Consider the following 50997-nt stretch of genomic DNA (forward strand, 5'->3'; position numbering starts at 1 on the left):
TACCGGAAGTATCCCCTTTTATGATGAGTTTATCCGTTACGGAATTATCATCGCCTAATACAGTATGCATGACTAACAGGCCATCATTGGCAGCATAGTTGCCGTTAATGGTCAGTGTGGTCGGCGTGAACTCGTGACCCTGTTCATACGAAGACAACGTTGTTGTTCCAGCCAGCGTCAGCGTTTTTAACGCTTGCGAATAACCGTTTAAATCGAGATGCCCATCGCTGTCGACAATATAATCGGAGTTGGGGCTGAAGGTATTTTCTTTACCTGCGCGTAGACTGCCTTTGGTTATATTGGTATCACCAGCATAGCTATTGGAACCAGATAATGTTGTTGTTCCTGAGCCAACTTGATTAATCTGGCCGTTCCCCTGAATATCCGAGGCCAGCAGAAAATCGGTACTGGAGTGATTAAAGTTTACTATCGAAGAGGAAGAAGCATCTGCAGCCCCCAAATGAATAAATGGCGTATTAATCGAACCAGCAGGCTGTTCAGCCTCACCTTGCGCACCACCAATATTTAAAACGCCTGTGGCGCCAGGTGCGAGAGTAACCCAAATAAACGAATTGGCATTGATTGTTGCACCATTATTAACGGTAAGGATACCGGTAGTATTAAAAGCAACATCTGGGCTGAATCCACCAAGATAAACATATTCAGCATTCAATGTTGAATTTTTACCATCAACCAGAACCTCGCCATAACTATTACGATTTTTTGATGCACTATTGCCTGGATAAGCATATCCAATAGCTACCTGAGCTGAGGTAGTGAGTGTACCGCCATTCGTAATACGTAAATTGCCGATTCCCTGATCGCCAACAATAGCAATGTTAGAGGAAACCGATGAGTCTTCCCCATCAATAACCATCAACCCTTTGGCATCACCATAATACTCACCAATCCTTAGTTCCTGCAGGCCACTTATCTTACTGCCTTCTAACACGTATACTGTGCCGGAACCTTCATTTGTGCCCAAATACAATTTTGATGTAGGAGTATCAAACTGCCAGTTGGTATGGTTGGATAAAGTGAGGGAACCTTCAGAGTTATTACCTACGGTAGCATTAGCAGTAATAAGTGAAAGATTATCAATGAGTAATGAGCCATTAGAGTTTTGACCTACATTCAAAGAAGTAAAATGATTCCATCCGGGATCGTAACCTTCAGCGGCAATAACTTTTGCCTCTTCGCCATTATTAATGGTAACAACGCTATTTGCATCTGTGGGTGGGGTTACAGCCAGGGATACGGGTGTAAATAATACCGTTGAAATGGCTATCGCCCGTGTCGATAAGCTTTTTTTTGCTGATTTCATATCACTCACTTTCATCCTTAAATTTAAATGGCGAGATGTTTCTTATTGCACTATTTTTCTTCCTGAAGCCTTGTAAGGCGTAAACATGCAAGTTGCTAAATAAGAATATCTGTAATATTAGATGCAATAAATTTATTAAAGTGTTAGTTGTTCATTGTATTGATTGGTTTTAGTGGTTTGTACGTGGAGTTAATGTGGTTTTTTTATGTCGTTTAGAAAAAACACATCTAATAATCCTAAACTTTATGTAAGTGAAATAAAGAAAAGGTATGGAAATTACATGAATAGATGGTTGGTGGCTTTTTTGTTCAGAAAAGTAATGTGGTTTGTGTGAATTTTATATTGGATTTTAGCGGAAGCAGGAATTTGAGATTTTTATGAAAATTAATTTAAGGAGCACCAGCGATAATTGTCATGAGCGTTATTAAACAACAGGAGAGATGTGGCTATTGTTGAGAAAAATACAAATATAATCCCTTTTTCTGTGGGTTTTTCCTGAACGCTGAACCACTTATTAATCAACCCTGATGATGACTGTTATCTTCAGGGTATTGCCCTAATCACACATCATGGCAGGATACGACGGTACCGTAAGAGAGGTCGGATATATGAATGCAACTAACTTCCTTTACACAGATGAAAAATAACTTGCACAACGCAGGTGTTCATACACGGTGTGTAAAGGAACTATAGTGATTTCACCCATAAATAAGCTGAATTAACTTCATCATATTTATAGTAAAAATGACTGAATGCGAGCGCGATCATAAAGACCAGGGTTCGAAAAAGAGTGCCACCTGTACGTGACAGGTGGCAAAGTGGCATTAAAAGAGATATTTCACGCCCAGCATTCCCTGGGTATCACTGTAACCATTGTCGCCCAACTGCTGGGCGACGTTGCCCCACAGTTGCAGACGCGGAGTAATCTGACCTTCCACCCCGACTTTTAACTCGCCTGCGTTACGCGCGCCGATGATCTCATCGCCGATGCCATCCATCTTCACGCTGTAATTGCGGGAATTATAAATCCAGTTGGCTTCCACGAAAGGCTGGAAGGAACGCTCTTTATGATCATCAATAGCATGATGACCCTGCAGATACGCTTTCACCCCCAGACGCGTTTGCAGGTTGCCTTCGGTGCTGTCCTCAACCAGAGTGCCATTGTCTTCCGTATGATTGTCTGCCTTCACGTCCATCCACGTCAGTTGCATTTTTGGCTGCAACCAGTAGCTGGTACGCGCATCTGCGCTTTCACCAAGACGGAAGGTATAACCCGCTTCAATGGCGGCGGTGATGCCGTCAGAGTGATACTTTTCACTGGGCAGATACTCGCCGGAGACGGTGTTATCAAACCAGTTATAGAGCAACCAGCTGTCAACATAAGTCCCGGTTTTGTCTGCTTCGTTAGCGTACCAGGTGCCATACACGCCCACACTGTAGCCGTCGATTTGCCCACGTGAGCTGTATCCGGTCAGGCTGGAATGCGTGTGACTCTTGCTGTTGGCATAGCCAGCCATCAGGCCGAGATGCCAGCGATCGAGTGCGTTACTGCTCCATTGCGCAAGATCGCCGCCAAGTTGCAGAACATAACGGTTGCTCTGGGTGCTCAATTCATCCGAACGATCTTTAAAGCGGTTATGCCCGCCAATGTTACGCATCCACAGACTGGTTGCTTTCTGTTCGCCGGTGAGCAGGTCGGTGTATTGTGTTTCCCCCAGACGGTCATGCAGCCGGGTATTAAACAGCGTATTTGCCGCCTGAATATTGGCCAGATAGCTACCAATTTCCGGGCGATACAGATGTTTTCGTTCTGGTTGTGGAACAGATGGCGTAACAGGCGGCTCCGGTGTTACTGGCGGTTCTGGTGTTACAGGGGGCTCAGGATCGGGATCCGGGATGACGGGTAGTACCGGAGTATACGGTCCTGCGGGAATTTCACTGGTTAAAAACCAGTTCTGGTTGTCGCTTTTTACCACGTTGTAGTCATAGGGACCGGCAACAATACGACCTTCTTTACTGAAAACGCCCTCTGACAGGCCGTCAACCTCGACAATTTTTATTCCTTCCAGAGTATCCGCGCCCAGACCGCCCGCATTGTTGACCATGACGCGGGTACTACCGGAAGTATCCCCTTTTACGATGAGTTTATCCGTTGCGGAATTATCATCGCCTAATACAGTATGCATGACTAACAGGCCATCATTGGCAGCATAGTTGCCGTTAATGGTCAGTGTGGTCGGCGTGAACTCGTGACCCTGTTCATACGAAGACAACGTTGCTGTTCCAGCCAGCGCCAGAGTATTTAATGTTTGCGAATAAGTGTTTAAATCGAGATGGCCTTCACTGTCGACGATATAATCGGAGTTTGGGCTAAAGGTATCAACCGTGCCAGCGCGCAGACTTCCGTTGCTAATATAAGTATTACCCGTATAGATATTCGAGCCGGATAATGTGGTTGTCCCGGAACCTACCTGGTTAACCTGGCCTTTACCGTCTATGTACGAGGTCAGAACAAAATCAGCGTTGGTGTGATTAAAGTTTAATATTGAAGTGGTTGACGCATTTGTCCCCCCTAAATAAATTCGGGGAGTATTAATTGAACCAGCAGGTTGCGCAGCCTCACCTTGCGCACCTCCAATATTTAATATTCCTGTTCCGTTAGAGGAGACACCAACCCAGATATATGAATTCGCATTGATTACACCATCGTTGCTGACAGTGAGAACTCCGGTAGTATCAGAAGTAGAAGATGTGTTATATCCACCAAGAAGTATATTTGGGGCATTCACTGTTGAATTTTTATCGGCGACCTGAACTTCTCCATAACTACTCTGGTTAGCTGACAGAGAAGAATGGGCGTTAACATACCCAATATTCAGTTGAGTCAGGGATGTGAGTGTACCGCCATTAGTAACAGATACTTTCCCTGTTCCCTGATCGCCAACAATAGCAATCTTAGAGGTGACTGATGAGCTTTCCCCATCAATAACTAACGTCCCCCTGGCGTCACCATAAAACTCACCAACTCTTAATGATTGCAGGCCACTTATCTTACTACCTTCTAACACGTATAACGTACCGGAGCCTTCGTTAGTGCCTAAAAAAATATTGGAGGTAGGGGTGTCGAACTGCCAGTTGGTATGGTTTGTTAAAGTGATGGAGCCTTCAGCATTATTACCAATGCTGGCTGCTGAAGTGGTAAGTGAAAGATTATCAATGAGTAATGAACCATTAGATTCTTCACCTACTTTCAATGAGTTAAAATGTTCCCATCCGGGATCGTAGCCTTCTGATGCAATGAGTTTTATCTCTTCATTATTATTAATGACAACATTACTATCTGAATTTGTAGGTGGGGTGATAGCCAAGGATACTGGCGTAAATAATATGGTGGAAATGGCTATCGCGCGTGTCGATAAGCTTTTTTTTGCTGATTTCATATCACTCACTTTTATCCTTAAAAATTAAATGGCAAGATGTTTTTTATTGCACTGTTTTCTTCCTGAAGCCTTGTCAGGCACAAACATGCAAGTTACTAAATAAGAATATATGTAATATTAGGTGTAATAAATTTATTAAAGTGTTAGTTGTTCATTGCATTGATTGGTTTTAGTGGTTTGTAAGTTGTGTTAATGCGGTTTTTTTATGTCGTTTAGAAAAAATACATCTAATAATCCTAAACTTTATGTAAGTGAAATAAAGAAAAAGTATGGAAATCACATCAATATATGGTTGGTGGTTTCTTGTTCAGAAAAGTAATGTGGCTCATGTGAATTTTATATTGGATTTTAGCGAATGAAGGAATTTGAGATTTTTATGAAAATTAATTTAAGGAACACCTGCGATAATTGTAGTAAGCGTTATTAAACAACAGGGAGAATGTGGCTATCGTTGAGAAAAATACAAATATATTCTCTTTTCCTATAGATTTTTCCTAACCGCTGAACTACTTATTAATCAACCCTGATGATGACTGTTAGCTTCAGGGCATTGGCCAATCACACATTATGGAGTTCATCGATGAAAACTGGAACTAAGCTCTTAGTTGGTGCGTTAGCTTTTGTTGTCACAAATGTCTATGCCGCTGAATTGATGACCAAAGCGGAATTTGAAAAAGTTGAATCGCAATATGAAAAAATAGGTGATATTTCAACCAGTAATGAAATGTCGACCGCAGATGCAAAAGAAGATCTGATCAAAAAAGCGGATGAAAAAGGTGCGGATGTGTTGGTTCTGACCTCCGGTCAGACTGACAATAAGATCCACGGCACGGCAGATCTTTATAAGAAGAAGTAATTCTGAAGCTCATGTAAACAAACCCGATGCGCACGTCTATCGGTGAACGGAATATATTGAAATTCATGTTTTTGTCGGCCGGATAAGGCGTTAACGCCGCATCCGGCAATTTAATTTTTTAGCCGCCGCCAGAACGTCGTCCGGCTGATGCCTAAATAATTCGCTGCTGCTGTTTTATCACCATTAAATTTGTCCAGTGCCTGTAGTGGTGTCAGCAAGGGTGGGGCGATGACGTTACCCGATTTTTGTGTCAGCTCTGGCAATAATTGCTGCAAAAATTGCGGCGTTAAATCTGGCGTCGGTTCCACACTTAAAAACAGCGCCAGTCGCTCCATCATATTACGCAGTTCACGAATATTGCCCGGCCAGTCGTAGCGCAACAGCACAGTTTCGCTTGCCTGTAACCCCTGGCGTAATGCGGCAGAAAACGGGGCGGAGAGCGCTGCCAGAGACACTTTCAAAAAGCTCTCTGCCAGCGGCAGAATATCCGCCACTCGCTCACGCAGTGGCGGTAATTGCAGACGCAAAATACTCAGCCGATAAAACAGATCACGGCGAAACTGCCCTTGCTGCATATCTTCTTCCAGATTGCAGTGAGTGGCGCTAATGACCCGCACATCCACCGGAACAGGCTGATGCCCGCCAACGCGGGTGACCTCTTTTTCTTCCAGCACTCGTAACAGGCGAGTCTGCAATGGCAGAGGCATTTCGCCAATCTCATCCAGAAACAGCGTACCGCCGTGGGCAATTTCGAACAGTCCGGCACGACCTCCGCGTCGCGAGCCGGTAAACGCCCCTTCCTCATAGCCAAACAGCTCCGCTTCCAGCAGCGATTCGGCAATCGCCCCGCAGTTGACGGCAACAAACGGATGCGACTTTTTGCCCTGTCGCGCATCGTGGCGGGCAAAATATTCCCGATGAATCGCCTGGGCCGCCAACTCTTTGCCCGTTCCCGTTTCCCCCTCAATCAACACCGCTGCACTGGAACGGGCATAAAGCAAAATAGTCTGCCGTACCTGTTCCATCTGTGGTGATTGACCGAGCATATCGCCCAGCACGTAACGAGTACGCAGGGCGTTACGGGTGGCATCGTGAGTGTTATGGCGTAACGACATGCGCGTCATATCCAGCGCATCGCTGAACGCCTGGCGCACGGTGGCGGCGGAATAGATAAAAATTCCGGTCATTCCGGCTTCTTCTGCCAGATCGGTAATCAGCCCTGCGCCGACCACCGCTTCGGTGCCGTTGGCTTTCAGCTCGTTAATCTGCCCGCGCGCATCTTCTTCGGTAATGTAGCTACGTTGGTCGAGGCGCAAATTAAAGGTTTTTTGAAACGCCACCAGCGCCGGAATAGTTTCCTGATAGGTGACAACGCCGATAGAAGAGGTGAGTTTTCCGGCTTTTGCCAGTGCCTGTAACACATCGTAGCCGCTCGGCTTAATCAGAATCACCGGCACTGACAGGCGGCTTTTCAGGTACGCGCCGTTAGAGCCAGCAGCGATGATGGCGTCGCAGCGTTCGCTAGCCAGTTTCTTGCGGATGTAGGTCACCGCTTTTTCAAAGCCAAGCTGGATAGGGGTAATGTTCGCCAGATGATCAAACTCGAGGCTGATATCGCGAAATAACTCGAACAGCCGCGTCACCGATACCGTCCAGATAACCGGTTTGTCGTCATTCAGCCGTGGTGGATGTGCCATAGCGCACCGCAAAGTTAAGAAACCGAATATTGGGTTTAGTCTTGTTTCATAATTGTTGCAATGAAACGCGATGAAACATTGTCTGAAACGTTAACTGAAACGCATATTTGCGGATTACTTCATGACTTTATCTTTAACAAATTGAAATTAAACATTTAATTTTATTCAGACAATAGTGGCACACCCCTTGCTTTGTCTTTATCAATGCAAATAACAAGTTGATAACAAAGGATGGGCTATGTCTCTACACTCTCCAGGTAAAGCGTTTCGCGCTGCACTAAGCAAAGAAACCCCGTTGCAAATTGTCGGCACCATTAACGCTAACCATGCGCTGCTGGCACAGCGTGCCGGGTATCAGGCGATTTATCTCTCCGGCGGTGGCGTGGCGGCAGGTTCACTGGGGCTGCCCGATCTCGGTATTTCTACCCTTGATGATGTGCTGACCGATATTCGTCGTATCACCGACGTTTGTTCGCTGCCGCTGCTGGTGGATGCGGATATCGGTTTTGGCTCTTCGGCTTTTAACGTCGCCCGCACTGTGAAATCGATGATTAAAGCCGGTGCGGCAGGATTGCATATTGAAGATCAGGTTGGTGCGAAACGCTGCGGCCATCGCCCGAATAAAGCGATCGTCTCGAAAGAGGAGATGGTGGATCGGATCCGCGCGGCGGTGGATGCGAAGACCGATCCTGATTTTGTGATCATGGCGCGCACCGATGCGCTGGCGGTTGAAGGACTGGATGCCGCGATCGAACGCGCGCAGGCCTATGTTGAAGCGGGGGCCGAGATGTTGTTCCCGGAGGCGATTACCGAACTCGCCATGTACCGCCAGTTTGCCGATGCGGTGCAGGTGCCGATCCTCGCCAACATTACCGAATTTGGTGCCACGCCGCTGTTTACTACCGACGAATTACGCAGCGCCCATGTTGCAATGGCGCTGTACCCACTTTCAGCGTTTCGCGCCATGAACCGCGCCGCTGAACATGTCTACAACGTCCTGCGTCAGGAAGGCACGCAGAAAAGCGTCATCGACACCATGCAGACCCGCAACGAGCTGTACGAAAGCATCAACTACTACCAGTACGAAGAGAAGCTCGACGACCTGTTTGCCCGTAGCCAGACGAAATAAAAAACGCCCGTTGGTCGCATCCGACAACCGATGCCTGATGCGCCGCTGACGCGACTTATCAGGCCTACGAGGTGAACTGAACTGTTGGTCGGACTAGACGCATGGCGTCGCATCCGACAACCGATGCCTGCCTACGAGGTGAACTGAACTGTAGGTCGGATAAGACGCATAGCGTCGCATCCGACAACAATCTCGACCCTACAAATGATAACAATGACGAGGACAACATGAGCGACACAACGATCCTGCAAAACAGTACCCATGTCATTAAACCGAAAAAATCAGTGGCGCTTTCTGGCGTTCCGGCGGGCAATACGGCGCTCTGCACCGTGGGTAAAAGCGGCAACGACCTGCATTACCGCGGCTACGATATTCTCGACCTTGCAGAACATTGCGAATTCGAAGAAGTGGCGCACCTGCTGATCCACGGCAAACTGCCGACCCGTGACGAACTCGCCGCCTACAAAACCAAACTGAAAGCCCTGCGCGGTTTACCGGCTAACGTGCGTACCGTGCTGGAAGCCTTACCAGCGGCGTCGCACCCGATGGATGTCATGCGCACCGGCGTTTCCGCGCTCGGTTGCACGCTGCCAGAAAAAGAGGGGCACACCGTCTCTGGCGCGCGGGATATAGCCGACAAACTGTTGGCGTCGCTGAGCTCGATTCTTCTCTACTGGTATCACTACAGCCACAACGGCGAACGCATCCAGCCGGAAACAGATGACGACTCCATCGGCGGTCACTTCCTGCATCTGCTGCACGGCGAAAAGCCGTCGCAAAGCTGGGAAAAGGCGATGCAAATTTCGCTGGTGCTGTACGCCGAGCACGAGTTTAACGCCTCCACCTTTACCAGCCGGGTGATTGCGGGTACTGGCTCGGATATGTATTCCGCGATTATTGGCGCGATTGGCGCATTGCGCGGGCCGAAACACGGCGGGGCGAATGAAGTGTCGCTGGAGATCCAACAACGCTATGAAACGCCGGACGAAGCCGAAACCGATATCCGCAAGCGCGTGGAAAACAAAGAAGTGGTCATTGGTTTTGGACATCCGGTTTACACCATCGCCGACCCGCGTCATCAGGTGATCAAACGCGTGGCGAAGCAGCTCTCGCAGGAAGGCGGCTCGCTGAAGATGTACAACATCGCCGATCGTCTGGAAACGGTGATGTGGGAGACGAAAAAGATGTTCCCCAATCTCGACTGGTTCTCCGCTGTTTCCTACAACATGATGGGCGTTCCCACCGAGATGTTCACACCACTGTTTGTTATCGCCCGCGTCACCGGCTGGGCGGCGCACATTATCGAACAACGTCAGGACAACAAAATTATCCGTCCTTCCGCCAATTACGTTGGACCGGAAGACCGCCCGTTTGTCGCGCTGGATAAGCGCCAGTAAACCTCTACGAATAACAATAAGGAAACGTACCCAATGTCAGCTCAAATCAACAACATCCGCCCGGAATTTGATCGTGAAATCGTTGATATCGTCGATTACGTGATGAACTACGAAATCAGCTCCAGAGTGGCCTACGACACCGCTCATTACTGCCTGCTCGACACGCTCGGCTGCGGTCTTGAAGCCCTTGAATACCCGGCCTGCAAAAAACTGCTGGGGCCAATTGTCCCCGGCACCGTTGTACCTAACGGCGTGCGCGTCCCCGGAACTCAGTTTCAGCTCGACCCCGTCCAGGCGGCATTTAACATTGGCGCGATGATCCGCTGGCTCGATTTCAACGATACCTGGCTGGCGGCGGAGTGGGGCCATCCTTCCGACAACCTCGGCGGCATTCTGGCAACGGCAGACTGGCTTTCACGTAACGCAGTCGCCAGCGGCAAAGCCCCGTTAACCATGAAACAGGTGCTGACCGGAATGATTAAAGCCCATGAAATTCAGGGCTGCATTGCGCTGGAAAACTCCTTTAATCGCGTCGGTCTCGACCACGTTCTGTTAGTGAAAGTGGCTTCCACCGCCGTGGTTGCCGAAATGCTCGGCCTGACCCGCGAGGAAATTCTCAACGCCGTTTCGCTGGCGTGGGTGGACGGTCAGTCACTGCGCACCTATCGCCATGCGCCGAATACCGGCACGCGTAAATCCTGGGCGGCGGGCGATGCCACTTCCCGCGCGGTACGTCTGGCACTGATGGCGAAAACGGGCGAAATGGGTTATCCGTCAGCCCTGACCGCGCCGGTGTGGGGCTTCTACGACGTCTCCTTTAAAGGCGAGTCGTTCCGCTTCCAGCGTCCGTACGGTTCCTACGTTATGGAGAATGTGCTGTTCAAAATCTCCTTCCCGGCGGAGTTCCACTCCCAGACGGCCGTTGAAGCTGCGATGACGCTCTATGAACAGATGCAGGCAGCAGGCAAAACGGCGGCGGATATCGAAAAAGTGACCATTCGCACCCACGAAGCCTGTATTCGCATCATCGACAAAAAAGGGCCGCTCAATAACCCGGCAGACCGCGATCACTGCATTCAGTACATGGTGGCGATCCCGCTGCTATTCGGGCGCTTAACAGCGGCAGATTACGAAGACAAGGTTGCGCAAGATAAACGCATCGACGCCCTGCGCGAGAAGATCAATTGCTTTGAAGATCCTGCGTTTACCGCTGACTACCACGACCCGGAAAAACGCGCCATCGCCAATGCCATAATCCTTGAGTTCACCGACGGCACGCGCTTTGAAGAAGTGGTGGTGGAGTACCCAATTGGTCATGCGCGCCGCCGCCAGGACGGCATTCCGAAACTGGTCGATAAATTCAAAATCAATCTCGCGCGCCAGTTCCCGACTCGCCAGCAGCAGCGCATTCTGGAGGTTTCTCTCGACAGAACTCGCCTCGAACAGATGCCGGTCAATGAGTATCTCGACCTGTACGTCATTTAAGTAAACGGCGGTAAGGCGTAAGTTCAACAGGAGAGCATTATGTCTTTTAGCGAATTTTATCAGCGTTCGATTAACGAACCGGAGCAGTTCTGGGCCGAGCAGGCCCGGCGTATTGACTGGCAGACGCCCTTTACGCAAACGCTCGATCACAGCAACCCGCCGTTTGCCCGTTGGTTTTGTGAAGGCCGAACCAACTTGTGTCACAACGCTATCGATCGCTGGCTGGAGAAACAGCCAGAGGCGCTGGCATTGATTGCCGTCTCTTCGGAAACAGAAGAAGAGCGCACCTTTACCTTTCGCCAGCTGCATGACGAAGTGAACGCGGTGGCGTCAATGCTGCGCTCGCTGGGCGTGCAGCGTGGCGATCGGGTGCTGGTGTATATGCCGATGATTGCCGAAGCGCATATTACCCTGCTGGCCTGTGCGCGCATTGGTGCTATTCACTCGGTGGTGTTTGGTGGATTTGCTTCGCACAGCGTGGCGGCGCGAATTGATGACGCTAAACCGGTGCTGATTGTCTCGGCTGATGCCGGAGCGCGCGGTGGCAAAATCATTCCCTATAAAAAATTGCTCGACGATGCGATAAGTCAGGCACAGCATCAGCCGCGCCACGTTTTGCTGGTGGATCGCGGGCTGGCGAAAATGCCGCGTGTTAGTGGGCGGGATGTCGATTTCGCGTCGTTGCGCCATCAACACATCGGCGCGCGGGTGCCGGTGGCGTGGCTGGAATCCAACGAAATCTCCTGCATTCTTTACACCTCCGGCACGACCGGCAAACCTAAAGGCGTGCAGCGTGACGTCGGCGGTTATGCGGTGGCGCTGGCGACCTCGATGGACACCATTTTTGGCGGCAAAGCGGGCGGCGTGTTCTTTTGCGCCTCGGATATCGGCTGGGTGGTGGGGCATTCGTATATCGTCTACGCGCCGCTGTTGGCGGGGATGGCGACCATTGTTTACGAAGGATTGCCGACCTGGCCGGACTGCGGTGTGTGGTGGAAAATCGTCGAGAAATATCAGGTTAGCCGCATGTTCTCAGCGCCGACCGCTATTCGCGTGCTGAAAAAATTCCCTACCGCCGAAATTCGCAAACACGATCTCTCGTCGCTGGAAGTGCTCTATCTGGCTGGAGAACCGCTGGACGAGCCAACCGCCAGTTGGGTAAGTAATACGCTGGATGTGCCGGTCATCGACAACTACTGGCAGACCGAATCCGGCTGGCCGATTATGGCGATTGCTCGCGGTCTGGACGACAGGCCGACGCGTTTAGGAAGCCCTGGTGTGCCGATGTATGGCTACAACGTACAGTTGCTTAATGAAGTCACCGGCGAACCGTGCGGCGTCAATGAGAAAGGGATGCTGGTGGTGGAAGGGCCGCTGCCGCCGGGCTGTATTCAAACCATCTGGGGCGACGACGACCGCTTTGTGAAGACTTACTGGTCGTTGTTTTCCCGCCCGGTGTACGCCACCTTTGACTGGGGCATCCGCGATGCTGACGGTTATCACTTTATTCTCGGGCGCACTGATGACGTGATTAACGTTGCCGGGCATCGGCTGGGGACGCGTGAGATTGAGGAGAGTATCTCCAGTCATCCGGGCGTTGCCGAAGTGGCGGTGGTTGGGGTGAAAGATGCGCTGAAAGGGCAGGTAGCGGTGGCGTTTGTCATTCCGAAAGAGAGCGACAGTCTGGATGACCGCGAGGTGGCGCACTCGCAAGAGAAGGCGATTATGGCGCTAGTGGACAGCCAGATTGGCAACTTTGGCCGCCCGGCGCACGTCTGGTTTGTCTCGCAATTGCCGAAAACGCGATCCGGAAAAATGCTGCGGCGCACGATCCAGGCGATTTGCGAAGGACGCGATCCTGGGGATCTGACGACCATTGATGATCCTGCGTCGTTGGATCAGATCCGCCAGGCGATGGAAGAGTAAGTTATTGTCGGATGCGTCGTGTGGCGCATCCGACACCGTGCGCAGATGCCTGATGCGACGCTGACGCGTCTTATCATGCCTACCCACTGTTTTTACACAGATAAGTTTTCCCCCACCTTTTTGCACTCATTCATATAAAAAATATATTTCCCCACGAAAACGATTGCTTTTTATCTTCAGATGAATAGAATGCGGCGGATTTTTTGGGTTTCAAACAGCAAACGGAGGAATTTCGTGTCGCAAGATAACAACTTTAGCCAGGGGCCAGTCCCGCAGTCGGCGCGGAAAGGGGTATTGGCATTGACGTTCGTCATGCTGGGATTAACCTTCTTTTCCGCCAGTATGTGGACCGGCGGCACTCTCGGAACCGGTCTTAGCTATCATGATTTCTTCCTCGCAGTCCTCATCGGTAATCTTCTCCTCGGTATTTACACTTCATTTCTTGGTTACATTGGCGCAAAAACCGGCCTGACCACTCATCTTCTTGCTCGTTTCTCGTTTGGTGTTAAAGGCTCATGGCTGCCTTCACTGCTGCTGGGAGGCACCCAGGTTGGCTGGTTTGGCGTTGGCGTGGCAATGTTTGCCATTCCGGTGGGCAAGGCAACCGGGCTGGATATTAATTTGCTGATTGCCGTCTCCGGTTTACTGATGACCGTCACCGTCTTCTTTGGCATTTCGGCGCTGACGGTTCTTTCGGTGATTGCGGTTCCGGCTATCGCCTGCCTTGGCGGTTATTCCGTGTGGCTGGCCGTTAACGGCATGGGCGGCCTGGACGCATTAAAAGCGGTCGTTCCCGCACAACCGTTAGATTTCAATGTCGCGCTGGCGCTGGTTGTGGGGTCATTTATCAGTGCAGGTACGCTCACCGCTGATTTTGTCCGCTTTGGTCGCAATGCCAAACTGGCGGTGCTGGTGGCGATGGTGGCCTTTTTCCTCGGCAACTCGTTGATGTTTATTTTCGGTGCAGCGGGCGCTGCGGCACTGGGCATGGCAGATATCTCTGATGTGATGATTGCTCAGGGCCTGCTGCTGCCTGCGATTGTGGTGCTGGGGCTGAATATCTGGACCACCAACGATAACGCGCTCTATGCGTCGGGTTTAGGTTTCGCCAACATTACCGGTATGTCGAGCAAAACCCTTTCGGTGATTAACGGTATTATCGGTACGGTCTGCGCATTATGGCTGTATAACAATTTTGTCGGCTGGCTGACCTTCCTTTCGGCAGCTATTCCTCCGGTGGGCGGCGTGATTATCGCCGACTATCTGATGAACCGTCGCCGCTATGAGCACTTTGCGACCACGCGTATGATGAGTGTCAATTGGGTGGCGATTCTGGCTGTCGCGCTGGGGATTGCCGCAGGCCACTGGTTACCGGGAATTGTTCCGGTCAACGCGGTATTAGGTGGCGCGCTGAGCTATCTGATCCTTAACCCGATTTTGAATCGTAAAACGACAGCTGCAATGACGCATGTGGAGGCTAACAGTGTCGAATAACGCTTTACAAACAATTAGTAACGCCCGGTTACCCGGCAAAGAGGGGCTGTGGCAGATTCATCTGCAGGACGGAAAAATCAGCGCCATTGACGCGCAATCCGGTGTGATGCCCATAACTGAAAACAGCCTGGATGCCGAACAAGGTTTAGTTTTACCGCCGTTTGTGGAGCCGCATATTCACCTGGACACCACGCAAACCGCCGGGCAACCGAACTGGAATCAGTCCGGCACGCTGTTTGAAGGCATTGAACGCTGGGCCGAGCGCAAAGCGTTATTAACTCATGACGATGTGAAACAACGCGCCTGGCAAACGCTGAAATGGCAGATTGCCAACGGCATTCAGCATGTGCGTACCCATGTCGATGTTTCGGACGCAACGCTGACTGCGCTGAAAGCAATGCTGGAAGTGAAGCAGGAAGTCGCGCCGTGGATTGATCTGCAAATCGTCGCCTTCCCGCAGGAAGGGATTTTGTCGTATCCCAACGGTGAAGTGTTGCTGGAAGAGGCGTTACGCTTAGGGGCCGACGTAGTGGGGGCGATTCCGCATTTTGAATTTACCCGCGAATATGGCGTGGAGTCGCTGCATAAAACCTTCGCCCTGGCGCAAAAATACGACCGTCTCATCGACGTTCACTGTGACGAGATTGATGACGAACAGTCGCGCTTTGTCGAAACCGTTGCCGCCCTGGCGCACCGTGAAGGCATGGGCGCGCGAGTCACCGCCAGCCACACCACGGCAATGCACTCCTATAACGGGGCGTATACCTCACGCTTGTTCCGCTTGCTGAAAATGTCCGGTATTAACTTTGTCGCCAACCCGCTGGTCAATATTCATCTGCAAGGACGTTTCGATACGTATCCAAAACGTCGCGGCATCACGCGCGTTAAAGAGATGCTGGAGTCCGGCATTAACGTCTGCTTTGGTCACGATGATGTCTTCGATCCGTGGTATCCGCTGGGAACGGCGAATATGCTGCAAGTGCTGCATATGGGGCTGCATGTTTGTCAGTTGATGGGCTACGGGCAAATTAACGATGGCCTGAATTTGATCACCCACCACAGCGCCAGAACGTTGAATTTGCAGGATTATGGCATTGCCGCCGGAAACAGCGCTAACCTGATTATCCTGCCGGCTGAAAATGGGTTTGACGCGCTGCGCCGTCAGGTTCCGGTACGTTATTCGGTACGTGGCGGTAAAGTGATCGCCAGTACACAACCGGCACAAACCACCGTGTATCTGGAGCAGCCAGAAGCCATCGATTACAAACGATAATCGACTGGGTTACAGCGAGCGTAGTTTATGTCGGATGCGGCGTGAACGCCTTGCACTGAACTCGTAGGCCTGATAAGCGTAGCGCATCAGGCAATTCCAGCCGCTGACCTGTGTCAGCGGCTACCGTGATTCATTCCCGCCAACAACCGCGCATTCCTCCAACGCCATGTGCAAAAATGCCTTCGCGGCGGCTGTCTGCCAGCTATTTTTCCGCCGCAACAAAACCGCCGTTCTCTCCAGTAGTGGCGGGGCAAGAGAAATCGCTTTAAGCCCATCATGTTGTGTGGCAATCGCCGCAGGCAGCAAGGTGGAAAGAGAAGTGCGGCGAATCAGCTCCAGAACCGCGCTAATTGAGTTCGCCTCAATTACCACCTGTGGATGCAGCCCCGCTTTCTCGCAGTAGTAGTCAATTTGCTCTCTGGTGGCAAATTCCGCGCTGAGCAGCACCAGTTTTTCATCATGCAAGCGACTCAATGCCACCTGTTCCTGGTCAGCCAGCGGATGATGTTTCGCCACCACCAACGCTAAACTTTCTGTCAGTAAAGGAATTGCCTCCAGCTCCGGCGAATGCACAGGCGCGAAGGCAATCCCAACGTCCAGCTCGTCGCGACAAAGCATATCTTCGATTTTCTCCTGCGACATTTCCTGTAGCTGGAGCGTGATGCCGGGGTAGCGCGCATAGAAATCCGCCATTAAGGGGCCGATAAAGTAGCTCGTAAAGGTGGGGGTGACGGCGATACGCAGCGATCCTCGCGTCAGATCGGCAACATCATGAATCGCCCGTTTACCCGCCCCCAGTTCCTGTAACGCCCGGCTGGCGTACTGTCGCCAGACTTCCCCCGCATCAGTGAGACGAATCGTTCGCCCGCTACGGTCAAACAGCGGCACGCCTAAACTCTCCTCTAACTGGCGAATCTGCTGGGAAAGCGCAGGCTGGGAGACGTGCAACGCACTGGCGGCACGGGTGAAGCTGCCATGTTCAGCCACGGCAAGAAAGTAATTGATATGTCGAGAGAGCATTCGCCAACCTATAAGTAAATCCAATAGAACTCATCATAAATGAGTCTTTTACCTTATGGCAATCGGCGAGTAGTCTGCCTCTCATTCCAGAGACAGACAGAGGTTAACGGTGAAAGAGATTATTGATGGATTCCTTAAATTCCAGCGCGAGGCATTTCCGAAGCGGGAAGCCTTGTTTAAACAGCTGGCGACACAGCAAAGCCCGCGCACACTTTTTATCTCATGCTCCGATAGCCGTCTGGTCCCTGAGCTGGTGACGCAACGTGAGCCCGGCGATCTGTTCGTTATTCGCAATGCGGGCAATATCGTCCCTTCCTACGGACCGGAACCCGGTGGCGTTTCTGCTTCGGTGGAGTATGCCGTCGCTGCGCTTCGGGTATCTGACATTGTGATTTGTGGTCATTCCAACTGTGGCGCGATGACCGCCATTGCCAGCTGTCAGTGCATGGACCATATGCCTGCCGTCTCCCACTGGCTGCGTTATGCCGATTCTGCCCGCGTCGTTAATGAGGCGCGCCCGCATCCCGATTTACCGTCAAAAGCTGCGGCGATGGTACGTGAAAACGTCATTGCTCAGTTGGCTAATTTGCAAACTCATCCATCGGTGCGCCTGGCGCTCGAAGAGGGGCGGATCGCCCTGCACGGCTGGGTCTACGACATTGAAAGCGGCAGCATCGCAGCTTTTGACGGCGCAACCCGCCAGTTTGTGCCACTGGCAGCTAATCCTCGCGTTTGTGCCATACCGCTACGCCAACCGACCGCAGCGTAACCTTATTTTTAAACCATCAGGAGATCCACCATGATTCAGTCGCAAATTAACCGCAATATTCGTCTTGATCTTGCCGATGCCATTTTGCTCAGCAAAGCTAAAAAAGATCTCTCATTTGCCGAGATTGCCGATGGCACCGGTCTGGCAGAAGCCTTCGTAACCGCGGCTTTGCTGGGTCAGCAGGCGCTTCCTGCCGACGCCGCCCGCCTGGTCGGGGCGAAACTGGATCTCGACGAAGACGCCATTCTGTTATTACAAACTGTGCCACTGCGTGGCTGCATTGATGACCGTATTCCAACCGACCCAACGATGTATCGTTTCTATGAAATGTTGCAGGTGTACGGCACAACCCTGAAAGCGTTGGTTCATGAGAAGTTTGGCGATGGCATTATCAGCGCGATTAACTTCAAACTCGACGTTAAGAAAGTGGCGGACCCGGAAGGTGGCGAACGTGCGGTCATCACCTTAGATGGTAAATATCTGCCGACCAAACCGTTCTGACAGTCATGCGCGACCATCAAAAGACGTTCACGATGCTGCTGGTTCTGGTGCTGATTGGTCTTAATATGCGACCACTGCTCACCTCCGTCGGGCCACTGCTACCGCAATTGCGCCAGGCGAGCGGAATGAGCTTTAGCGTGGCTGCCCTGTTGACCGCTCTGCCGGTGGTCACCATGGGCGGGCTGGCACTGGCCGGAAGCTGGCTTCATCAGCATGTCAGTGAACGTCGCAGCGTCGCCATCAGTTTGTTGCTGATTGCCGTCGGTGCATTGATGCGTGAGCTTTACCCCCAAAGTGCGCTGCTGCTTAGCAGCGCACTGCTTGGTGGGGTGGGGATCGGTATCATTCAGGCGGTGATGCCTTCGGTGATTAAACGGCGGTTTCAGCAGCGCACGCCACTGGTGATGGGGCTGTGGTCCGCGGCTCTGATGGGCGGCGGTGGACTTGGTGCCGCCCTGACGCCCTGGTTAGTTCATCACAGCGAAACCTGGTATCAAACACTCGCCTGGTGGGCGCTGCCTGCCGTTGTTGCGCTCTTTGCCTGGTGGTGGCAAAGCGCCCGCGAGGTCGCCTCTTCTCACAAGACAACAACCACTCCGGTTCGCGTGGTATTCACTCCCCGCGCGTGGACGCTGGGCCTTTACTTCGGTCTGATTAACGGTGGTTACGCTAGCCTGATTGCCTGGTTACCCGCTTTCTATATTGAGATTGGTGCCAGCGCGCAGTACAGCGGTTCCTTGCTGGCGTTGATGACGCTTGGGCAAGCCGCAGGGGCATTGCTAATGCCTGCTATGGCTCGCCATCAGGACCGACGCAAACTGTTAATGCTGGCGCTGGTGTTACAACTGGTGGGTTTCTGCGGCTTTATCTGGCTGCCGCTGCAATTGCCGGTATTGTGGGCGATGGTGTGTGGTTTAGGTCTGGGCGGCGCGTTTCCGCTCTGTTTGCTGCTGGCGCTCGACCACTCTGTGCAACCGACTATTGCTGGCAAGCTGGTGGCGTTTATGCAGGGGATTGGTTTTGTCATTGCCGGGCTTGCCCCCTGGTTTTCTGGCGTGCTGCGCAGTATCAGCGGCAATTACCTGATGGACTGGGCGTTTCATGCGCTATGCGTCGTTGGGCTGATGATCATAACCCTGCGCTTTGCACCAGCACGTTTTCCGCAGCTGTGGGTCAAAGAGGCATGATGCGACGCTTGTTCCTGCGCTTTGTTCATGCCGGATGCGGCCTACGTAGATCACTGAATTTGTAGGCCTGATAAGCGAAGCGCATCAGGCAATTTTTATAATTTAAAGTGACGATTCAACTTTGTAATCTTTGTAATAATATTGCTTATCCCGGTCGTTTATTTCGCGAATAACCCGACAAGGAACGCCAGCAGCCACGACGTTTGGTGGAATGTCTTTTGTGACGACACTACCCGCGCCAATAACAGAATTATCCCCGATGGTGACGCCTGGATTAATGACCACATGACTCCCGATCCAGACATTATTGCCAATCGTTATCGGAAAAGAGTACATCTCTCCGTTTTTTCTCAATTCATGGTGTACAGGGTGTCCCGTAACGGAAAGAGTAACGTTGGGTGCAATCAGTACGTTATCACCGATTGTTACCGTGTAGTCATCGACAATGGTTAAATTGAAATTTGCGTAAAAATTGCGGCCTATATGGATATTGGAACCGTAAGAGAAATAGACAGGTGGTTCTATCCAGGCGTTTTCCCCTACTGTGGCAAACATTTCTTTAATCAGGCTTTCCCTTTTTTCAACTTCTGATGGATGCGAGTGATTAAACTCATACATTAACGTTTTCCCACGAAGTCTTTTTTCAGGTAAGCCTTCGCACATATCGGTAAATAGCTTGCCTGCTTTTATTCTTTCGGTCATTGGCATGTTCATTGCGATCATTCCGTCCTGATATGTTGGTCGGATAAGGCGCTCGCGCCCCATCCGACATTAATTGCTTAAGCGACTTCATTCACCTGGCGACGCAGTAGAGAAAGCGGGCCGGGGCCGCTAAGTGTGAACACGGAAATCAAGGTGAAGCCCAGCGCCACCAGACCCAGCACCAGATAAGCGCCCTGGAAACCGATGCTTTCATACATATTGCCCGCCAGTACAGACATAAAAATCATCGCCAGTTGCTTAAAGAAGCAGAAACAGACCAGATAAATCGTCGCTGAAAAACGCACTTCAAACTGGCTGGTAATATATTTAAAGCAGCCCACCAGCAGGAACGGTACTTCAAACATATGCAGCGTTTTCAGAATGACCACTTCCAGCGCTGAAGTGGCGAACGATGAGCCAATAATGCGTACAGACATAATAGTGCCAGCCAGCAGCAGGGCGTTTTTCCCACCGATGCGATTAATAATCAGCGGCGCAAAGAACATAATCGAGGCGTTAAGTAATTCGCCCATTGTCGTTACGTAGCCAAATACCCGCGTACCCTGTTCACTGGAGGTAAAAAACGAAGTAAAGAAATTAGCAAACTGTTGGTCAAAAACATCGTAGGTACAGGAAACGCCAATAACATACAGCGACAAAAACCACAGTTTGGGCTGTCTGAACAATTCCAGTGCCAGCTTAAGGCTAAATGCAGAATGGTTGGCGCCTACGGCATTGGCAACCGTGGCGGAAGAAGGGGCATCCGTTCTGGCAAAAAAGAGCAAAACGGCGAGGATGAGCGCACAGCCAGAACCCAGCCAGAAAACAAACTGGTTATTGATGGTGAACATGATGCCGACAATCGAGGCACACAGCGCCCAGCCAACACAGCCAAACATCCGCGCACGACCAAATTCGAAATTACTGCGACGGCTGACTTTCTCGATAAATGCCTCTACTGCTGGCGCACCGGCGTTAAAACAAAAGCCAAGATAAATGCCACCAACAATCGAGCCTACTAGAATGTTGTATTGTAACAGTGGCCCGAAGATAAAAATAAAGAACGGCGCAAACATCACTAACATGCCGGTAATAATCCATAGCAGGTATTTGCGCAGCCCGAGTTTGTCAGAAAGCAGACCAAACAGTGGTTGAAATAACAGGGAGAACAGAGAAATAGCGGCAAAAATTATTCCGGTATCACTTTTGCTGATATGGTTGATGTCATGTAGCCAAATCGGGAAAAACGGGAAATAGGCACCCATGATAAAAAAGTAAAAGAAAAAGAATAAGCCGAACATCCAAAAGTTTGTGTTTTTTAAATAGAACATAATGGATTTCCTTACGCTAAATACGGGCAGACATAGCCTGCCCGGTTATTATTATTTTTGGCACCAGATCAACTGGTAATGATAGCGACCTGCGCTCAGCTGAAATTCTGCCGACACTGACGGGCTCCAGGAGTCGTCGCCACCAATCCCCATATGGAAACCGTCGATATTCAGCCAGGTGCCTTCTTCCGCGTGCAGCAGATGGCGATGACTGGTTTCCATCAGTTGTTGTTGGCTGTAGCGGCTGATATTGAACTGGAAGTCGCCGCGCCACTGGTGTGGGCCATAATTCAATTCGCGCGTCCCGCAGCGCAGACCGTTTTCGCTCGGGAAAACGTACGGGGTATACATGTCTGACAATGGCAGATCCCAGCGGTCAAAACAGGCTGCAGTAAGGCGGTCGGGATAGTTTTCTTGCGGCCCTAATCCGAGCCAGTTTACCCGCTCTGCTACCTGCGCCAGCTGGCAGGTCAGGCCAATCCGCGCCGGATGCGGCGTATCGCTCGCCACTTCAACATCCACACTGATGACCATATCACCGTGTCCATCAATCCGGTAAGTTTTCCGGCTGATAAATAAGGTTTTCCCCTGATGCTGCCACGCGTGGGCGGTCGTAATCAGCACCGCGTCGGCAAGTGTATCTGCCGAGCACTGCAACAACGCCGCTTCGGCCTGGTAATGGCCCGCCGCCTTCCAGCGTTCGACCCAGGCGTTCGGATCAATACGCGTTGCTTCACTTACGCCAATGTCGTTATCCAGCGGCGCACGGGTGAACTGATCGCGCAGCGGCGTCAGCAGTTGTTTTTCATCGCCAATCCACATCTGTGAAAGAAAGCCTGACTGGCGGTTAAATTGCCAACGCTTGTTACCCAGCTCGATGCAAAAATCCGTTTCGCTGGTGGTCAGTTGCGGGATGGCGTGGGACGCGTAGGGGAGTGTCACGCTGAGGTTTTCCGCCAGTCGCCATTGTTGCCAGGCGCTGATGTGTCCGGCTTCTGACCATGCGGTCGCGTTCGGTTGCACTACGCGTACCGTGAGCCAGAGTTGCCCGGCGTTCTCCGGCTGCGGTAGTTCAGGCAGTTCAATCAACTGTTTACCTTGTGGGGCGACATCCAGAGGCACTTCACCGCTTGCCAGCGGCTTGCCATCTAGCGCCACCGACCAGTGCAGTAGCTCGTTATCGCTATGACGGAACAGGTATTCGCTGGTCACTTCGATGGTTCGCCCGGATAAACGGAACTGGAAAAACTGCTGCTGGTGTTTTGCTTCTGTCAGAGCCGGATGCGGCGTGCGGTCGGCAAAGACCAGACCGTTCATACAGAACTGGCGATCGTTTGGCGTATCGCCAAAATCACCGCCGTAAGCCGACCACGGGTTTCCGTTTTCATCATATTTAATCAGCGACTGATCCACCCAGTCCCAGACAAAGCCGCCCTGTAAACGGGGGTACTGACGAAATGCCTGCCAGTATTTAGCGAAGCCGCCAAGACTGTTACCCATCGCGTGGGCGTATTCGCAAAGGATCAGCGGGCGCGTCTCTCCAGGCAGTGAAAGCCATTTTTTGATGGACCATTTCGGCACAGCCGGGAAGGGCTGGTCTTCATCCACGCGCGCGTACATCGGGCAAATAATATCGGTGGCCGTGGTGTCGGCCCCGCCGCCTTCATACTGTACCGGGCGGGAAGGATCGACAGATTTGATCCAGCGATACAGCGCGTCGTGATTAGCGCCGTGGCCTGATTCATTCCCCAGCGACCAGATGATTACACTCGGGTGATTACGATCGCGCTGCACCATCCGCGTTACGCGTTCGCTCATCGCAGGTAACCAGTGCGGATCATCCGTCAGTCGATTCATCGGCACCATGCCGTGGGTTTCAATATTGGCTTCATCCACCACATACAGGCCATAGCGGTCGCACAGCGTGTACCACAGCGGATGGTTCGGATAATGCGAACAGCGCACGGCGTTAAAGTTGTTCTGCTTCATCAGCTGGATATCCTGCACCATCGTCTGCTCATCCATGACCTGACCATGCAGAGGATGATGCTCGTGACGGTTAACGCCGCGAATCAGCAACGGCTTGCCGTTCAGCAGCAGCAGGCCATTTTCAATCCGCACCTCGCGGAAACCGACATCGCAGGCTTCTGCTTCAATCAGCGTGCCGTCGGCGGTGTGCAGTTCAACCACCGCACGATAGAGATTCGGGAGTTCGGCGCTCCACAGCGCCGGGTTTTCGACGTTCAGACGTAGCGTGACGCGATCGCTATAACCACCACGTTCATCGATAATTTCGCCGCCGAAAGGTGCGGTGCCGCTGGCGACCTGCGTTTCACCCTGCCATAAAGAAACTGTTATCCGCAGCTCATCGCGCAGTTCGCCGTACATCTGAACTTCTGCCTCCAGTACAGCGCGGCTGAAAACATCATTAAAGTGAGTGGCAACATGGAAATCGCTGATTTGTGTGGTCGGTTTGTGCAGTAACGAGACGTCACGGAAAATGCCGCTCATTCGCCACATATCCTGATCTTCCAGATAGCTACCGTCACTCCAGCGCAGCACCATCACCGCGAGGCGGTTTTCTCCGGCGCGTAAAAATTCGCTCAGGTCAAATTCAGACGGCAAACGACTGTCCTGGCCGTAACCGACCCAGCGCCCGTTGCACCACAGATGAAACGCCGAGTTAACGCCATCAAAAATAATTCGCGTCTGGCCTTCCTGTAGCCAGCTTTCATCAACATTAAATGTGAGCGAGTAACAGCCTGTCGGATTTTCTGCGGGAACAAATGGCGGATTGACCGCAATGGGATAGGTCACGTTGGTGTAGATGGGCGCGTCGTAACCGTGCATCTGCCAGTTTGAGGGGACGACGACAGTATCGGCGTCAGGAAGATCGCTCTCGAGCCAGCTTTCCGGCACCGCTTCTGGTGCCGGAAACCAGGCAAATTGCCACTCACCATTCAGGCTGCGCAACTGTCGGGAAGGGCTATCGGCGCGGGCTTCTTCGCTATTACGCCAGCTGGCGAAAGGGGGATGCGCCGCAAGGCGATTAAGTTGGGTAACGCCAGGGTTTTCCCAGTCACGACGTTGTAATACGACGGCCAGTGAATCCGTAATCATGGTCATAGCTGTATCCTGTGTGAAATTGTTATCCGCTCACAATTTCACACAACATACGAGCCTGACGCATAGAGTGTAAAGCCTGGGGGGCCTAATGAGTGAGCTGACTCACATTAATTGCGTTGCGCTCACTGTCCGCTTTCCAGACGGGAAATTTGCCTTGCCAGCTGCATTAATGAATCGGCCAACGCGCGGGGAGAGGCGGTTTGCGTATTGGGTGGCAGGGTGGTTTTTCTTTTCACCAGTGAGACGGGCAGTAGCTGATTTCCCTTCACCGCCTGCCCCTGAGAGAGTTGCAGCAAGCGGTCTACGCTGGTTTGCCCCAGCAGACGAAAATCCTGTTTGATGGTGGTTAACGGCGGGATATAACACGAGCTGTCCTCGGTATCGTCGTATCCCACTACCGAGATATCCGCGCCGACGCGCAGCCCGAACTCGGTAATGGCGCGCATTGCGCCCAACGCCATCTGATCGTTGGCAACCAGCATCGCGGTGGGAATAACGCCCTCATTCAGCATCTGCATGGTTTGTTGAAAACCGGACATGGCGCTCCAGTCGCCTTCCAGTTCCGCTATTGGCTGAATTTGATGGTGTTTGAGATATTTGTGCCAGCCCGCCAGACGCAGACGCGCGGAGACAGAACTTAATGGGCCTGCTAACAGCGCGATTTGCTGGTGACCTAATGCGACCAGATGATCCACGCCAAGCCGCGTACCGTCTACATGGGAAAAAATAATACTGTTGATGGGGGCCTGGTCAGAGACATCAAGGAATAACGCTGGCACGTTACCACAGGCGGCTTCCACAGCAATGGCATCTTGTTCATCCAGCGGATAGTTGATGATCAGACCGCTCACGCGTTGCGCGAGAAGATTGTGTACCGCCGCTTTACAGGCATCGACGCCGCTTCGTTCTACCATCGACACCACCACGCTGGCACCCAGTTGGTCGGCGCGAGATTTTATCGCCGCGACAATTTGTGACGGCGCGTGCAGGGCCAGGCTGGAGGTAGCAACGCCAATCAGCAACGACTGTTTGCCCGCCAGTTGTTGTGCCACGCGGTTGGGAATGTAATTCAGCTCCGCCATTGCCGCTTCCACTTTTTCCCGCGTTTTCGCAGAAACGTGGCTGGCCTGATTTACCACGCGGGAAACGGTCTGATAAGAGACACCGGCATACTCTGCGACATCGTATAGCGTTACTGGTTTCACATTCACCACCCTGAATTCACTTTCTTCCGGGCGCTATCATGCCATACCACGGAAGGTTTTTCGCCATTCGGCGGGGCTGACGCCGAAGTGAGATTTAAAATGCTGACGCCAGGTCACAGGTGAGAGAAAACCCACCTCAGCCGCTATCCTCTCAACGGGCAACTGACTGGTTTCCAACAGTTCCTGGCTACGGCGTAAGCGTTCAGTGATGAGCCATTCGGCGATACTCGAACCGGTCGCTTTCATAAAATGACGGGTTAGCGTGCGGCGACTCATCATTACTCGCTGCGCCAGCGAGTCGAGATCATGCTGTTGCGCAATGTTTTGCCGCAGGTAATCCAGCAGGAGGTTAATGCGTTCATCATGGGTATTTTTCGGCACCGGTTGCTCTATAAACTGCGCCTGACCGCCGGTGCGATATGGCGGTACGACCATCCGTCGGGCAATATGGTTAGCATAGTCGCTGCCAAAATGTTGCCGAACAATATACAAACAGCAATCCAGCGCCGCGGCAGTACCGGCAGAGGTAATAATACCGTCATCGTCTACATACAACGCGTTAATATCCAGATATGTTTGTGGAAAACGTGCCTGAAATTCACGCTCGAACTCCCAGTGCGTGGCAGCACGCTTATTGTTCAGTAAACCTGCATAGCCGAGCACAAACGTGCCCAGGCAAAGCCCGACAATCTGTGCGCCGTTATCCCGTGCGGTCGTTAAGGCTTTCAGCAGCTTTTGTGGCGGTTTTTGTGTAATTGTTCCCCAGTAAGGAATTATCACAATATCCGCCTGGATGACTGCGGTATAGTCATGGGTGGCAGTTACGGAAAACCCATCGGCAGAGTCCACGTTTCCCAGATTTTCAGCGCAGATAATTACGTGAAAGCGTTTTTTCTCCGCCATTTTTTCGCTAAACACGATAAACGGTACGGAAAGGTGAAAAGGGCTAAAACCGGCAACGGCGATAATGGCAACAGTTAGCGGGCGCATAACACTCTTTATCTCCGAATTAGAATGTCAACGTTTCACCATCTTCTGGTACGTTCACAAATTCGATAATTTGATTATCTCTGGCGTATTCCTTGAGCGCATCACGCGTCAGCAAACAGTGGTTTACGGCCTCCATATGTGTCGCGACAATTTGCGCTTCTGGCAGGGTAAAATGTGCTTTGAGAATATCTTCTGCTTCCATAATTATCGCGCCATGCCCCAGAACATGCGCAAATCCGGCATTCAACACAACCACTTCTGGTTGGAAAGTTAGCATTGTAGCCTCGACGTCGTCACGCCAGAGGGTATCGCCAGCCAGATAGAGCGTTTTCTCTGTCGGGTGCTGGAAAACAACGCCGCAGGCTGCGCCTAAACGCTTCGCCATAGCCGGGTCGGCATAGGTGCGATCGGAGCCGTGTTGCCCTGTCGTTTTATGCAGAGTTATATCACCAAATTTAGTCTCGTCGGTAAGTACGGTAAGATGCGTAAATCCTTGTTTATGCAGTGATTCAGCATCTTGCTCATTTTGCACATAAATCAGTTTATCTTTGGGGACGACGCGGGAGGCTGTTTCGTCCCAGTGATCTTCATGCAAATGAGTCACGATTAGGGCGTCAACGTTGAGTAACGTTGTTAAATCGCACGGTAATTCTACCGTTGGATTGCGGATTTCTGCGCGTGCAGTTCCGGCAAAACCCGGATAACTTCCTTTAGGCGCGAGTAACGGGTCGATAAGAAATGTTTTGCCAGCGTATTGGATAATTTGGGTGGCATTACGAATTTGAGTAATTTTCATGATTTGCTCCACATCACAGTATTGATGTCATTAGCGTAGCGTGCAGCCCGTACTGTGCATGTGGGCAAATGGGCGAATAACGATGAGAATGGGCCAAATTACACATTGACGTCGCTAGCGCAAATGCACGCCACTTCGCCGTCCGGCCACCAGAATAGCCTGCGATTCCACCCCTTCTTCAATCTGTTTTGCTACCCGTTGCAGCGCCGGAAGATGTTTTTCTGCCGCCTGTTCAATGGTCATCGCACTGGCCATATACACCAGATTCAAACAGCCAATCACCCGTTGTTCACTGCGCAGCGGTACGGCAATGGAGGCGATCTTCTCCTCCTGATCCCAGCCGCGGTAGTTCTGTCCGTAACCTTCTTTGCGTGCACGCGCCAGAATGGCTTCCAGCTTTAACGGTTCCCGTGCCAGTTGATAGTCATCACCGGGGCGGGCGGCTAACATTTCGATTAATGCCTGGCGTTCTTGTTCCGGGCAAAAGGCCAGCCAGGTCAGGCCCGAGGCGGTTTTCAGGAGCGGTAAACGCCGCCCGACCATTGCCCGGTGAAAGGATAATCGACTGAAACGGTGAGTGGTTTCGCGTACCACCATTGCATCAACATCCAGCGTGGAAACATCTGTCGGCCACACCACTTCGCGCAATAGATCGCCCAGCAGCGGGGCCGCCAGCGCAGAAATCCACTGTTCGTCACGAAACCCTTCGCTTAATTGCCGCACTTTGATGGTCAGACGAAAACTGTCATCGGAGGTACTGCGCCGGACATATCCCTCTTCCAGTAACGTCTCCAGCAGTCGCCGCACAGTGGTGCGATGCAGACCGCTGAGTTCCGCCAGCAGCCCGACGCTGGCACCGCCGTCAAGTTTATTTAACATATTTAATAACATTAGACCGCGGGTTAATCCGCGCACGGTTTTGTATTCCGTCTGCTCATCGTTCTGCATATTAATTGACATTTCTATAGTTAAAACAACGTTGTGCACCTGGTGCACATTCGGGCATGTTTTGATTGTAGCCGAAAACCCCCTTCCTATACTGAGCGAACAATAAAAAATAATTTACATGTTTTTAACAAAATGCCGTTGCGCTGTACTGTGCGCGCAACGGCATTTTGTCCGAGTCGTGAGGTACTGAAATGGCAATACAACACCCTGACATCCAGCCTGCTGTTAACCATAACGTTCAGGTGGCGATCGCTGGTGCCGGTCCGGTCGGGCTGATGATGGCGAACTATCTCGGCCAGATGGGCATTGACGTGCTGGTGGTGGAGAAACTCGATAAGTTGATCGACTACCCGCGTGCGATTGGTATTGATGACGAGGCGCTGCGCACCATGCAGTCGGTTGGCCTGGTCGATAATGTTCTGCCGCACACTACGCCGTGGCATGCGATGCGTTTTCTCACCCCAAAAGGCCGCTGTTTTGCTGATATTCAGCCAATGACCGATGAATTTGGCTGGCCGCGCCGTAACGCCTTTATTCAGCCGCAGGTCGATGCGGTGATGCTGGAAGGGTTGTCGCGTTTTCCGAATGTACGCTGCTTGTTTTCCCGCGAGCTGGAGGCCTTCAGCCAGCAAAATGACGAAGTGACCTTGCACCTGAAAACGGCTGAAGGGCAGCGGGAAACGGTCAAAGCCCAGTGGCTGGTGGCCTGTGATGGTGGGGCAAGTTTTGTCCGTCGCACCCTGAATGTGCCGTTTGAAGGTAAAACCGCGCCAAATCAGTGGATTGTGGTAGATATAGCCAACGATCCGTTAAGTACGCCGCATATCTATTTGTGTTGCGATCCAGTGCGCCCGTATGTTTCTGCCGCGCTGCCTCATGCGGTTCGTCGCTTTGAATTTATGGTGATGCCGGGAGAAACCGAGGAACAGCTGCGTGAGCCGCAAAATATGCGCAAGCTGTTAAGCAAAGTGCTGCCTAATCCGGACAATGTTGAATTGATTCGCCAGCGTGTCTACACCCACAACGCGCGACTGGCGCAACGTTTTCGTATTGATCGCGTACTGCTGGCGGGCGATGCCGCGCACATCATGCCGGTGTGGCAGGGGCAGGGCTATAACAGCGGTATGCGCGACGCCTTTAACCTCGCCTGGAAGCTGGCGTTGGTTATCCAGGGGAAAGCCCGCGATGCGCTACTCGATACCTATCAACAAGAACGTCGCGATCACGCCAAAGCGATGATTGACCTGTCCGTGACCGCGGGCAACGTGCTGGCTCCGCCGAAACGCTGGCAGGGTACGTTACGTGACGGCGTTTCCTGGCTACTGAATTATCTGCCGCCAGTAAAACGCTACTTCCTCGAAATGCGCTTCAAGCCGATGCCGCAATATTACGGCGGTGCGCTGGTGCGTGAGGGCGAAGCGAAGCACTCTCCGGTCGGCAAGATGTTTATTCAGCCGAAAGTCACGCTGGAAAACGGCGACGTGACGCTGCTCGATAACGCGATCGGCGCGAACTTCGCGGTAATTGGCTGGGGATGCAATCCACTGTGGGGAATGAGCAACGAGCAAATCCAGCAGTGGCGTGCGTTGGGCACACGCTTCATTCAGGTGGTGCCGGAAGTGCAAATTCATACCGCACAGGATAATCACGACGGCGTGCTACGCGTGGGCGATACGCAAGGTCGTCTGCGTAGCTGGTTTGCGCAACACAATGCTTCGCTGGTGGTGATGCGCCCGGATCGCTTTGTTGCCGCCATCGCCATTCCGCAAACCCTGGGCAAGGCCCTGAATAAACTGGCGTCGGTGATGACGCTGACCCGCCCTGATGCCGACGTTTCTGTCGAAAAGGTAGCCTGATATGCACGCTTATCTTCACTGTCTTTCCCACTCGCCGCTGGTGGGGTATGTCGACCCGGCGCAAGAGGTGCTCGATGAGGTCAATGGTGTGATTGCCAGCGCCCGCGAGCGTATTGCGGCTTTCTCCCCTGAACTGGTGGTGCTGTTTGCGCCAGATCACTACAACGGTTTTTTCTATGACGTGATGCCGCCGTTCTGTTTAGGCGTTGGGGCGACGGCAATTGGTGATTTCGGCAGTGCGGCAGGAGAGCTGCCCGTGCCTGTGGAGCTGGCGGAGTCCTGTGCGCATGCCGTCATGAAGAGCGGGATCGATCTTGCCGTTTCTTACTGTATGCAGGTGGATCACGGTTTTGCCCAGCCGCTGGAGTTCCTGCTTGGCGGGCTGGATAAAGTGCCAGTTCTACCTGTGTTCATCAACGGTGTCGCCACGCCGTTGCCCGGTTTCCAGCGTACCCGCATGTTGGGTGAAGCCATTGGACGTTTCACCAGCACTCTCAATAAACGCGTGCTGTTCCTTGGGTCCGGTGGGCTTTCCCATCAGCCGCCGGTGCCCGAACTGGCGAAAGCCGATGCCCATATGCGCGACCGTTTGTTGGGGAGCGGGAAAGATTTACCCGCCAGTGAACGCGAATTGCGTCAGCAACGGGTGATTAGCGCCGCTGAGAAGTTTGTTGAGGATCAGAGAACTCTGCATCCGCTCAACCCGATTTGGGATAACCAGTTCATGACTTTGCTGGAGCAGGGACGCATACAGGAACTGGATGCCGTCAGTAACGAAGAGCTTTCCGCCATTGCCGGAAAGTCGACACATGAAATCAAAACCTGGGTCGCCGCTTTTGCCGCTATTTCTGCGTTTGGCAACTGGCGTAGCGAAGGGCGTTATTACCGCCCAATCCCGGAGTGGATTGCCGGATTTGGCTCGTTAAGCGCCAGAACAGAGAACTGAATATGCAGGAGAAGATGATGAGTTATCAGCCACAAACCGAAGCCGCCACCAGCCGTTTTCTGAATGTAGAAGAAGCGGGTAAAACGCTGCGCATCCATTTTAATGACTGTGGACAAGGCGACGAAACCGTTGTCCTGCTGCACGGTTCCGGCCCGGGTGCTACGGGCTGGGCGAACTTCAGCCGCAATATCGATCCGCTGGTAGAGGCGGGCTATCGAGTGATCCTGTTGGATTGTCCGGGCTGGGGTAAGAGCGATTCGATCGTTAATAGTGGTTCGCGATCGGATCTTAATGCACGAATCCTGAAAAGCGTGGTGGATCAACTGGATATCGCCAAAATCCACTTGCTGGGCAACTCGATGGGCGGCCACAGTTCTGTGGCGTTCACCCTTAACTGGCCGGAGCGCGTCGGCAAATTGGTGCTGATGGGCGGCGGTACGGGCGGAATGAGTTTGTTTACGCCAATGCCAACCGAAGGTATTAAGCGACTGAATCAGCTTTATCGTCAGCCGACTATCGAAAACCTGAAGCTGATGATGGATATCTTCGTTTTTGATACCAGCGATTTGACCGACGCCCTGTTTGAAGCGCGCCTGAATAATATGCTGTCGCGCCGCGATCACCTGGAAAACTTCGTTAAGAGCCTGGAAGCTAATCCGAAACAGTTCCCGGATTTTGGCCCACGTCTGGCGGAAATCAAAGCGCAAACCCTGATTGTCTGGGGGCGCAACGACCGCTTTGTGCCGATGGATGCGGGGCTGCGTCTACTGTCCGGCATTGCCGGTTCTGAACTGCATATCTTCCGCGACTGTGGTCACTGGGCGCAGTGGGAACATGCCGACGCTTTCAATCAACTGGTGCTGAATTTCCTCGCACGTGCTTAAGGAATGGTCATGACGAAGCATACTCTTGAGCAACTGGCGGCGGATTTACGCCGCGCCGCAGAGCAGGGCGAAGCGATTGCGCCGCTGCGCGATCTGATTGGTATTGAAAACGCGAAAGCCGCCTACGCCATTCAGCGCATCAATGTGCAACATGACGTCGCTCAGGGACGGCGAGTGGTGGGGCGCAAAGTGGGACTGACGCATCCGAAAGTGCAACAACAACTGGGCGTTGATCAACCGGATTTTGGGACGTTATTTGCCGACATGTGTTATGGCGATAATGAAACCATTCCTTTTTCCCGCGTCTTGCAACCCCGCATTGAAGCGGAGATCGCACTGGTTTTGAACCGCGATTTGCCCGCGACCGATACCACGTTTAACGAACTGTATAACGCCATTGAATGGGTACTTCCGGCGCTGGAAGTGGTGGGTAGCCGCATTCGCGACTGGTCGATTCAGTTTGTCGATACCGTCGCAGATAACGCCTCCTGCGGGGTGTATGTCATCGGCGGTCCGGCGCAACGTCCGGCGGGGTTAGACCTGAAAAACTGCGCCATGAAGATGACGCGTAATAACGAAGAGGTTTCCAGCGGGCGCGGCAGCGAATGCCTGGGACATCCGCTTAACGCCGCCGTCTGGCTGGCACGCAAAATGGCCAGCCTGGGTCAACCGCTGCGCGCCGGAGATATCATTCTTACCGGGGCATTAGGTCCGATGGTGGCGGTGAATGCGGGCGATCGTTTTGAAGCCCATATTGAAGGCATAGGTTCAGTTGCTGCGACATTTTCAAGCGCAGCCCCAAAAGGAAGTCTGTCATGAGTAAGCGTAAAGTCGCCATTATCGGTTCTGGCAATATTGGCACCGATCTGATGATTAAAATTTTGCGTCACGGTCAGCATCTGGAGATGGCGGTGATGGTCGGCATTGATCCTCAGTCCGACGGTCTGGCGCGTGCCAGACGTATGGGTGTCGCCACTACCCATGAAGGGGTGATCGGACTGATGAACATGCCTGAATTTGCTGATATCGACATTGTATTTGATGCGACCAGCGCGGGCGCGCATGTGAAAAACGATGCCGCTTTGCGCGAAGCGAAACCGGATATTCGCTTAATTGACCTGACGCCTGCTGCCATCGGCCCTTACTGCGTGCCGGTGGTTAACCTCGAGGCGAACGTCGATCAACTGAACGTCAACATGGTCACCTGCGGCGGCCAGGCCACCATTCCAATGGTGGCGGCGGTTTCACGCGTGGCGCGTGTTCATTACGCCGAAATTATCGCTTCTATCGCCAGTAAATCTGCCGGACCTGGCACGCGTGCCAATATCGATGAATTTACGGAAACCACTTCGCGCGCCATTGAAGTGGTGGGCGGTGCGGCAAAAGGGAAGGCGATTATCGTGCTTAACCCAGCAGAGCCACCGTTGATGATGCGTGACACGGTGTATGTATTGAGCGACGAAGCTTCACAAGATGATATCGAAGCCTCAATCAATGAAATGGCTGAGGCGGTGCAGGCTTACGTACCGGGATATCGCCTGAAACAGCGCGTGCAGTTTGAAGTTATCCCGCAGGATAAACCGGTTAATTTGCCGGGCGTGGGGCAGTTCTCCGGGCTGAAAACGGCGGTCTGGCTGGAAGTCGAAGGCGCAGCGCATTATCTGCCTGCCTATGCGGGCAACCTCGACATTATGACTTCCAGTGCGCTGGCGACAGCGGAAAAAATGGCCCAGTCACTGGCGCGCAAGGCAGGAGAAGCGGCATGAACGGTAAAAAACTTTATATCTCGGACGTCACGTTGCGTGACGGTATGCACGCCATTCGTCATCAGTATTCGCTGGAAAATGTCCGCCAGATTGCCAAAGCACTGGATGATGCTCGCGTGGATTCGATTGAAGTGGCCCACGGCGACGGTTTGCAGGGTTCCAGCTTTAACTATGGTTTCGGCGCACATAGCGACCTTGAATGGATTGAAGCGGCGGCGGATGTGGTGAAGCACGCCAAAATCGCGACGTTGTTGCTGCCAGGAATCGGCACTATTCACGATCTGAAAAATGCCTGGCAGGCTGGCGCGCGGGTGGTTCGTGTGGCAACGCACTGTACCGAAGCAGATGTTTCTGCCCAGCATATTCAGTATGCCCGCGAGCTCGGAATGGACACCGTTGGTTTTCTGATGATGAGCCATATGACCACGCCGGAAAATCTCGCGAAGCAGGCAAAGCTGATGGAAGGCTACGGTGCGACCTGTATTTATGTGGTGGATTCTGGCGGTGCGATGAACATGAGCGATATCCGCGACCGTTTCCGCGCCCTGAAAGCAGTGCTGAAACCAGAAACGCAAACCGGCATGCATGCTCACCATAACCTGAGTCTTGGCGTGGCGAACTCTATCGCGGCGGTGGAAGAGGGCTGTGACCGAATCGACGCCAGCCTGGCGGGGATGGGCGCGGGTGCAGGTAACGCGCCGCTGGAAGTGTTTATTGCCGCCGCGGATAAACTGGGCTGGCAGCATGGGACCGATCTCTATGCGTTAATGGATGCCGCTGACGACCTGGTGCGTCCGTTGCAGGATCGTCCGGTACGAGTCGATCGCGAAACGCTGGCGTTGGGATACGCTGGTGTTTACTCCAGCTTCCTGCGTCACTGTGAAACGGCAGCGACGCGTTATGGCTTAAGCGCGGTGGATATTCTCGTTGAGCTGGGCAAACGCCGGATGGTTGGCGGCCAGGAGGATATGATCGTCGACGTGGCGCTGGATCTGAGCAATAACAAATAATGATGACTGCCGAGAACGTGCATTTTGTATGCCCATCCCAGGCATGATAAGACGCGCCAGCGTCGCATCAGGCATCTGCGCACGACTGTCGGATGCGGCGTGAACGCCTTATCAGGCCTACGGATGGCGCGGGAATTTGTAGGCCTGATAAGACGCGTCAGCTTCGCATCAGGCATCTGCGCACGCCTGCCGGATGCGGCGTAAACGCCTTATCCGGCCTACGGATGGCGAGGGAATTTGTAGGCCTGATAAGACGCGTCAGCTTCGCATCAGGCATCTGCGCACGCCTGCCGGATGCGGTGTAAACGTCTTGTCCTGCCTACATTTCGCCCGCAGGCGGTAGGCCTGATAAGACGCGCCAGCGTCGCATCAGGCGTCTGCGCACAACTGCCGGATGCGGTGTAAACGTCTTGTCCTGCCTACATTTCGCCCGTAGGCAGTCATTAAATGGTTCTGATTACGCGGCTGGCAATGTATCAGCCGCGATTCACCTGTACTCACAACGAGGTTCATCTTATGTCGACTCGTCTCCCTTCATCATCTTCATCCCGCCTGATGCTGACCATCGGGCTTTGTTTTTTGGTCGCTCTGATGGAAGGACTGGATCTTCAGGCGGCTGGCATTGCGGCGGGTGGCATCGCCCAGGCTTTCGCACTCGATAAAATGCAAATGGGTTGGATATTCAGCGCCGGAATACTCGGTTTGCTACCCGGCGCGTTGGTTGGCGGAATGCTGGCGGACCGTTATGGTCGCAAGCGCATTTTGATTGGCTCAGTTGCGCTGTTTGGTTTGTTCTCACTGGCAACGGCGATTGCCTGGGATTTCCCCTCACTGGTCTTTGCGCGGCTGATGACCGGTGTCGGGCTGGGGGCGGCGTTGCCGAATCTTATCGCCCTGACGTCTGAAGCCGCGGGTCCACGTTTTCGTGGGACGGCAGTGAGCCTGATGTATTGCGGTGTTCCCATTGGCGCGGCGCTGGCGGCGACACTGGGTTTCGCGGGGGCAAACTTAGCCTGGCAAACGGTGTTTTGGGTAGGTGGTGTGGTGCCGTTGATTCTGGTGCCGCTATTAATGCGCTGGCTGCCGGAGTCGGCGGTTTTCGCTGGCGAAAAACAGGCTGCGCCACCACTGCGTGCGTTATTTGCGCCAGAAACGGCCACCGCGACGCTGCTGCTGTGGTTGTGTTATTTCTTCACTCTGCTGGTGGTCTACATGTTGATCAACTGGCTGCCGCTGCTTTTGGTGGAGCAAGGATTCCAGCCATCGCAGGCGGCAGGGGTGATGTTTGCACTGCAAATGGGGGCGGCGAGCGGGACGTTAATGTTGGGCGCATTGATGGATAAGCTGCGCCCAGTAACCATGTCACTACTGATTTATAGCGGCATGTTAGCTTCGCTGCTGGCGCTGGGAACGGTGTCGTCATTTAACGGTATGTTGCTGGCGGGATTTGTCGCGGGGTTGTTTGCGACAGGTGGGCAAAGCGTTTTGTATGCCCTGGCACCGTTGTTTTACAGTTCGCAGATCCGCGCAACAGGTGTGGGAACAGCCGTGGCGGTTGGGCGTCTGGGGGCTATGAGCGGCCCATTGCTGGCCGGGAAAATGCTGGCATTAGGCACTGGCACGGTTGGGGTAATGGCCGCTTCTGCGCCGGGTATCCTTGTTGCAGGGGGGGCGGTGTTTATTTTGATGAGCCGGAGATCACGAATGCAGCCGTGCGCCGATGCCTGACGCGCCTTATTAAGCAGGGGCGAAAGGGACTTGCCCTCAATACACCTACGGCGTTTACAGGTATACTCGCTAAAAATTATTCAGCGGGTTTGGAAACAAAGATGGCAAAACTTACCTTACAAGAGCAGTTGCTCAAAGCAGGATTAGTCACCAGCAAAAAAGCGGCGAAGGTCGAGAGAACGGCGAAAAAATCGCGCGTTCAGGCGCGTGAAGCTCGGGCGGCGGTAGAAGAAAATAAAAAGGCACAGCTTGAGCGTGATAAACAGCTTAGCGAGCAACAAAAACAAGCGGCGTTGGCGAAAGAATATAAAGCCCAAGTGAAGCAGCTTATTGAAATGAACCGAATCACCATTGCCAATGGCGATATTGGTTTTAACTTTACCGATGGTAATCTGATTAAGAAGATTTTTGTCGATAAGTTCACGCAAGCGCAGTTGATTAATGGTCGTCTGGCGATTGCCCGCTTGTTGGTCGATAACAATAGCGAAGGTGAATACGCCATTATTCCCGCCAGCGTTGCCGATAAAATTGCTCAGCGCGATGCCAGCAGTATTGTGTTGCATAGTGCACTCAGCGCCGAAGAGCAGAATGAAGATGATCCGTATGCCGACTTCAAAGTGCCTGATGATTTGATGTGGTAAACATAGATAAGCCGTGCGCAGATGCCTGATGCGACGCTTTGCGCGTCTTATCAGGCCTACGGTTTATGGGCGAAATGTAGGCCGGATAAGGCGTTTGCGCCGCATCCGGCAGTCGTGCGCAGATGCCTGATGCGACGCTTTGCGCGTCTTATCAGACCTACGGTTTATGGGCGAAATGTAGGCCGGATAAGGCGTTTACGCCGCATCCGGCAGGCGTGCGCCATGCCTGATGCGACGCTTTTCGCGTCTTATCAGGCCTACGGTTTACGGGCGAAATGTAGGCCGGATAAGGCGTTTGCGCCGCATCCGGCAGTCGTGTGCAGATGCTCAACGCATATTCAATTTATTGGCGTGGTACGCAATATGCTCGCCAATAAAACTGGAGACAAAATAATAGCTGTGGTCGTAACCTTCGTGATACCGGATTAACGCCTTGATATTCATCTCCTGACAGACCTTTTCAAGATTTTGAGTCCGCAGCTGTTCCACGTAAAAATCATCACTCAATCCCTGATCAACCATTATTTCTGCAACGCGTTGACCTTGTGAAATAAGGCTCACCGGATCGTAATCCAACCAGGTTTCTTTATTTTCACCAAGATACGCAGCAAAGGCTTGCTGGCCCCACGGTACTTGCGAAGGGGAAACAATGGGCGAAAACGCCGAGACGCTGACATACTCATCTGGGTTACGCAGCGCCAGTACCAGCGCGCCCAGCCCGCCCATAGAATGACCTGAGATAGACTTTCTGGCCGTTGCCGGAAAATGTTGCATCACTAAATCCGGCAGCTCGCTGCGGATATAGTCATACATTTTGTAATGCTCTTTCCACGGCGCTTGCGTCGCGTTCAGGTAAAAACCAGCACCTTGCCCGAGATCGTAACGGTCGGCATCTGTGACATGACTGCCTCGCGGACTGGTGTCCGGCACAACAACAATAATGTTGTGTTCAGCCGCGTAACGCTGCATTCCCGATTTGGTAATGAAATTCTGCTCGTTGCAGGTCAGGCCCGAAAGCCAGTAAAGCACCGGCAATTTTTCACTCGCAGCTTTTGGTGGGAGATAGACGCCGACATTCATTTCACAATTCAGTGATTGGGAATAATGCCGATACACATTTTGCCAGCCGCCAAAGCTGGCATGTTTTTCAATGAGTTCCATCAGCCATTATCTCATGGTTAATTCCCCGGACGGCTGCCCGGGGACGGTATTAAGAACCTCGTCTAAACTGGACGGGGTAAACCTGCGGGAAATCAGTAACGAATTACGGTTCGAATGGATTTGCCTTCATGCATCAGATCAAAGGCGTCATTAATTTCATCCAGGCTCATGGTATGCGTCACAAACGGTTCCAGATCGATATCACCTTTCATTGCATCTTCAACCATCCCCGGTAACTGGGAACGACCTTTCACGCCGCCAAACGCGGAACCTTTCCATACGCGACCGGTGACCAACTGGAATGGACGGGTGGAGATTTCCTGACCAGAACCTGCTACCCCGATGATCACCGACTGACCCCAGCCGCGGTGCGCACTTTCTAGCGCCGCACGCATCACATTGACGTTACCGATGCACTCGAAGGTATGGTCGATACCCCATTTGTTGATATCCAGCAGGACATCTTTAATCGGTTTGTCGTAGTCATTCGGGTTAATGCAGTCGGTGGCACCGAAGCGACGCGCCAGATCGAATTTCTTCGGGTTCGTATCAATAGCGATAATCCGTCCCGCTTTCGCCTGACGTGCGCCCTGAACCACTGCCAGACCAATCGCGCCAAGACCAAACACGGCAACAGAATCACCTGGCTGGACTTTAGCGGTGTTATGCACTGCGCCAATGCCGGTGGTTACGCCACAACCCAGCAGGCAGACGTGTTCATGGTTTGCTTCTGGATTAATTTTGGCCAGAGACACTTCCGCGACCACGGTGTATTCACTGAATGTAGAACAGCCCATGTAGTGATAAAGCGGCTGCCCGTTGTAAGAAAAACGGGTGGTGCCGTCTGGCATCAGGCCTTTGCCCTGGGTTTCGCGAACCGCGACACAGAGGTTGGTTTTGCCGGAACGACAGAACTCACACTCGCCGCACTCTGCGGTATAAAGCGGGATCACATGGTCGCCAGGTTTGACGCTGGTTACGCCTTCACCGACTTCAACCACAACGCCAGCCCCTTCGTGACCAAGAACGACCGGGAATACACCTTCCGGGTCATCGCCGGAGAGGGTAAATGCGTCGGTATGGCAAACGCCGGTATGGGTAACTTTGATCAGCACTTCACCTTTTTTCGGTGGTGCAACGTCAATTTCAACGATTTCCAGCGGTTTACCGGGAGCAAATGCAACGGCAGCACGTGATTTCATCTTTCGCTCTTCCTCAATATGGTAATAGATTCAGCTATTTAAGATAGGCTCGAACCAGTTCAATAGTGTCGTCAACGGATTGGCTGACTTCACGGCTGTAGCAGTCATTTCGGTCAAACGTTTCCCGGATATGGCTTTCAAGCACTTCTGCCATCAGCCCGTTAGCCGCGCCCCGAACGGCGGCTATCTGTTGGAGTATGGCACGGCATTCGGCATCACCCTCCAGCGACCGTTCCAGAGCATCAATCTGCCCCCGAATACGACGAACTCGAGTAAGGACCTTTTTCTTCTCTTCCGGAGTACTGGGCATTTCGCACCTCATCATCTGCACGCATTATACTATAGGGGGGTATGCTATATGTCAATGCATACCCCCCTATAGTATATAACACTGAAGAATAAAATTTATCCGGTGAATGTGGGCGGAAAACGAAAAGGAAAGTGTTTGGGCGCTAATCGGCAGGGAAGGCCGCCCTGGATAGCGGGCGGCAGAAGGAATCAAAATTTCCAGGTCAGATGGGCTGCGAGTTGCAAGCCGTTATAATCATCGGTTGGGGTGTCGTACCACACTTTACCTGCCGTCAGCCCCAAATTAAGTTGCTCTGTTAAAGGCTGAATACGCTGTAAACTGACGCTCTTCATACTGCCGTGTCGTGTCTCTGGCGACCAGTCATAAGTGTAAGCTCCGGTCCCGCGAGTTAGCCAAAGCTGGGTATAACCACTGCCGCGCGTATCGTTCAGGCGCAGGGAAATCATATTGCTGTAACTGCCGCCCGCATCGCTTGAGTCATAATGGGTATAGCGATAGCTGGTGATCACCGGGCCGGTATAAAGCGAAACGCCACCTTGCCAGGCATTAACGTCAACGTCATCGTAATATTTGGTGTAGCGATAACCGGTCGTGAACACCGTTTTTGGCAGCAGGGCCAGGTTAATATCCTGACGAAAATCCTGGCGGGCAAAGACCGGCGTATTATCTGCAAATGCAATACCCGTTCGGGTCGTCAGCCAGTTATTCCATTTATACCAGACAGCACCCTGGCCGCGTGTGGCATTGAAACTTTCAGTCTCGTAATCTCGACGTCCCTGGGAAAGATTGAAAAGCAGTGTTGCGTTTTCAACCTTTGCGATCAGTTCGGCATACGCTAAATTACGGTTACCATGATCGCCAGAATAATCGGTAAAATCGTAGCCTGCGGTAATAGATGTTAACCCGGCATAAGCGGGCAATGCGCTAAAGACTGCTGCCGCTAATAACGTCCGTTTTATCATTTTAATCTCCTGTACGGATAAGTTCTTGCCGGAGTGAGTAATTTCCGGTAGGTAAATTACGTTCTACAATAACGCGTGGACCAAGCTGTGTATTCGGAGAAATAATTCGCCCCGGTAAAATAATAACCTGCACACCAAGTCGTGAACGCCGACCAATATAACAACCTAATTTATCGCATCCGGTAGCGATAGTACCTTCCGCGGTGCGAACCGATACTGGCTGTTCATCCAGACGATGATTACTGGTACGCACCAGCGCGCCTAAATATGCTCCGCTTGCTACCACCGAGTCGGCAATAAAACATTGCGGACCAATCGTTGCTTCCGCTTCAATAACCGCATTTTTTATTTCTGTGGCAAAACCAATTTTTACACCATTGCTGATTACCGTGTTGGGGCGAATAAAAGCATAATTGCCAATCAGGCAATTTGCGCCAATCACTACCGGTCCTTGAATCACTGCACCGTGGCAAATACGGGTATTGGTGCCAATAATAACTTCGCCGGCACTCTCATCAATAATTACCTGGTCTGCAATCTGAATATTTTTCTCTTTAACATTAAGCTTCAGATAGCTTTTCAGTTCCTGCGACAGAAGAGTTGGAATAAGCGGTTGGCGCTTCCACCAGTGCGGAATAACGGGTGGGTTTGTCGCGCTGAGGTTCGCGTCCAGTAAAAAAGGCAATAAGTCCATAAATAATCCAGATGGCATAAGCTAATAATACATACACAACGGAAAAAGGCGCTAAAGGCACCAATAACCAGCAACGATGAAACCAGGCGCTAAAAGCACCAATAACACAAACTACGCCGACCCAGATAAGCGGAAACATTGCCAATATTACGCCATGTGGCCCGGTGGCGATGAATTCATTAAACCAGGTAGTGAGATAAATCCCAACGCCATAAAGCACAACCAGCAGCATGGGGAAAATACTGAATATGCCAAAGCGGCTAAATAAAAGTTTTTTATGTAGGCGCATACATACCGCGTAGCCCACAATCCAGCGCCGCCAGCGTCGCCATTCATCAAGCGGACTATTGCATTCCTGCGGATAAACGATGCAGCGATTCGCTTGACGAACACGGTAGCCATTAGCCACCAACGTCCAGGTAAGGTCGAGATCTTCGACTTTGGTACGATCAGAGAAACCAAATTTACGCAGCACATCGGTGCGAAACATCCCGCAGGCTCCGCTGACAATAAACGGCGCACCGCCCAATAGTTGTTGTAGCGTGCGCTTCATAACAATCATTGGCAACTTCACCGTCGCGCGGATGTGCGGCAACAGGCCAGCGCCTTTTAACGCGGTGGAGGGAATGCCGCCTACGGCGTCAGCGCCGCGCTCAATTTCCGCCAACATATAGCCCATGCCGTTTTTATCGGGCGGGACGTAAGTATCGGCATCGCTTAAAAAAACCAGGTCGCAGGTGGCGTAGTTGAGGCCATTCATTAGCGCACCGCCTTTACCGGTATTTTTTTGCGTGACGGCAACAAAGCGGTCGCCCCATTTACGTTTTACTTCTGCCATGACTGCTTCGGTATTATCAGTGGAGCCGTCGTTAACGCAAATTACCCGGCAAAAATAAGGGTTGCGTAGCAGATTTTCCAGCGACTGTGCCAGACAAGGGCCTTCGTTATAGGCAGGAATAATTGCGTCAATACAGCCTTTTTTTTGGCTGGGCTTACGCCTTAACGTACTCAGGAACCATAGTAATATTGCTACGGCCATACATATAAAGATCCAGGTTTTCATGCAATCTGCTCAAAGAATCATTTTATGAATAACAAAGCCTTCACCCAGGTCGCTATTGACCTGTTGTCCGCGAAATTGTGCGACAGCACGCAAACGTTCTGGGCGCATATAATCACGCAGACTCTGACTTTTATGTTTTTGTAACGCGTTTAGTTTTATAGAAAAATATTTCTCTTCCACGGATTCAAAAACCTGGGGCATAAATGAAAGCCAGGTACTTGGCGTTTCGTAGCCGAGAATTTGAGGAATTGCCCGACAGGCCACCATTGACGCCTGATAAACGGCCAGATGATCCTGATGGCGGTCGGCATCATGCATGGTATAGACACGAATGATTTCAACATCAGACGGAATTTGAGACTTAATGATATTTTCCAGGGCGGTAATCATATCATTGAGATGTAAATGAGCACGGGTATCAGCAAAATTAAGATGAATAGTCTGCTGGCATCCTAATATCTTTAGGGCTTCGCGTGACTCTGCGTGGCGATCGATTATTCCATCTGTGCCAGAATTGCCGGTAGTCATAACTACGGCAGCAATATAAATCCCTTTTTGGGCAAGACGAGCGAGCGATGCGCCGCAGCCTAATTCTATATCGTCAGGGTGTGCGCCAATAGCAAGAATACCTTTCTTTTTATTTTTTGAAGAAAGGAGAGCTGAATTTAAAACCTTATCCACTTAATGACACTCCATTTTTAATTATTATACTACAAGCGCAGCGATACGCGCAGAGACGTAATCTCTGGCGCAAACAGACGTTAAAATTTATACGTAGTGAAAGTTGCTAATAACTTAGTGCCAGGATGCTATGAGGGCCTGAAAATCGACAGGGTAAAGTTTTTTTCACGTAGTTCATATGTTAGTTTTTTGTGTGTTTGCTATGTATAGTTATTTTCTTTTGCTCATTGTATTTAGATGTGAATTAGTTTGTCAATTAATTGCATTTAAAAAATATGTTCAATGAACGGATATTGTTTATATACATGTTGTGAATGTAATATGCGGTGGGTGAAAAACAATACAGTAGTATATTTAATGCGAATATAATAACTTTGTCATATATTTTGGTTTTAATAAAAATCAGAAGATAGTAAATCTCGTAATCTGACTTTTTATGCATCAATAAAATGCAGTACAGCAATTTCCCCGAGTTGTGGGATGATGCTAATTGCATAATTAACCTTTCCTTTGCTGTTTTTTTGCTAAGAATAAAATCATCTGTACCATAACGACTAATTCTTTTATCAAATGTCTTTGTCCGCGAATACTGCTCCCATAACAAGACAGGGGAGCAGACAATCATGGCAATTTCATCGCGTAACACACTTCTTGCCGCACTGGCATTCATCGCTTTTCAGGCGCAGGCGGTGAACGTCACCGTGGCCTATCAAACCTCCGCCGAACCGGCGAAAGTCGCACAGGCTGATAACACCTTTGCCAAAGAGAGCGGGGCGACGGTGGACTGGCGTAAGTTTGACAGCGGGGCCAGCATCGTGCGGGCCTTGGCCTCGGGCGATGTGCAAATCGGTAATCTTGGTTCCAGCCCATTGGCGGTAGCTGCCAGCCAACAGGTGCCGATTGAAGTCTTCTTGCTGGCGTCAAAACTGGGCAACTCTGAGGCGTTGGTGGTAAAGAAAACCATCAGCAAACCGGAAGACTTGATTGGTAAACGTATCGCCGTGCCGTTTATCTCCACTACACACTACAGCCTGCTGGCGGCGCTGAAACACTGGGGCATTAAACCTGGGCAAGTGGAGATAGTGAACCTGCAGCCGCCCGCGATTATCGCCGCCTGGCAACGGGGAGATATCGATGGCGCTTATGTCTGGGCGCCTGCGGTTAACGCCCTGGAAAAAGACGGCAAGGTGCTGACCGATTCTGAACAGGTCGGGCAGTGGGGCGCGCCGACGCTGGACGTCTGGGTAGTGCGGAAAGATTTTGCCGAGAAACATCCAGAGGTAGTGAAAGCGTTCGCCAAAAGCGCCATCAATGCTCAGCAACCGTATATTGCTAACCCTGACGCCTGGCTGAAACAGTCGGAAAACATCAGCAAACTGGCGCGTTTAAGCGGCGTGCCGGAAGGCGATGTGCCGGGGCTAGTGAAGGGAAACACCTATCTGACGCCGCAGCAGCAAACGGCAGAACTGACCGGACCGGTGAACAAAGCGATCATCGACACTGCCCAGTTTTTGAAAGATCAGGGCAAAGTCCCGGCTGTAGCGAATGATTACAGCCAGTACGTTACCTCTCGCTTCGTGCAATAAAAGGAGGCGCAGATGCTGCAAATCTCTCATCTTTACGCCGATTATGGCGGCAAACCAGCACTGGAAGATATAAACCTGACACTGGAAAGCCGCGAGCTGCTGGTTGTGCTGGGACCGTCCGGCTGCGGCAAAACCACGTTGCTGAATTTAATTGCTGGTTTTGTGCCTTATCAGCACGGCAGCATTCAACTGGCGGGCAAACACATTCAGGGACCGGGAGCAGAACGCGGCGTGGTTTTTCAGAATGAAGGATTGCTACCGTGGCGCAATGTGCAGGATAACGTGGCGTTCGGTCTGCAACTGGCGGGGATGGAGAAAATGCAGCGTCTGGAAATTGCTCTCCAGATGTTGAAAAAAGTGGGTCTGGAAGGCGCAGAAAAACGCTTCATCTGGCAGCTTTCTGGAGGCCAGCGTCAGCGAGTGGGGATTGCCCGCGCGCTGGCGGCAAATCCCCAACTGTTATTACTCGACGAGCCGTTTGGCGCGCTGGACGCCTTTACCCGCGACCAGATGCAAACCTTGTTGCTGAAACTCTGGCAGGAGACTGGCAAGCAGGTACTGTTGATTACTCACGATATAGAGGAAGCGGTGTTTATGGCGACCGAGCTGGTTCTGCTTTCGCCAGGGCCAGGGCGTGTGCTGGAGCGTCTTCCGCTCGACTTCGCTCGCCGTTTTGTTGCGGGAGAATCGAGTCGCAGCATCAAGTCCGATCCGCAGTTTATTGCCATTCGCGAATATGTTTTAAGCCGCGTATTTGAGCAACGGGAGGCGTTCTCATGAGTGTGCTCATTAACGAAAAACTGCATTCGAGTCGGTTGAAATGGCGCTGGCCGCTCTCGCGGCAAGTGACCTTAAGCATTGGCACGTTAGCGGTTTTACTCGCCGTTTGGTGGACGGTGGCGGCGCTGCAACTGATTAGCCCGCTGTTTTTGCCGCCGCCGCAACAGGTACTGGAAAAACTGCTCACCATTGCCGGACCGCAAGGCTTTATGGACGCCACGCTGTGGCAGCATCTGGCTGCCAGCCTGACGCGTATTATGCTGGCGCTATTTGCAGCGGTGTTGATCGGTATTCCGGTCGGGATCGCGATGGGACTTAGCCCTACGGTACGCGGCATTCTGGATCCGGTAATCGAGCTTTATCGTCCGGTGCCGCCGCTGGCCTATTTGCCGCTGATGGTGATCTGGTTTGGTATTGGCGAGACGTCGAAGATCTTATTGATCTATTTAGCGATTTTTGCACCGGTGGCGATGTCGGCGCTGGCGGGGGTGAAAAGTGCGCAGCAGGTTCGCATTCGTGCCGCGCAGTCGCTGGGGGCCAGCCGTATACAGGTGCTGTGGTTTGTCATTTTGCCTGGCGCGCTGCCGGAAATCCTCACCGGATTACGCATTGGTCTGGGTGTGGGCTGGTCTACGTTGGTGGCGGCGGAGTTGATTGCCGCAACGCGAGGCTTAGGTTTTATGGTCCAGTCAGCAGGTGAATTCCTCGCGACTGACGTGGTGCTGGCGGGGATCGCGGTGATTGCGATTATCGCCTTTCTTTTAGAACTGGGTCTGCGTGCGTTACAACGCCGCCTGACGCCCTGGCATGGAGAAGTACAATGAGTGAACGTCTGAGCATTACCCCGCTGGGGCCGTATATTGGCGCACAAATTTCGGGTGCCGACCTGACGCGCCCGTTAAGCGATAATCAGTTTGAACAGCTTTACCATGCGGTGCTGCGTCATCAGGTGGTTTTTCTGCGTGAACAGGCGATAACGCCACAGCAGCAACGTGCGCTGGCCCAGCGTTTTGGCGAACTGCATATTCATCCTGTTTATCCTCATGCCGAAGGGGTTAACGAGATCATCGTACTGGACACCCATAACGATAATCCGCCGGATAACGACAACTGGCACACCGATGTGACATTTATTGAGACGCCGCCTGCAGGGGCGATTCTCGCAGCGAAAGAGTTGCCATCGACCGGTGGCGATACGCTCTGGACCAGCGGTATTGCGGCCTATGAGGCGCTTTCTGTTCCTTTCCGCCAGCTTTTGAGCGGGCTGCGCGCGGAGCATGATTTCCGTAAATCGTTCCCGGAATACAAGTACCGCAAAACTGAAGAGGAACATCAACGTTGGCGCGAGGCGGCCGCGAAAAATCCGCCGTTGTTACATCCAGTGGTGCGTACGCATCCGGTGAGCGGCAAACAGGCACTGTTTGTTAATGAAGGATTTACTACGCGAATTGTCGATGTCAGCGAGAAAGAGAGCGAAGCCTTGTTAGGCTTTTTGTTTGCCCATATCACCAAACCGGAGTTTCAGGTGCGTTGGCGCTGGCAACCGAATGATATTGCGATTTGGGATAATCGCGTGACTCAGCATTATGCGAATGCCGATTATTTGCCGCAGCGGCGTATTATGCATCGCGCGACGATTCTCGGGGATAAACCGTTTTATCGGGCGGGGTGAAGGGGAAATGCCGGGTTGGGATAACCCGGCATAATGATCATTAACGCAGAATCTTCTTCTCAGCCAGATCCAGCGCAAAGTAGCTGAAAATCAGATCCGCACCCGCACGCTTAATCGAACCTAAGCTTTCGAGCACCACTTTCTCTTCATCTATAGCACCTGCCAGCGCGGCGAATTTAATCATCGCGTACTCGCCGCTCACCTGATACGCGCCAATCGGCAATTCAGTACGTTCACGCAGCTCACGCACGATGTCGAGGTACGCGCCAGCTGGTTTAACCATCAGGCAGTCTGCGCCCTGGGCTTCATCCAGCAGTGACTCACGAATCGCCTCACGACGGTTCATTGGGTTCATCTGATAGCTTTTGCGATCGCCTTTTAATGCGCTTCCGGCCGCTTCACGGAACGGACCATAAAAGGAGGAGGCGAACTTGGTCGAATACGACATGATCGCGGTGTCGGTAAAGCCCGCAGCGTCCAGCGCCTGGCGAATCGCTTGCACCTGACCGTCCATTGCAGCGGAAGGGGCGATGAAGTCAGCACCGGCAGCAGCTGCAACCACCGCTTGTTTGCCTAAATTCACCAGAGTTGCGTCGTTGTCGACACCGTGATCGCACAACACGCCGCAGTGTCCGTGAGAAGTGTATTCACAGAAACAGGTGTCTGACATGACGATCATTTCAGGCACGGTCTGCTTGCAGATGCGCGACATACGCGCCACCAGACCATCTTCCCGCCAGGCATCACTGCCGGTTTCATCAGTATGGTGAGAGATGCCGAAAGTCATCACCGAACGAATACCGGCGTTGGCGATGCGTTCGATTTCACGCGCCAGATGTTTCTCTGGAATGCGCATTACGCCGGGCATGGCTTCAACGGCTTTGTAGTCGTCAATTTCTTCTTCAACAAAGATCGGCAACACCAGGTCGTTAAGGCTAAGTGTTGTCTCTTCAAACATAGCGCGCAGCGCAGGAGATTTGCGCAGGCGACGAGGGCGTTGGATTAAATCTGTCATGGTCTGCCTGATGTTTGTGGAATTAAGGTGCACAGTATACCTGATGCTGGGCGGGAGTGTTTTACGAAAGTTGTCGCGATGTTGATAAGAAGAGAACGAAAGAGAGGTCAGGACATCTTTGTAATAGAAATAGCAATGATTTTATATTCACTGAAAATATTTTTGATTTTTATTTATAATCCTCAATTATTGTTTTTGTTGATTTGGTTGAGCTGTCAAAAATTGAATGACTTAAAGTTCATTGTTTATTGATAAATTATTTATCTGATTTGTTGGTTTGATATTTTTAGAAGCTATAATTCAAAATTAACGCTTTCATTAACGTGTTGAAAAACTGTGTTTTTGTCAGTTTTTTCTTTGCGTGTGTAGATGTTTTTTATATATGTCCACAATCGGACTTAGGGGAAAGAATAATTGAACCATTCCTCTATAACGCCGCATAATCGTAAACGCGAAACATAAGATGTTTTCTATGCATTGATAATTGATGGATCAACTTATTACGTCCCTGAGGAGGGATGACAAATGCACTCCTGGAAAAAGAAACTTGTAGTATCACAATTAGCATTGGCTTGCACTCTGGCTATCACCTCTCAGGCTAATGCAACTACCTATGATACCTGGGGGTATCACGATAACACCACGACCGATTTAGTATGGCCATATGATACTGACGGTGATGGAATTGCTGATGCTGGTGGAATGGACCCGATGGGTTCAGATGGTAACTATGTAACCTACAGCGGTTTTGTTTACTATAACAATGCCAATGGTGATTTCGATACTGTCTTTAAAGGCGATACCGTTAACGGTACCATTTCTACTTATTACTTGAATCATGATTACGCTAGCGGTTCTGTTAACCAGTTAGATATCAGCAATTCAGTAATTCATGGATCAATCACTTCTGAACTGCCATTTGGTTATTATGGCATAACAACAGAAAGAGACTTAGCTGGTAACGTTACCTCCGAAGAGTATAACGGCTATTACTTCCATAATGGGACTACCACTGATCTTGACTACAATTGGTACGATGGTGACGTATTCACTCTGAACGTATCCAATTCCACCATTGATGATGACTATGAAGCTCTTTACTTCACTGACACATATCTTGATGGTGATAAATCTAAGTCAACCAATGAAACGTTCTATACCGCTCTGGGTGTTGCAGTAAATCTTGATGTTGAAAGCAATATCAATATTACCAACAACTCCCGTGTAGCTGGTATTGCTCTGTCTGAAGGCAATACGAACAACTCGACTTATACTAGCGAATATCATCAGTGGGACAACAACATTAATGTGTCTAACTCCACTGTAACTTCAGGATCACAGACTCCGCTGGAAGAAAGCAATGGCTTCTTCGGTAAATCTGCTGAACCAAGTGATTATGCTGGTAATGGTGGCGAAAATGACGTGGCGCTGTCATTCATTGACAATGCTGGCTCAAATTATTCCATGAAAAACAATGTAAACTTTGACCATTCAACTCTGTTGGGTGATGTCGAATTTACAAGTCACTGGAATAACGATGGCGTATTCTTCTATTCCACCGGTCATGACAGCAACGGCGACGGTGTTCTTGATACCAACGGCGGTTGGGTAGATGACGCTCAGAACGTTGATGAACTGAACATTACTCTGAACAACGGTAGTAAGTGGGTTGGTTCAGCAAACATGAATGCTGAAGTAATTGCTCCGGCAGATATGTATGATGTTGCGCCGAACAGCCTGACCCCAGGTGCTACCATCGAAGCTAACGGTTGGGGCCGTATTATTGACAACAAAGTATTCCAGAGCGGCGTATTTAACGTAGCACTGAACAATGGTTCAGAATGGAATACCGTTAACAGTTCAGTAATTGATACATTAGCTGTAAATAACGGCTCTCAGGTAAATGTTACTGATTCCTCTCTGGTATCAGATACCATTGGTTTAACCAACGGCTCTTCACTGAACATCGGTGAAGATGGTTTGGTTGCTACAGACCACCTGACAGTTGATAGCTACAGTACCGTTAATTTAACCGAATCTACTGGTTGGAATAATTATTCTAATCTGTATGCCAATACTATCACTGTGACTAACGGTGGTGTGCTGGATGTGAATGTTGATCAGTTCGATACTGAAGCTTTCCGTACTGACAAACTGGAACTGACTAGCGGCAACATCGCTGACCACAACGGCAACGTAGTTTCTGGTGTGTTCGATATCAACAGCAGCGATTATGTACTGAACGCTGACTTGGTGAACGACCGTACTTGGGATACCGCTCAGGCTAACTACGGCTACGGTGTTGTTGCTATGAACTCTGATGGTCATCTGACTATCAACGGTAACGGCGACGTAGACAACGGTACTGAACTGGATAACAGCTCTGTAGACAACGTTGTTGCGGCAACCGGTAACTACAAAGTTTGGAGTGCCCCCAAGCCCGT

41 protein-coding genes and 1 pseudogene are annotated in these 50997 nt (G+C 51.6%); 23 read left to right on the forward strand and 19 right to left on the reverse strand.

What is annotated here, in order from left to right; all coding sequences use genetic code 11:
- Both FEK46_RS18020 and FEK46_RS18025 read right to left on the reverse strand, forming a co-directional pair.
- Positions 1-1324 (reverse strand): autotransporter-associated beta strand repeat-containing protein (locus FEK46_RS18020; RefSeq protein WP_346763848.1); only part of this gene is annotated, 1324 nt, incomplete at its 3' end.
- A gap of 824 nt (positions 1325-2148) precedes the next feature.
- Positions 2149-4773, reverse strand: a complete 2625-nt coding sequence (locus FEK46_RS18025) for an autotransporter outer membrane beta-barrel domain-containing protein (RefSeq protein WP_138194715.1) — start codon at positions 4771-4773, stop codon at positions 2149-2151.
- Positions 4774-5344: 571 nt separating this feature from the next.
- On the opposite strand from FEK46_RS18025, the gene yahO reads away from it, so the two are divergent.
- Positions 5345-5620, forward strand: a complete 276-nt coding sequence (yahO, locus tag FEK46_RS18030) for a DUF1471 family periplasmic protein YahO (protein ID WP_130206111.1) — start codon at positions 5345-5347, stop codon at positions 5618-5620.
- 110 nt (positions 5621-5730) lie between these two features.
- Here the strand turns inward: yahO and prpR are convergent, their stop codons facing one another.
- Positions 5731-7317, reverse strand: a complete 1587-nt coding sequence (prpR, locus tag FEK46_RS18035; RefSeq protein WP_131160939.1) for a propionate catabolism operon regulatory protein PrpR — start codon at positions 7315-7317, stop codon at positions 5731-5733.
- A gap of 238 nt (positions 7318-7555) precedes the next feature.
- Here prpR and prpB point away from each other — a divergent pair, with 238 nt between their 5' ends.
- The 6 genes from prpB to codA all read left to right on the forward strand — a co-directional run bounded on the left by prpB (position 7556) and on the right by codA (position 16021).
- On the forward strand, positions 7556-8446 hold the full coding sequence (gene prpB / locus FEK46_RS18040; RefSeq protein ID WP_130206115.1) for a methylisocitrate lyase: 891 nt from the start codon (positions 7556-7558) through the stop codon (positions 8444-8446).
- Between the two features lie 227 nt (positions 8447-8673).
- Entirely contained in the window at positions 8674-9843 is a 1170-nt protein-coding gene (prpC, locus tag FEK46_RS18045; protein WP_135560036.1) for a 2-methylcitrate synthase, read from the forward strand.
- A gap of 33 nt (positions 9844-9876) precedes the next feature.
- Positions 9877-11328 carry a 2-methylcitrate dehydratase gene (gene prpD, locus FEK46_RS18050; protein WP_135560035.1) on the forward strand — a complete coding sequence of 484 codons (1452 nt, stop codon included), beginning with the start codon at positions 9877-9879 and terminating at the stop codon, positions 11326-11328.
- A 39-nt stretch (positions 11329-11367) separates the two neighbouring features.
- A complete protein-coding gene (gene prpE / locus FEK46_RS18055; RefSeq protein WP_138194717.1) occupies positions 11368-13254 on the forward strand; it encodes a propionate--CoA ligase in 1887 nt (628 codons plus the stop codon).
- 234 nt (positions 13255-13488) lie between these two features.
- Positions 13489-14748: a cytosine permease gene (codB, locus tag FEK46_RS18060; RefSeq protein ID WP_000076233.1), complete on the forward strand. Its 1260-nt coding sequence runs from the start codon at positions 13489-13491 to the stop codon at positions 14746-14748.
- Positions 14738-16021 carry a cytosine/isoguanine deaminase gene (gene codA, locus FEK46_RS18065; RefSeq protein WP_135560034.1) on the forward strand — a complete coding sequence of 428 codons (1284 nt, stop codon included), beginning with the start codon at positions 14738-14740 and terminating at the stop codon, positions 16019-16021. Before codB ends, codA begins: the two co-directional genes overlap by 11 nt.
- A gap of 120 nt (positions 16022-16141) precedes the next feature.
- Here the strand turns inward: codA and cynR are convergent, their stop codons facing one another.
- Entirely contained in the window at positions 16142-17041 is a 900-nt protein-coding gene (cynR, locus tag FEK46_RS18070; protein WP_138194721.1) for a transcriptional regulator CynR, read from the reverse strand.
- 109 nt (positions 17042-17150) lie between these two features.
- Between cynR and cynT the strand changes: the two genes are divergently transcribed.
- The 3 genes from cynT to cynX are packed head-to-tail and all read left to right on the forward strand — an operon-like array spanning position 17151 to position 19498.
- Positions 17151-17810 carry a carbonic anhydrase CynT gene (gene cynT / locus FEK46_RS18075; RefSeq protein ID WP_000658642.1) on the forward strand — a complete coding sequence of 220 codons (660 nt, stop codon included), beginning with the start codon at positions 17151-17153 and terminating at the stop codon, positions 17808-17810.
- A gap of 30 nt (positions 17811-17840) precedes the next feature.
- Positions 17841-18311, forward strand: coding sequence for a cyanase (cynS, locus tag FEK46_RS18080; RefSeq protein ID WP_130206125.1), 471 nt, complete (start codon positions 17841-17843; stop codon positions 18309-18311).
- Between the two features lie 5 nt (positions 18312-18316).
- Positions 18317-19498: a cyanate transporter CynX gene (gene cynX / locus FEK46_RS18085; RefSeq protein ID WP_135560033.1), complete on the forward strand. Its 1182-nt coding sequence runs from the start codon at positions 18317-18319 to the stop codon at positions 19496-19498.
- Between the two features lie 102 nt (positions 19499-19600).
- Here the strand turns inward: cynX and lacA are convergent, their stop codons facing one another.
- The 7 genes from lacA to FEK46_RS18120 form a co-directional block, all read right to left on the reverse strand.
- Entirely contained in the window at positions 19601-20212 is a 612-nt protein-coding gene (gene lacA / locus FEK46_RS18090) for a galactoside O-acetyltransferase (protein WP_135404476.1), read from the reverse strand.
- A gap of 65 nt (positions 20213-20277) precedes the next feature.
- On the reverse strand, positions 20278-21531 hold the full coding sequence (gene lacY, locus FEK46_RS18095) for a lactose permease (protein WP_130223311.1): 1254 nt from the start codon (positions 21529-21531) through the stop codon (positions 20278-20280).
- Positions 21532-21582: 51 nt separating this feature from the next.
- Entirely contained in the window at positions 21583-24657 is a 3075-nt protein-coding gene (lacZ, locus tag FEK46_RS18100; protein WP_135560032.1) for a beta-galactosidase, read from the reverse strand.
- Positions 24658-24779: 122 nt separating this feature from the next.
- Positions 24780-25862: a DNA-binding transcriptional repressor LacI gene (lacI, locus tag FEK46_RS18105; protein ID WP_130206133.1), complete on the reverse strand. Its 1083-nt coding sequence runs from the start codon at positions 25860-25862 to the stop codon at positions 24780-24782.
- 36 nt (positions 25863-25898) lie between these two features.
- Positions 25899-26852 carry a GlxA family transcriptional regulator gene (locus FEK46_RS18110; RefSeq protein WP_135494329.1) on the reverse strand — a complete coding sequence of 318 codons (954 nt, stop codon included), beginning with the start codon at positions 26850-26852 and terminating at the stop codon, positions 25899-25901.
- A 19-nt stretch (positions 26853-26871) separates the two neighbouring features.
- Positions 26872-27648 (reverse strand): MBL fold metallo-hydrolase, encoded by a 777-nt coding sequence (locus tag FEK46_RS18115; RefSeq protein ID WP_135560031.1) that lies wholly within the window; start codon positions 27646-27648, stop codon positions 26872-26874.
- A 114-nt stretch (positions 27649-27762) separates the two neighbouring features.
- Positions 27763-28596, reverse strand: coding sequence for a DNA-binding transcriptional regulator (locus tag FEK46_RS18120; protein ID WP_214251108.1), 834 nt, complete (start codon positions 28594-28596; stop codon positions 27763-27765).
- 191 nt (positions 28597-28787) lie between these two features.
- On the opposite strand from FEK46_RS18120, the gene FEK46_RS18125 reads away from it, so the two are divergent.
- From FEK46_RS18125 to FEK46_RS18160, 8 genes are all read left to right on the forward strand, one after another.
- Positions 28788-30452 (forward strand): bifunctional 3-(3-hydroxy-phenyl)propionate/3-hydroxycinnamic acid hydroxylase, encoded by a 1665-nt coding sequence (locus FEK46_RS18125; RefSeq protein WP_135560029.1) that lies wholly within the window; start codon positions 28788-28790, stop codon positions 30450-30452.
- 1 nt (position 30453) lies between these two features.
- On the forward strand, positions 30454-31398 hold the full coding sequence (gene mhpB, locus FEK46_RS18130; RefSeq protein ID WP_130206143.1) for a 2,3-dihydroxyphenylpropionate/2,3-dihydroxicinnamic acid 1,2-dioxygenase: 945 nt from the start codon (positions 30454-30456) through the stop codon (positions 31396-31398).
- 17 nt (positions 31399-31415) lie between these two features.
- Positions 31416-32282: a 2-hydroxy-6-oxonona-2,4-dienedioate hydrolase gene (mhpC, locus tag FEK46_RS18135; protein ID WP_000121896.1), complete on the forward strand. Its 867-nt coding sequence runs from the start codon at positions 31416-31418 to the stop codon at positions 32280-32282.
- A 9-nt stretch (positions 32283-32291) separates the two neighbouring features.
- Positions 32292-33101, forward strand: a complete 810-nt coding sequence (gene mhpD / locus FEK46_RS18140) for a 2-keto-4-pentenoate hydratase (RefSeq protein WP_130206145.1) — start codon at positions 32292-32294, stop codon at positions 33099-33101.
- Positions 33098-34048 (forward strand): acetaldehyde dehydrogenase, encoded by a 951-nt coding sequence (gene mhpF / locus FEK46_RS18145; RefSeq protein ID WP_000044314.1) that lies wholly within the window; start codon positions 33098-33100, stop codon positions 34046-34048. Before mhpD ends, mhpF begins: the two co-directional genes overlap by 4 nt.
- Positions 34045-35058, forward strand: coding sequence for a 4-hydroxy-2-oxovalerate aldolase (gene mhpE / locus FEK46_RS18150; protein ID WP_135560028.1), 1014 nt, complete (start codon positions 34045-34047; stop codon positions 35056-35058). The genes mhpF and mhpE overlap by 4 nt, the downstream gene beginning before the upstream one ends.
- Before the next feature lie 516 nt (positions 35059-35574).
- Complete coding sequence (mhpT, locus tag FEK46_RS18155; RefSeq protein ID WP_138194719.1) at positions 35575-36786, forward strand: 3-(3-hydroxy-phenyl)propionate transporter MhpT; 1212 nt, start codon at positions 35575-35577, stop codon at positions 36784-36786.
- A gap of 101 nt (positions 36787-36887) precedes the next feature.
- On the forward strand, positions 36888-37427 hold the full coding sequence (locus tag FEK46_RS18160) for a DUF2058 domain-containing protein (RefSeq protein WP_135560025.1): 540 nt from the start codon (positions 36888-36890) through the stop codon (positions 37425-37427).
- Between the two features lie 327 nt (positions 37428-37754).
- On the opposite strand, the gene fghA is transcribed toward FEK46_RS18160, so the two are convergent.
- The 7 genes from fghA to FEK46_RS18195 form a co-directional block, all read right to left on the reverse strand.
- Positions 37755-38588 carry an S-formylglutathione hydrolase gene (gene fghA / locus FEK46_RS18165; protein ID WP_135560024.1) on the reverse strand — a complete coding sequence of 278 codons (834 nt, stop codon included), beginning with the start codon at positions 38586-38588 and terminating at the stop codon, positions 37755-37757.
- 92 nt (positions 38589-38680) lie between these two features.
- Positions 38681-39790 (reverse strand): S-(hydroxymethyl)glutathione dehydrogenase, encoded by a 1110-nt coding sequence (gene frmA, locus FEK46_RS18170; protein ID WP_000842102.1) that lies wholly within the window; start codon positions 39788-39790, stop codon positions 38681-38683.
- A gap of 34 nt (positions 39791-39824) precedes the next feature.
- The gene (frmR, locus tag FEK46_RS18175; protein WP_001141271.1) at positions 39825-40100 is read right to left on the reverse strand and encodes a formaldehyde-responsive transcriptional repressor FrmR; all 276 of its coding nucleotides are present in this window, start codon (positions 40098-40100) and stop codon (positions 39825-39827) included.
- Between the two features lie 188 nt (positions 40101-40288).
- Positions 40289-41062 (reverse strand): YaiO family outer membrane beta-barrel protein, encoded by a 774-nt coding sequence (locus FEK46_RS18180; RefSeq protein WP_135560023.1) that lies wholly within the window; start codon positions 41060-41062, stop codon positions 40289-40291.
- Position 41063: 1 nt separating this feature from the next.
- Positions 41064-41657, reverse strand: coding sequence for an acetyltransferase (locus FEK46_RS18185; protein WP_240731131.1), 594 nt, complete (start codon positions 41655-41657; stop codon positions 41064-41066).
- On the reverse strand, positions 41623-42819 hold the full coding sequence (locus FEK46_RS18190; protein ID WP_131160956.1) for a glycosyltransferase family 2 protein: 1197 nt from the start codon (positions 42817-42819) through the stop codon (positions 41623-41625). Before FEK46_RS18190 ends, FEK46_RS18185 begins: the two co-directional genes overlap by 35 nt.
- A gap of 9 nt (positions 42820-42828) precedes the next feature.
- Positions 42829-43500 (reverse strand): PIG-L deacetylase family protein, encoded by a 672-nt coding sequence (locus tag FEK46_RS18195; protein WP_130258522.1) that lies wholly within the window; start codon positions 43498-43500, stop codon positions 42829-42831.
- Between the two features lie 623 nt (positions 43501-44123).
- On the opposite strand from FEK46_RS18195, the gene tauA reads away from it, so the two are divergent.
- The 4 genes from tauA to tauD are packed head-to-tail and all read left to right on the forward strand — an operon-like array spanning position 44124 to position 47538.
- Positions 44124-45086 carry a taurine ABC transporter substrate-binding protein gene (tauA, locus tag FEK46_RS18200; protein WP_130206159.1) on the forward strand — a complete coding sequence of 321 codons (963 nt, stop codon included), beginning with the start codon at positions 44124-44126 and terminating at the stop codon, positions 45084-45086.
- A 12-nt stretch (positions 45087-45098) separates the two neighbouring features.
- Positions 45099-45866 (forward strand): taurine ABC transporter ATP-binding subunit, encoded by a 768-nt coding sequence (gene tauB, locus FEK46_RS18205; RefSeq protein ID WP_135384921.1) that lies wholly within the window; start codon positions 45099-45101, stop codon positions 45864-45866.
- Positions 45863-46690: a taurine ABC transporter permease TauC gene (tauC, locus tag FEK46_RS18210; protein WP_135560022.1), complete on the forward strand. Its 828-nt coding sequence runs from the start codon at positions 45863-45865 to the stop codon at positions 46688-46690. The genes tauB and tauC overlap by 4 nt, the downstream gene beginning before the upstream one ends.
- A complete protein-coding gene (gene tauD / locus FEK46_RS18215) occupies positions 46687-47538 on the forward strand; it encodes a taurine dioxygenase (protein ID WP_135560021.1) in 852 nt (283 codons plus the stop codon). Before tauC ends, tauD begins: the two co-directional genes overlap by 4 nt.
- Positions 47539-47578: 40 nt before the next feature.
- Here tauD and hemB read toward each other — a convergent pair whose 3' ends face one another.
- Entirely contained in the window at positions 47579-48553 is a 975-nt protein-coding gene (gene hemB / locus FEK46_RS18220) for a porphobilinogen synthase (RefSeq protein WP_130206167.1), read from the reverse strand.
- A 525-nt stretch (positions 48554-49078) separates the two neighbouring features.
- Here hemB and FEK46_RS18225 point away from each other — a divergent pair.
- A pseudogene (locus FEK46_RS18225) lies at positions 49079-50997 on the forward strand (autotransporter outer membrane beta-barrel domain-containing protein); the annotation flags it as partial.

Source organism: Escherichia sp. E4736, from assembly GCF_005781225.1.
Taxonomy (GTDB): domain Bacteria; phylum Pseudomonadota; class Gammaproteobacteria; order Enterobacterales; family Enterobacteriaceae; genus Escherichia.

Excerpts from the sequence above, each read along its gene's own strand:
- yahO (WP_130206111.1), top strand. The coding sequence starts at position 5,345 with ATGAAAACTGGAACTAAGCTCTTAGTTGGTGCGTTAGCTTTTGTTGTC.
- prpR (WP_131160939.1), bottom strand. The coding sequence starts at position 7,317 with ATGGCACATCCACCACGGCTGAATGACGACAAACCGGTTATCTGGACG.
- prpB (WP_130206115.1), top strand. The coding sequence starts at position 7,556 with ATGTCTCTACACTCTCCAGGTAAAGCGTTTCGCGCTGCACTAAGCAAA.
- prpC (WP_135560036.1), top strand. The coding sequence starts at position 8,674 with ATGAGCGACACAACGATCCTGCAAAACAGTACCCATGTCATTAAACCG.
- prpD (WP_135560035.1), top strand. The coding sequence starts at position 9,877 with ATGTCAGCTCAAATCAACAACATCCGCCCGGAATTTGATCGTGAAATC.
- prpE (WP_138194717.1), top strand. The coding sequence starts at position 11,368 with ATGTCTTTTAGCGAATTTTATCAGCGTTCGATTAACGAACCGGAGCAG.
- cynR (WP_138194721.1), bottom strand. The coding sequence starts at position 17,041 with ATGCTCTCTCGACATATCAATTACTTTCTTGCCGTGGCTGAACATGGC.
- cynS (WP_130206125.1), top strand. The coding sequence starts at position 17,841 with ATGATTCAGTCGCAAATTAACCGCAATATTCGTCTTGATCTTGCCGAT.
- cynX (WP_135560033.1), top strand. The coding sequence starts at position 18,317 with ATGCGCGACCATCAAAAGACGTTCACGATGCTGCTGGTTCTGGTGCTG.
- lacA (WP_135404476.1), bottom strand. The coding sequence starts at position 20,212 with ATGAACATGCCAATGACCGAAAGAATAAAAGCAGGCAAGCTATTTACC.
- lacY (WP_130223311.1), bottom strand. The coding sequence starts at position 21,531 with ATGTTCTATTTAAAAAACACAAACTTTTGGATGTTCGGCTTATTCTTT.
- lacZ (WP_135560032.1), bottom strand. The coding sequence starts at position 24,657 with ATGACCATGATTACGGATTCACTGGCCGTCGTATTACAACGTCGTGAC.
- FEK46_RS18110 (WP_135494329.1), bottom strand. The coding sequence starts at position 26,852 with ATGCGCCCGCTAACTGTTGCCATTATCGCCGTTGCCGGTTTTAGCCCT.
- FEK46_RS18115 (WP_135560031.1), bottom strand. The coding sequence starts at position 27,648 with ATGAAAATTACTCAAATTCGTAATGCCACCCAAATTATCCAATACGCT.
- FEK46_RS18120 (WP_214251108.1), bottom strand. The coding sequence starts at position 28,596 with ATGCAGAACGATGAGCAGACGGAATACAAAACCGTGCGCGGATTAACC.
- FEK46_RS18125 (WP_135560029.1), top strand. The coding sequence starts at position 28,788 with ATGGCAATACAACACCCTGACATCCAGCCTGCTGTTAACCATAACGTT.
- mhpB (WP_130206143.1), top strand. The coding sequence starts at position 30,454 with ATGCACGCTTATCTTCACTGTCTTTCCCACTCGCCGCTGGTGGGGTAT.
- mhpC (WP_000121896.1), top strand. The coding sequence starts at position 31,416 with ATGAGTTATCAGCCACAAACCGAAGCCGCCACCAGCCGTTTTCTGAAT.
- mhpD (WP_130206145.1), top strand. The coding sequence starts at position 32,292 with ATGACGAAGCATACTCTTGAGCAACTGGCGGCGGATTTACGCCGCGCC.
- mhpF (WP_000044314.1), top strand. The coding sequence starts at position 33,098 with ATGAGTAAGCGTAAAGTCGCCATTATCGGTTCTGGCAATATTGGCACC.
- mhpE (WP_135560028.1), top strand. The coding sequence starts at position 34,045 with ATGAACGGTAAAAAACTTTATATCTCGGACGTCACGTTGCGTGACGGT.
- mhpT (WP_138194719.1), top strand. The coding sequence starts at position 35,575 with ATGTCGACTCGTCTCCCTTCATCATCTTCATCCCGCCTGATGCTGACC.
- FEK46_RS18160 (WP_135560025.1), top strand. The coding sequence starts at position 36,888 with ATGGCAAAACTTACCTTACAAGAGCAGTTGCTCAAAGCAGGATTAGTC.
- fghA (WP_135560024.1), bottom strand. The coding sequence starts at position 38,588 with ATGGAACTCATTGAAAAACATGCCAGCTTTGGCGGCTGGCAAAATGTG.
- frmA (WP_000842102.1), bottom strand. The coding sequence starts at position 39,790 with ATGAAATCACGTGCTGCCGTTGCATTTGCTCCCGGTAAACCGCTGGAA.
- frmR (WP_001141271.1), bottom strand. The coding sequence starts at position 40,100 with ATGCCCAGTACTCCGGAAGAGAAGAAAAAGGTCCTTACTCGAGTTCGT.
- FEK46_RS18180 (WP_135560023.1), bottom strand. The coding sequence starts at position 41,062 with ATGATAAAACGGACGTTATTAGCGGCAGCAGTCTTTAGCGCATTGCCC.
- FEK46_RS18190 (WP_131160956.1), bottom strand. The coding sequence starts at position 42,819 with ATGAAAACCTGGATCTTTATATGTATGGCCGTAGCAATATTACTATGG.
- tauA (WP_130206159.1), top strand. The coding sequence starts at position 44,124 with ATGGCAATTTCATCGCGTAACACACTTCTTGCCGCACTGGCATTCATC.
- tauB (WP_135384921.1), top strand. The coding sequence starts at position 45,099 with ATGCTGCAAATCTCTCATCTTTACGCCGATTATGGCGGCAAACCAGCA.
- tauC (WP_135560022.1), top strand. The coding sequence starts at position 45,863 with ATGAGTGTGCTCATTAACGAAAAACTGCATTCGAGTCGGTTGAAATGG.
- tauD (WP_135560021.1), top strand. The coding sequence starts at position 46,687 with ATGAGTGAACGTCTGAGCATTACCCCGCTGGGGCCGTATATTGGCGCA.
- hemB (WP_130206167.1), bottom strand. The coding sequence starts at position 48,553 with ATGACAGATTTAATCCAACGCCCTCGTCGCCTGCGCAAATCTCCTGCG.